The organism is Citrobacter freundii complex sp. 2024EL-00216 (genome assembly GCF_043945515.1).
GTDB lineage: Bacteria > Pseudomonadota > Gammaproteobacteria > Enterobacterales > Enterobacteriaceae > Citrobacter > Citrobacter portucalensis.
In genome coordinates this window covers 55,310-111,516 of the sequence record NZ_JBIMRA010000012.1, presented here as the reverse complement: position 1 = coordinate 111,516, position 56,207 = coordinate 55,310, and the positions used below count along the sequence as shown (strand labels likewise).

Here is a 56,207-nt window from a genome sequence, read left to right as displayed (position 1 = left end):
AATATTATGCCTTGTTTTATCTTCCTTCATAAATGGTTCCCTAACATTTTACTTTGCAATGAAGAAAGTTGAACATATTAAGATAGTCAATCCCCTACCGATTTTGAAAGCAGGAATGCCTTTATTTGCTTCTCAGATAATTTCTTCATTATATACTATGTCTGGTATTTTTATAATAACATATTTCTATGGGGTTGCTTCTGCAGGTACATATTCTGTCATCGAACGTTTTATGAATTTGTTAATTTCACTAGGTATTCTTACTCATGTAGCAGCTTATCCAAAGTTGGCTAGGTTATTTACTAAAGATAGATTGGAATATAGAAAGACATTATTATTTGTTGTTGTATTATATACTTTGTTTTCTTGTTGTGTAGCTATTGGTGTTTTTTATTTTCATCAGAGCATTGAGAGGTATATGTTTGGAAATGAGAGTGGAAATGCAAAGTGGCTAATTTATTCTGCGTGTGTGTATATATCGGTTTCCATTTACGGTCCAGTGGTTACAGGATATTTAACATTGAATATGGAGGGGAGAAAAATAATTATCATTAATATAATGGTTGCATTATTATCATTATTGGCGGGGGCGGTGCTGTTAAGAATAATGGGGAGTGGTGGGTGGTTAATAGGATTAAGCTTTGCTCAGTTACTTTATATTGTTATATTTTTTAAGGTGTTTGTTTTTGGAGGTAAAAAATGTGTGGTTTAGTAGGGTATTACAGTAGGTCTAAGCAGGATGCGAATGTAATTAATAATATGTTGAATAAAATTAGACATCGTGGGCCTGATTCATTTGGAGTCTGGAACGATTTAAAATGTAATATCCATTTTGGTCATGTTAGATTATCGATTGTTGAATTGAGCAGCGCAGGTCATCAACCAATGTCAACTTCTTGTGGAAGGTTTACGATTATATTTAATGGTGAAATTTATAATCACCACAATATACGTAAGGAACTGGGTGATGACATAAAATGGATGGGAACATCTGATACTGAAACCTTGCTTAACAGCATTTCTGCTTGGGGGATTTCGGTCGCATTAGAAAAAACCGTCGGGATGTTTGCTTTTGCATTGTGGGATAGTACAGAGCGGAGTTTGTATCTGGCGAGAGATAGAATGGGTGAAAAACCTCTCTACTACGGCTGGTGTAATGGCTCTTTTTTATTTGGTTCAGAATTAAAAGCTTTAAAGTCACATCCTGATTTTGATTCTGAGATAGACTGGGTTGCAGTAAATGGATATTTACATAATAACTATATCTCGTCACCCTTAACAATATATAGCAAGTTAAAACAATTGCGACCTGGTCATTATATTAAAATGAGCTATGATGATCTTCTCTCAGGAGATACACAGGAGCCATACAAGTATTGGTCATTACCTTTTTCTATTCGCGATAATAAATACAGGTACGAAGAAGCTGAATCAGAATTAGAGTATTTACTAACAGAATCAGTTTCTTTACAGTCTATTGCTGATGTAAAAGTTGGAGCTTTTCTATCAGGTGGAATCGACTCTACTACTATTGTAGCAATGTTGAAAAAAAATGGACAAGATGTATCTACATTTTCTATCGGTATGCCTAATAAGCAGTATGATGAATCACATCATGCTGAACAGATTGCAAAATATCTTGGTACGCAACATTATACTCACATGATAACCCCACAAGAGGCGCTTGAAGTAATTGATAAAATACCTGAAATTTGGGATGAACCTTTTGCTGATAGTTCTCAGATACCAACATATTTGGTCAGTAAGTTTGCTAAAGAGCATGTAACAGTAGCTCTGTCTGGTGATGGCGGTGATGAACTATTTATGGGATATAATCAATATCCGCTGTTGGACAAAATTTGGAAGACTAGGTCTTTATCTAAATTACATTTAGATACTATGGTTAAAATAATTACAAAAATGGGATTAAAAAACTCTAATATAATCATTAAAAGGATTTTAAATTTAAGTCAAGGCTGGAGCTGCAGAACACCTTTTTTATTAAATGATTTTTGGATGGATAAATATAGGAATGCAAATTTTCCTTTATTACAACCTGTGTCTCACAAGCGAGACTTAGATTTAAATTATTTGGATGGGATTTCGGCAATAACTCAGCATGATTTAAACTACTATCTCTGTGATGATATATTAACTAAAGTGGATAGAGCTTCTATGGCGGTTAGTTTAGAAACACGAGCCCCATTTTTAGATCATCGTATTGTTGAGTTTGCATTCAGTCTACCAACCTCATTTAAAATGGACAAATACAACCAAAAAAAAATACTCAAGTCGGTACTATATAAGCATATAGATAGTAAGTTATTAGAACGCCCTAAGCAAGGTTTTTCATTACCAATGAGTTATTGGTTAAGAGCCGAATTAAAAGGATGGGCTCGAGATCGTCTTGATTCATTACCTGAAGGGGTTTTTGATAAAGCGGCTGTTAATAATATTTGGGAAGAGCATGTTAATGATACCAAAGATAATAGCGAGAGAATTTGGGCGTTGAGTAATTTAGCTAATTTTTTGGAGTCCCAGTGAATAAGATTGCTATATATACTTGTATTACAGGTGATTATGATTCTATTAAAACTCCGCTTAAAATTAATGATGAAATAGACTATATCTGTTTTAGTGATCAAAATATTCATGCCCCTCATCCTTGGGTTGTTATAAATATATCAGATTTAAAAACACTAAGGATATTTGACGAAAAGACAATAAATCGTGCTATAAAAATATGCCCTCAAAAATTTGGTCTCTTAGAAAACTATGAACTAACTATTTATATAGATGGTTCAATCGAGATTATTGACGATCTATCTTTACTAGTTAATTTTGTAGCTAAACAAGATAATGACATTTTCATGTATGAACATTTTTTAAGAAATTGCTTGTATGATGAAGCTGAAGAGTGTCTTTTAATTGGATATGATTGGTATTGGAATATTCGAAAGCAAGTCAACAAATATAAAAAGCAAGGTTTTCCTGTTTCTTATGGTCTATTTGAGTGTGGGATTATTATACGGAAAAAATCTCAAGACTTAAATGTTATAATGGGGAAATGGTTTGAAGAATACATAAAAGGAGTTAAACGTGATCAGCTTTCGCTCACATATATTTTATGGAGAAATAACTACTATTTGCACTCTTTGGGGGAAAGTGATGCTAGGTATAAAAATAGACATTTTAAGTTATATAAGCATTCAATAAAGGGTGGCGATTATTTTAGAAAGATTAGATCTAAAATAAATAAGTTTTTAATAAAATCATTAGGAAGTATATAAAATGTTTGAAAAAATTTGTGGTGTTGTCATTGTGTTTTATCATCCGAATTATGAAAATATTAATAACGCAAGAAAACTAAGTGAGTATTATAAAGTAACAATAGTTGATAATAGTGAAAAAGATATAACTTATTCGATACCTAAAGCACATATTATTAAATTGAACAAAAACTTAGGTATTGCAACCGCACTAAATATCGGAATTAATTATTTTATCGAAAATGAATATAAATATGTTGCTTTATTAGATCAAGATAGCGAACCTGATAACTTGCTTTTGGATTCACTTATTAATTATTTTGAGAAATGTACGGATGAGGTTTGTTTAGTTGCTCCATCTTATTATGATAGAGCTATTGATAAAAATGCTGAGTTTATATTATGTACTGAAAAAGGTATATTTAGACAACCTGCTATTGGAAAAAATGCAATTGAAGCATCCTATGTAATAACATCAGGGTCTGTTTTGAAACTTTCATCTGTTTCCAATATTGGATCAATGGATGATAATTTATTTATAGATTTTGTTGATATTGAGTGGTGTCTGCGAGCAAACTCTTTAGGATATAAGATCTTAGGTTTGCCATGGTTAAAAATGTCACATGAGATTGGCGATGACCCTATAAATATATTTAATAGGAAATATGTTAATCATTCACCAATAAGGCATTATTACTATTTTAGAAATATATTTCTATTAATGCGTATGTCCCATGTCCATCCAGAATGGAAAAAATGGGAGTTGATAAAATTAGCACCTAGATTTTTGGTTTATGCATGTTTCACAAAGAATAGAATGAAACATATTTCCGCCATGTTAACAGGTATATGTCATGGTCTCCTTGGGCGGACGGGGAAAAAGAAATGAATGGCGTAGCCAAACCCATTATAATTTTTTTGTTTCTTTTTTGTACTCTCGTGGTTTTTTTTTCATGTGATTTCAATGAGTTTCCTGATTATTATTCATATCTTAACTGGTATGAATTATCAATATCCTCAACAGTAAATGATAATTGGGTATTTGTTAAAGACCCAGGTTTTTATCTTTTGTCGGTTATATCAAATTATTTTGGTTTTGGGGTTATTGGGGTAATATTTTCACTTTTTATAATATCACTTTCGACTAAGGTTTTTTTTTGTACTAAGTTGCTTGATAGAGATGTTTTCTTATGGGTGCTGCTTTTATATTTATCCAGGCTTTTTATTGTTCATGATCTTATTCAATATCGTGCAGGAGCATCGATTGGTTTATCAGCATTAGTTGTGTATTTTTATTTAGAGAAAAAAAAGATAAAGTCATTTTTATTCTTTTGTCTTGCAGTTTCTATACATCTTTCAAGTTTGTTGACTGTGTTAATTGTTCCTATAATATGGTATCTTAATAGAAATATAGGTAAAAATCTATTTCGTCAGATGGCCATGTTTATTATTATTTTGTTTCTAATTCTAGTTTTTGACCCTTATGTTAATTTGCTAAAATTAGTAGCTCAGTTTCCTATAATGCATGAAAGGATTGCACCATATTTGGATGGATCGTATGCTGTTAATAATATTTCAATTCTTAATGGCTTTGTAATGATTAAATTTATATCATATGCAATTTTTTTTACTTGGATCTTAAAAAATAATAAAACTGGTTTAACTATTGAAAACTACTTTATTTATCTTTGTTTTTTTATATCTATTATAGGATTGTTTCTATTTTTGTGCTTCAGAAGTAATGATTCATTATCCATTCGTTTTTCTGATTTTTTTGCCTTTTATGATATTATTTTTTTTGCTCTATTATTAAATGTTTTTGATATGTTAGGGAAACTTATCTATAGGTATTATCTTTTGCTAGTGATAATTATTTTTTTCATATCTTCATTGAAGTTAATGAGTTAATTTTATTATATATGTGGTAACTATGAATGTTTATATATCTGTAATCTCTCATAATCATGCCCAAATGATTATAGATTTTGACTGTTTACGTAAGCTTGCTAAAAAATATAAGGTGATTATTAAAAATAACTCTGAACGAGAAAGTATAATTTTGAACGATTACTGTCGAAAAAATGGAATCCATATAATCGACAATAACTACAATACTGGGTTTGGGAAAAACAATAATATTGTATTTCAGTTCTGCAGGGAAGAATTAGAAATGGCAACTGAAGATTATTTCATTCTTATAAACCCAGATGTTATAATTGATGATCTAAATATTGACAAGCTTATTTCTGTAGTTGAAAAGGATATGGTGGACATTTCTGGGATATCTTTATATAAAGATGATTCCTTGTCAATAAGAGATTACTCAATACGCAATTATCCTTCTTTTTACACCTTTTTTATGTCATTTTTTCGGTTTAGTAAAAAATATTGTGTATTGCCGCCTGATGACTATTGTTCCAGTTTAGATATGGATTGGGTTGCGGGTTCTTTTATGGCTTTTAAAACAAAAGCTTACTCTAGTTTGTTAGGTTTTGATGAGCATTACTTCATGTACTGTGAAGACCTGGATATTTGCTATAGAGCCAAAAATAGAGGTATGAATTTAAAATATATACCTAGTATTGTTGGAATCCACAAGGCCCAACATAATAATAGAAGAGTATTTAGCAAGCATTTTTATTGGCATGTTAAAAGCGCAATTAGATTTTTGGTAAGTAAAAAAATTAAATTACAAGTTAAATCTATATTGAAATGATACTTTAACATCAAAAAGGGGAGGGAGCGTCACTATATGCAATGTTCACTATTTATTTTTATTAATTTTAGGTTAGAATAATTACTACATCGCCGCACATATTTTTTACGCGGTGACCACACCTGACAGGAGTATGTAATGTCCAAGCAACAGATCGGCGTCGTCGGTATGGCAGTTATGGGGCGCAACTTGGCGCTCAACATCGAAAGCCGCGGTTATACCGTCTCCATCTTCAACCGCTCCCGCGAAAAAACTGAAGAAGTTGTTGCCGAGAATCCGGGTAAGAAACTGGTTCCTTATTACACGGTGAAAGAGTTCGTCGAGTCTCTTGAAACCCCACGTCGTATCCTGTTAATGGTGAAAGCGGGCGCAGGCACAGATGCTGCCATCGACTCCCTGAAGCCGTATCTGGATAAAGGCGACATCATCATTGATGGTGGTAACACTTTCTTCCAGGACACTATCCGTCGTAACCGTGAACTGTCCGCAGAAGGCTTTAACTTCATCGGTACCGGCGTATCCGGCGGTGAAGAGGGCGCACTGAAAGGCCCGTCCATCATGCCTGGTGGACAGAAAGAAGCCTACGAACTGGTTGCGCCGATCCTGACCAAAATTGCTGCTGTGGCGGAAGATGGTGAGCCGTGCGTGACCTACATCGGCGCTGACGGCGCGGGTCATTACGTGAAGATGGTTCACAACGGTATCGAATACGGCGACATGCAGCTGATTGCAGAAGCTTATTCCCTGTTGAAAGGCGGCCTGAATCTGTCTAACGAAGAGCTGGCTACCACCTTCACCGAGTGGAATGAAGGCGAGTTGAGCAGCTACCTGATCGACATCACTAAAGACATCTTCACCAAAAAAGATGAAGAGGGTAAATACCTGGTTGACGTGATCCTGGACGAAGCGGCGAACAAAGGTACCGGTAAATGGACCAGCCAGAGCTCTCTGGATCTGGGCGAACCGCTGTCACTGATCACCGAGTCTGTATTCGCGCGCTACATCTCTTCTCTGAAAGACCAGCGCGTTGCGGCATCTAAAGTGCTGTCCGGCCCGCAGGCTCAACTGGCCGGCGATAAAGCCGAGTTCATTGAGAAAGTCCGTCGCGCGCTGTACCTGGGTAAAATCGTCTCCTACGCACAGGGCTTCTCTCAGCTGCGTGCCGCGTCCGACGAGTACAACTGGGATCTGAACTACGGTGAAATCGCGAAGATCTTCCGCGCGGGTTGCATCATTCGTGCGCAGTTCCTGCAGAAAATTACTGACGCGTATGCTGAAAACAAAGGCATCGCGAACCTGCTGCTGGCCCCGTACTTCAAAAATATCGCTGACGAATATCAGCAAGCGCTGCGTGATGTAGTGGCTTACGCTGTGCAGAACGGTATTCCGGTACCGACCTTCTCTGCAGCAGTAGCCTACTACGATAGCTACCGTTCTGCGGTACTGCCGGCTAACCTGATCCAGGCCCAGCGTGACTACTTCGGTGCGCACACGTATAAACGCACTGATAAAGAAGGTGTATTCCACACCGAATGGATGGAGTAAGTCTTCTGACGTACACTAGCCCGGTTTTTTGACCGGGCTTTTTTTTATCTCAAATTCTATTAATTTAAGTTGATTGCTTAATGTTTTCTTAATATTCCTGGCGTAATCTGATAAAGAAAATCTTAATTGTTTTAACCTTCGTTGACATGATATTCAAAAAAAAGTTAAAACATTATCCTCTTATCAAGATGTACGGCATCATGATTAAATATTAAGATAATACTGAGAGCATGAAATGAAAATCGCCATTTCTGGTACTGGGTATGTTGGTCTGTCAAATAGTCTTCTTATCGCCCAACAACATAAGGTCATTGCTCTGGACATTGTTCCCTCACGTGTCGAGATGCTAAATAATCGGATGTCTCCGATAGTTGATCAAGAAATTGAACAGTATCTGCAATCAAAAGATATAAAATTCGAAGCTACACTAGATAAATACTACGCTTATCAGAGTGCAGAGTTTGTCATTATTGCAACCCCAACAGACTACGATCCTAAAACTAATTACTTTGATACTAGCAGTGTCGAGTCAGTCATACAGGATGTTATTGAAATAAATCCAGATGCCTTAATGATAATAAAATCAACAGTTCCTGTCGGTTTTACTCAATCAATGCGTCAAAAATATAGAACAGATAATATCATCTTCTCCCCTGAATTCCTGCGTGAGGGTAAAGCTCTATACGACAACCTGCACCCGTCTCGTATCGTTATTGGTGAACGTTCTGAACGTGCCGAGCGCTTTGCCGGGTTGCTGCTGGAAGGTGCGGTGAAGAAAGATATCCCGACCTTATTTACCGACTCGACTGAAGCCGAAGCCATCAAGTTGTTCGCTAACACCTATCTGGCGTTACGTGTGGCCTACTTTAACGAACTGGATAGCTATGCCGAAAGCCTTGGTCTGAACTCACGGCAGATTATTGAAGGCGTGTGCCTGGATCCCCGTATCGGTAATCACTACAATAACCCGTCATTCGGTTACGGTGGCTACTGCTTGCCAAAAGATACTAAGCAGCTGTTGGCGAATTATGCATCTGTGCCGAATAACATTATTGGCGCAATCGTTGATGCTAACCGTACGCGTAAGGACTTCATTGCAGACTCTATTCTTGCCCGTCAACCTAAAGTAGTTGGCGTATACCGTTTAATTATGAAAAGCGGTTCCGATAATTTCCGTGCATCATCCATTCAGGGCATCATGAAGCGCATTAAGGCAAAGGGCGTGCCCGTGATTATTTACGAACCCGTCGTGGAAGAGGACGAATTTTTCCACTCTCGGGTAGTGCGTGATCTTAATGTGTTCAAAAATGAAGCAGATATTATTATTTCTAACCGCATGGTGTCAGAATTAGCTGATGTTGCCGATAAAGTTTATACCCGCGATTTGTTTGGTAGTGATTAATCTCGTCTCCATAAAAAAGGCCTTAATATAAGGCCTTTTTTATTTTAATCAGGCCAGTAATCAAACTTTGTAGAAATCACGATACCAGTCAACAAAGTTCTTCACCCCATCTTTTACCGTGGTTTCAGGTTTAAAACCAATTACCTCATACAGTGCTTTAGTGTCCGCGCTGGTTTCCAGCACATCACCTGGCGGTAGCGGTAGCATATTTTTCTTCGCTTCAATACTCAGTGCATCTTCCAGAGCCTGGATATAGTCCATTAGCTCAACCGGTTAACTATTGCCGATATTGTCGACGTGATAGGGCGCATGCTGGCCGTGGGCGTGCGCGTCTCTACGGTCCATTGCGTGTCTGCATCAGTACACTTTTTAAAACGTATCGTATTCCAGTAGTGTTTGAAATACCAATCAAAATCCCTGAAACAATTTGATTTTTTTATCATTAATCCTATGGCATTGCCGCAATTTATAGCTAAACTAATCCCAGTTTAAGTCTTTCCTTATCTAGGGTTTCTATGTCTGTAAGTGATAACAACATGTCTGGACGCAGTCACGATCCGGAACAGATTGATCTGATTGATTTACTGGTACAGTTATGGCGTGGGAAGGTAACAATCGTTACCGCAATTGTTATTGCCATAGTGCTTGCTGTGGGCTATCTGGCAGTTGCTAAGGAGAAATGGACCTCAACAGCCATTATTACTCAACCGGATGTTGGTCAGATCGCCACATATAACAACGCCCTCAATGTTTTGTATGGTGCCAGTGCGCCCAAGGTTACTGAACTGCAGACAAACGTGGTTGGTCGTTTCAGTACCTCTTTCTCTGCATTGGCTGAAACGCTTGATAATCAGGAAGAACCGCAGAAACTGTTAATTGAACAGTCTGTGAAAGGTCAACCGCTGCCGTTAGCGGTTTCTTATGTGGGTAGCTCACCTGAAGACGCTCAGCGTCAGCTCGCCGAATACATTCAACAAACAGATGAAAAGGTTGCTAAAGAGCTGGAGCTTGACCTGGTTGATAATATCAAGTTGCAAACCACCACGTTGCAAGACTCTCTGAAAACTCAGGAAGTGGTCGCGCAGGAGCAAAAAGATCTACGAATTAAGCAAATTCAGGAAGCGCTGCGTTATGCAGAGCAGGCCGGGGTGACTAAGCCGCAAATTCAGCAGACGCAGGATGTGACGCAGGACAGTATGTTCCTGTTGGGTAGTGATGCCCTGAAGTCCATGATTGAGCACGAATCTACACGTCCTTTGATATTGTCTGATAACTACTTCCAGACCAAGCAAAAGCTGTTGGATATTGAAAGTCTTAAGCTTGAAGGGGCTGAGTTACACGCCTACCGCTATGTGATGAAACCAACGTTACCGATTCGTCGTGACAGCCCGAAAAAAGCGATTACCCTCGTGCTGGCGGTTCTGCTCGGTGGGATGATTGGTGCAGGCGTGGTGCTGGGGCGAAATGCTCTGCGTGGTTACAAAGCCAAAGCTGAGTAAGTCTAAAGCTGACAACAAAAAACCGGGCAGTGCCCGGTTTTTTCATATCTGCAACTTACTGATGACGCTTACGTAAATTCTCAATCACCGTCGTCAGGTCGAGGTCCTGGTCTTGCAGCAGCACCAGCAGATGATACATGAGATCAGAAGCTTCATTTGTCAGCTCAAAACGGTCGTTAATGGTCGCAGCCAGCGCGGTTTCTACGCCTTCTTCGCCCACTTTCTGCGCGATGCGTTTGGTGCCGCTGGCATACAGTTTCGCGGTGTAGGAGCTAGCTGGGTCAGCGGTTTTACGTTCGGCCAGCAGTTGCTCAAGCTGATACAGGAACAGCCACTGGTGGCTTGCGTCACCAAAGCAGCTTGAGGAGCCTTTATGGCAGGTCGGGCCAATCGGGTTAACCAGCACCAGCAGGGTGTCGTTGTCGCAGTCAGGCGCAATGCTCACCACATTCAGGAAGTGACCGGAGGTTTCTCCTTTGGTCCACAGGCGCTGCTTGGTCCGTGAGAAAAAGGTCACTTTGCCGCTTTCGATCGTTTTATCCAGCGCCTCCGGGTTCATATACCCCAGCATCAATACTTCACCGGAAACCGCATGCTGCACGATGACTGGCATCAGTCCGTCGGTTTTTTCCCAGTCCAGCTCGCGGCATTGTTGCTTCGTTAACATATCCTGATCTCCACGCCCTGTGTTGCCAGGTACGCTTTTAATTCGCCAATATTGATAATTTGTTTGTGGAAGACGGAGGCGGCAAGCGCGCCGTCAACGTCGGCATCCCGGAAAGCTTCGAGAAAGTGTTCCATGGTGCCCGCACCGCCGGAGGCAATCAGCGGGACGTGGCAAACATCACGCACTTTTTTCAGTTGCTCCAGGTCATAACCGTTACGTACGCCGTCCTGGTTCATCATGTTCAGGACGATTTCGCCCGCGCCTCGTTTTTGGACCTCCTGCACCCAGTCCAGTGTTTCCCAGTGCGTGACGCGGGTACGGCTTTCATCTCCGGTATACTGATTTACATGATATTTGCCGGTGTCGGCGTCATACCAGGTATCAATGCCCACCACGATGCACTGCACGCCGAAGCGGTCCGCCAGACGGGTGATAAGCTCCGGTTCGGCCAGCGCCGGGGAGTTGATGGAGATTTTGTCCGCCCCGAAGGAGAGAATGCGCGCCGCATCGTCGACGGATTTAATGCCGCCTGCTACGCAGAACGGAATATCGATCACTTCCGCCACGCGTGATACCCAGCTTTTATCCACTACGCGGCCATCGCTGGACGCGGTGATATCATAGAACACCAGTTCATCTGCGCCTTCATCGGCATAGCGTTTTGCCAGCGGGACGATGTCACCAATAATCTCGTGATTACGGAACTGGACGCCTTTTACCACCTGCCCGTCACGGACGTCCAGACAAGGAATTATGCGTTTTGCCAGCATTGAATGGCCTCCTCAACGGTGAACTTTCCTTCCAGCAGGGCGCGTCCGACGATCACGCCGCGAACTCCGGTCCCGCGCAGGGCCGCTACGTCCTCGATTCCGCCAATGCCGCCAGATGACTGAAATGCCACCTGCGGGTATTTGGCGCACACTTCTTCATACAGCGCGACGTTTGAGCCTGCCAGCGTACCGTCGCGGGAGATATCGGTGCACAGCACGTGCTTCAGGCCAACGGGTAAATAGGTCTCAACCAGTTCTTCCAGTGAAACCCCTGAATCTTCCTGCCAGCCACTGACCGCAACCTGTTTATTCCCGTGCTCGTCAATACGAACGTCCAGCGCCAGTACCAGCGCATCGGCACCAAAATGGGCAAACCAGCTCTTGACTATCTCGGGAGATTTTACCGCCGTCGAACCCACCACCACGCGCGCCACACCTGCGTCAAGAAGCGCCGCCACGTCTGCTTCCGTACGCACGCCGCCGCCAACCTGTACCGGAACATTGACGCCAGCGACCAGCGTTTTGATCAGCGGGATCTGGCGCTGCGCCGGATCTTTCGCGCCGGTTAAATCTACCAGGTGCAGCACTTCAGCCCCCTGGGCTGCATAATCCTGCAAACGGGGGAGAGGATCGTTACCGTAATCACGTTGCTTAGCGTAATCGCCCTGATGAAGACGCACCACCGTGCCGTCGATTAAATCTAATGCCGGAATAATCATTACATCTCCAGAAAGTTTTTCAGCAACTGTGCCCCAGCCGCGCCCGAACGTTCCGGGTGAAACTGTACGCCAAAGAAATTGTCCTTTTGTACTGCCGCGGTAAACGGTTCGCCGTAATTGCACTGGGCGATGGTCCACGGGTTTACCGGCATAGCGTAGCTGTGTACAAAGTAGAAATAGGCGCCATCTTCAATACCCTGGAACAGACGGTTCCCCGCCTGCGGATAGACGCGATTCCAGCCCATATGCGGCAGCGGCAGACCGAAATCGGTCATCTTCGGGACGTCCTGCTCAATAATGCCCAGTAGGGAGACACCGTTACACTCTTCGCTGCGACGGCCCAGCAGTTGCATACCTAAACAGATCCCCAGTACCGGTTGCGTGCAGGCTTTAATCAGTTCAATCAGTTCGCGCTCGTGCAACTGGTCCATAGCCGCCTGCGCGGTGCCTACGCCTGGCAGAAATAGTTTATCGGCGCGCAGCACCACGTCCGGGTCACGGCTGACAACAGGATCGTATCCGTGGCGTGCGACGGCGGATTTTACCGAATGCAGGTTGGCGCAGCCGGTGTCCAGAATCACCACATTCATTACAGCACTCCTTTTGAGGAGGGCAGCGTGTCGCCTTCTACACGAATCGCCTGACGCAGCGTACGGCCAAAGGCTTTAAACAGGCTCTCCACACGGTGGTGGTCATTTTTGCCTTTAGTTTTCAGGTGCAGGGTGACGCCCATAGTGTAGGAGAGTGAACGGAAGAAGTGTTCGATCATCTCCGTGCTCAGATCTCCAACGCGCTGGTAGGTAAACTCCGCGCGGTACTCCAGGTGTGGACGGCCGGAGATATCCAGCGCGCAACGTGCTAGACACTCATCCATCGGCAGCACAAAACCAAAACGGTTGATGCCGCGTTTATCGCCTAACGCCAGCTTTAAGGCTTCGCCCAGCGCCAGACCGGTATCTTCAACGGTGTGGTGATCGTCTATATACAGATCGCCCTTGACGGCAATCTCCATGCGAAAACCGCCGTGGGTGGCGATTTGATCCAGCATGTGGTCAAAGAAGCCAACGCCGGTATTAATTTTGCTGCGGCCTTCGCGGTCCAGCCAGACTTTGACGTCAATCTGCGTTTCTTTAGTATTACGCTCAACGTGTGCGTAGCGGTCACGTTTGGTCAACTGCTCGCCGATCATCGCCCAGTTCAGGGTATCGCGATGGTAACGCAATCCACTAATGCCCATGTTTTCAGCGAGCTGAATATCGGTTATCCGATCGCCAATAACGTAGCTGTTCTCGGTGTCCATGGCCTGTTCAACCAGATACTGCTCAACCAGCTTCACTTTGGGCTTTCGGCAAGCGCATTCGTCCGCTGGCAGGTGCGGGCAAATCAGCACTTCATCAAATGCCACGCCCTGAGAGGTGAATATTTGCATCATCAGTTTATGCGGACCGTCAAAATCGGCCTGCGGGAAACTCTGCGTTCCGAGTCCATCCTGGTTAGTGATCATAACCAGCTTAAAACCTGCTTTTTGCAGTTTCAGCAAAACGGGAACAACTTCCGGCTCGAAGGCGAGTTTGTCAAAGCGATCGACCTGAAAGTCACTTGGCGGTTCGGAAATCAGGGTTCCATCACGGTCAATAAAAAGATACTTCTGGCTCATACTTGCTCCGCACGTAAGGCGTCAATGACGCGCTGGCTCTCTTCACGGGTTCCGACAGTAATTCGCAGGCAGCCGCTTAACGAAGGTTGTTTATTCTGATCTCGTAAGATAATGCCCTGATCCCACAAAGATTTAAATACGCTGCTGGAGGCGGTGAAGCGCGCCAGAACATAGTTGGTTTCAGAATCGAATACCTGCTCTACACAGCGAATTGTTTTCAGGTTATCTACCAGATACTGACGTTCTTGCAGGATCTGCTCTACGCGTTTACGCATGGCGGAAATCCCTTGCGGCGTCAGCGCCTGGGCGGCGATATCTGCCACCGGCGTAGAGAGCGGGTAAGGGGCAATCACTTTTAACAGCAGATTGATAACCTCTTCATTCGCCAGCGTAAACCCGCAGCGTAAACCGGCGAGCGCAAACGCTTTGGACAACGTGCGTAATATCACCAGATGCGGATACTCAGACAGCCAGCCTGCCAGTGTGGCCTGCGGGCAAAACTCGATATACGCTTCATCGGCAACCACGATAGCTTTACCCTGCGTCATGTTGAGCAGCGAACGCAGATCCTGTGGCTTGATCAGTTGGCCGGTTGGGTTGTTCGGGCTGCATACGTAAACAACTTTCACACCATCAAGCTTGTCCGCGATGCCTTGCAAATCAAGTTGCCAGCTATCAAGGGTTGGAACGGTGCGGCACTCAACGCCAATCGTTTCGGCGCTGACGCTGTACATGCCGTAAGTTGGCGGGCAGTACAGAATCGCATCTTTACCGGGTTCGCAAAAAGCGCGCACGAGCAGTTCGATCCCTTCATCTGCGCCGCGGCTGACCAGCAGCTGCTCCGGCTTGACGCCAGCATACTGCGCGTAATTCTCAATCACAGCTTTCGGCTGGCATTCAGGGTAGCGGTTCAGCGTTTGCTGAGTGAGCTGGAACTCAACGGCGGTTGGGTACTCATTCGCGTTGAGCCAGACATCGCCGTTACCGCCGAGACGACGGGCAGACTGATAGGGCGTTAATTCGCGAACATTCTTACGGGCTAAATCAGTGACGCTGAGAAAGTTGTCAGTGCTCATGCTTGCTCCTTCAGGGCGTTAACGCGCAGGGTGACGGCATTTTTGTGGGCAGTCAGTCGTTCAGCAGCGGCCAGTGTTTCAATGGTTGAGGCCAGGGCAGAGAAACCTTGTGGGGTTAATTCCTGTACGGTCATCCGTTTCTGGAAATCAGCCAGCCCAAGGCTTGAGCAGGTCGCGGTATAGCCGTAGGTCGGAAGAACGTGGTTGGTGCCAGAAGCATAGTCGCCTGCGGATTCCGGCGACCAGTCCCCGAGGAACACCGAACCGGCGCTGGTGATCTCATCAACCAGTTCACGCGCGTTGCGGGTCTGAATAATCAGGTGTTCCGGACCGTAGGCGTTAGATATTTCAACGCACTGCGCCAGATCTTTCGCCACGATTAAGCGGCTGGCGGAGAGCGCCTGACGTGCGGTCTCAGCGCGGGAAAGCTCAGCGAGCTGGCGTTCAACGGCTTTGGCAACGCCTTCGGCAAGCGTAGCGTCTGGCGTCAGGAGAATAACCTGCGAGTCGGGGCCGTGTTCTGCCTGAGAAAGCAGGTCAGAGGCAACAAAGTCCGGCGTCGCACCGCTGTCGGCGATAACCAGCACTTCGGACGGGCCAGCAGGCATGTCGATGGCCGCGCCGTCAAGACGCTGGCTGACCTGGCGTTTGGCTTCGGTCACATATGCATTGCCTGGCCCGAAGATTTTATCGACCTTAGGAATAGATTCGGTGCCCAGCGCCAGTGCGGCAATAGCCTGCGCGCCGCCTACATTAAACACCTCTTTTACGCCACACAGCTGCGCGGCGTAGAGGATTTCATCTGCAATCGGCGGCGGTGAGCACAGCACCACTTTTTTGCAACCGGCGATGCGCGCCGGGGTCGCCAGCATTAATACGGTGGAAAACAGCGGCGCCGAACCTCCAGGAATATACAGGCCCACGGAAGCGATAGGGCGGGTAACCTGCTGGCAACGCACGCCTGGCTGGGTCTCGATATCCACCGGTGGCAGGATCTGCGCGGTGTGGAAAGTATCAATATTACGCACCGCCGCCTGCATGGCTTGTTTCAGTTCGTCGCTCAGGCGACTGCTGGCTTGCTGGATTTCTTCCTCGGTCACGCGCAGCGCGCCAACCTCGGTTTTATCGAACTTTGCGCTGTATTCACGCAGCGCCCGGTCGCCGTTATTTTTGACGTTCTCAAGGATCTCGGCCACCGTACGGCTGATGCTTTCAGAGGCGGAAATCGCCGGGCGCATCAGCAGTTCGCGCTGCTGCTCAGGGCTATAGCTATTCCAGTCAATCAGGGTATTGAAGCTCATGGTCGTTACTCCATCATCGGGTGTTGCCGGATGGCGGCGCTGCCTTATCCGGCCTACAAGACCCGTAATATCAATGATTGTGACAATTCTTGTAGGCCTGATAAGCGAAGCGCCATCAGGCATCAGATCACTCCATCATCTTCTCAATCGGCAACACCAGAATTGAGCTGGCACCGAGCGCTTTCAGTTTTTCCATTGTTTCCCAGAACAGGGTTTCGCTGCTGACCATGTGCATGGCAACACGCTGCTGGTCGCCCGCCAGAGGCAGAATGGTAGGGCGCTCAGCGCCGGGCAGCAGGGCGATGACCTCGTCCAGACGATCGCTCGGCGCGTGCATCATGATGTATTTGGATTCACGGGCCTGAATAACCCCCTGGATACGGGTTAGCAGTTTGTCGATCAGTTGTTGCTTGGCTTCGGCCATTTCGCCGTCGCGCTGAATCAGACAGGCTTTAGAGCGGTAGATCACTTCTACTTCGCGCAGACCGTTGGCTTCAAGCGTTGCGCCGGTGGACACCAGATCGCAAATCGCATCAGCCAGACCCGCACGGGGAGCAACTTCTACAGAACCGTTTAACAGACAAGATTTAAACGAAACTCCTTTCTGATCGAGATAACGTTTGAGCAGGTGTGGGTAAGAGGTCGCGATACGTTTACCGTTCAGCGCTGCCGGGCCATCCCAGGCTTCATCAACCGGGGTAGCCAGCGAGAGACGGCAGCCGCCGAAGTCCAGACGGCGCAGGGTAAAATAGCGAGGGTCTTCACCCTGTGCCCGGCGGTTGAGCAGTTCCTCTTCCAGAACGTTTTCCCCGATGATGCCGAGGTCAACGACACCGTCCATCACCAGACCCGGGATATCGTCATCACGCACACGCAGAATATCGATCGGCATGTTCTCCGCCATCGCAATCAGGCGCTGGGTGTGAAGATTAATTTTAATGCCGCAACGGGCCAGTAATTCGCGTGAATCATCGCTTAAGCGGCCTGATTTCTGCATAGCTATGCGTAAACGGGTGTTGTCTAACATTCTTTATTCCTCGTTATCCTGTCTGAATCAGTTTGGGTCACGCACAAAAAAAAGCCCCCGGAAGAAATCTTCCGGGGGCTTTCTCATACACTCATGCACCGCTGGAAGATTTAAACGTCTCCCAGCACACATCGCCTGAAAGACTAGTCAGGATGATGGTGATGATGGTGTTTGAATTGAGCGCGTGTCATAAATTTTCTCGATGAATGTTTATTCATTTGATGTCTTTTAACCTAAACCACTTTAGCTACGGAAAGCAAGGGCTTTTTTTGATCATTAATTCATTTCATATTGATACTATGAATTGTCAGCCACCGCGGGCTGGCGTAGCCTTGCGTTATAGGCCAAAAGTCAGGAGAGAAGGCATGAAAAAGGTCGCAATTGTCGGGTTAGGTTGGTTAGGCATGCCGTTAGCCATGTCGCTGGCGGCGAGAGGCTGGCAGGTTACCGGCAGCAAAACCACATTGGATGGGGTGGAAGCGGCCCGCATGAGCGGTATCGAGAGTTATTCGCTGCGCCTGGAACCTGAACTGGTCTGTGAGGCTGACGATCTCGATGCACTGATGGACGCCGATGCGCTGGTTATTACGCTGCCTGCGCGTCGTAGCGGTCCTGGGGAAGCATTTTACTTGCAGGCCATGCAGGAGCTGGTCGACAGCGCGCTGGCGTATCGGATCCCACGAATTATTTTTACCAGTTCGACGTCAGTCTATGGTGACGTTCAAGGCACAGTGAAAGAGGGGACGCCGCGTAATCCGGTCACGGCGAGCGGTCGTGTCCTGAAAGAACTTGAAGACTGGTTGCACAATTTGCCAGGCACGTCGGTGGATATTTTGCGTCTGGCCGGGTTGGTCGGTCCGGGAAGACATCCTGGTCGCTTCTTCGCTGGCAAGACGGCACCTGACGGACATCATGGCGTCAATCTGGTGCATCTGGACGATGTAGTATCTGCCATCACGTTACTGCTGCAAGCGCCTAAAGGGGGACACATCTATAATATATGTGCGCCTATGCATCCGGCGCGTAACGTGTTCTATCCGCAGATGGCCCGCCAGTTGGGGATGGAGCCGCCGGAATTTCGCGGCGGTACGGATAACGGTAAAGGTAAAGTCATTGATGGCAACCGTATTTGTAATGAGCTTGGGTTTGAGTACCAGTATCCTGACCCGCTGGTGATGCCGATGGAGTGACAATCCAGCAGAGTGCCGCTGTATACCGCCAGGGGGCGAGTATGAAACCACTGCTGGACGTTCTTATCATCCTCGATGCATTAGAAAAAGAGGGCAGTTTCGCGGCGGCGTCGGCAAAATTGTTTAAGACGCCGTCTGCGCTTAGCTACACCGTCCATAAGCTGGAAAGCGATCTTAATATTCAGCTACTCGATCGCAGCGGACACCGGGCTAAGTTCACCCGCACTGGGCAGATGCTGCTGGAAAAGGGGCGGGAGGTGCTGCACACCGTCCGCGAACTTGAAAAGCAGGCGATTAAACTTCACGAAGGCTGGGAGAATGAACTGGTTATTGGCGTAGATGATACGTTTCCCTTTTCACTGCTGGCCCCACTCATCGAATCTTTCTATCAACACCACAGCGTGACGCGCCTGAAGTTTATCAATGGCGTGCTGGGCGGCTCCTGGGATGCCCTCACTCAGGGCCGGGCGGATATTATCGTTGGCGCCATGCATGAACCCCCAGCAGCTAGCGAATTTGGCTTTGCACGGCTCGGGGTTTTGGAACAGGTGTTTGTGGTTGCGCCGCATCACCCGCTGGCGCAGGAACAGGAACCGTTAAATCGTCGTACCATTCGCCGTTTTCGCGCCATTGTGGTGGGGGACAATGCGCAGCATGCCAACGTCTCAGGCTCCCAGGTGCTTGACGATCAAGAAGCCATTACCGTTTTTGACTTCAAAACCAAGCTGGAACTGCAAATCAGCGGTCTGGGATGTGGCTATATTCCGCGCTACCTGGCGCAGCGATTTCTGGAGAGCGGCGCACTGATTGAGAAAAAAGTGGTCGCGCAAATTGTCTTTGAACCCGTGTGGATAGGCTGGAGTGAACAGACCGCCGGGTTGGTCAGTGCCTGGTGGCGGGATGAAATTTTAGCAAATAGTGCTATTGCGGGGGTGTATGTTAAAACGGCTGCTGACAAATCAATCAGTTAAGAAAAAATATTCTTTTGTGGTCGCTTCAATCTCTTGTTATTTCTCCCCAATTTAGGGCAAAATACGCCGCTTGCAAAAAATGACATTAACCGACGTTTTAATACGCGTCGGTTATTTTTTTGCATCAAACCAATCATTCATAAAAGAGGCCGGGCTTCGTACCGGATAGATACTTACTTAAAAATCGACAGTTGTTGTCGCTGAGGATTAACAAAAAATGGGGCAATTTTTTGCTTACGCGACGGTTTTCGCCGTAATGGGGGATAACCATGTCGCATAACGCTACTCCAAACACCTCTCGCGTGGAATTACGTAAAACGCTTACGCTGGTTCCGGTTGTCATGATGGGCCTTGCCTATATGCAGCCGATGACGCTGTTCGATACATTCGGTATCGTATCAGGAATGACCGATGGTCACGTCCCGACAGCTTACGCCTTTGCACTGATCGCCATCCTCTTTACCGCACTGAGCTACGGTAAACTGGTGCGTCGCTATCCGTCTGCAGGCTCTGCCTACACTTACGCCCAGAAATCCATTAGCCCGACCGTTGGCTTTATGGTGGGTTGGTCATCACTGCTGGACTACCTGTTCGCTCCGATGATCAACATTCTGTTGGCAAAAATTTATTTTGAAGCCCTGGTGCCGTCGATACCGTCATGGATATTCGTGGTAGCGCTGGTGGCCTTTATGACCGCCTTTAACCTGCGCAGCCTTAAATCCGTTGCGAATTTCAACACCGTAATCGTGTTGTTGCAGGTGGTGCTGATTGCAGTGATCCTCGGCATGGTCGTTTATGGCGTGTTCGAAGGGGAAGGTGCCGGTACGCTGGCGAGCAGCCGTCCGTTCTGGTCAGGTGATGCACACGTGATCCCGATGATCACGGGCGCTACGATCCTGTGCTTCTCGTTCACCGGTTTTGACGGTATCAGCAACCTGTCAGAAGAAACCAAAGACGCTGAGCGCGTGATCCCGCGTGCGATTTTCCTGACTGCGCTGATTGGTGGCCTGATCTTTATCGTATCCACCTATCTGTTGCAGCTGTACTTCCCGGATATCTCGCGCTTCAAAGATCCAGACGCTTCACAGCCGGAAATCATGCTGTACGTCGCCGGTAAGTTCTTCCAGGTTGGCGCGCTGATTTTCTCTACCATTACCGTACTGGCGTCCGGTATGGCGGCGCATGCTGGCGTAGCGCGTCTGATGTACGTGATGGGGCGTGACGGCGTGTTCCCGAAAAGTTTCTTCGGTTATGTACACCCGAAATGGCGTACTCCGTCTATGAACATCATTCTGGTTGGTGCGATTGCTCTGCTGGCAATCAACTTCGACCTGGTGATGGCGACGGCGCTGATTAACTTTGGTGCGCTGGTGGCGTTTACCTTCGTTAACCTGTCGGTGATCTCCCAGTTCTGGATCCGTGAGAAGCGTAACAAGACGCTGAAAGACCACTTCCAGTATCTGTTCCTGCCGATGTGCGGTGCGCTGACCGTTGGTGCGCTGTGGGTGAATCTGGAAGAGAGCTCAATGGTTCTGGGTCTGATCTGGGCCGGTATCGGTCTGATTTACCTGGCTTGTGTGACCAAAAGCTTCCGCAACCCGGTACCGCAGTACGACGAAGATGTCGCGTAATAACAGCATTTAACTAAAAAAAAACGGAGACATGTTCTCCGTTTTTTTATACGTGGGATTTATACAATCTCTTCGGCATACTGCCAGAGTGATTTCAGCAGCATCAACTTTTCTTTGTTATCCGCATATTGCTGGCTCAATAACTGCAGTTCATTGGCGTAATTTTGCAAAAACTCCGGTGTGAATACCTGGCGGCGATGGTCCAGCCAGCGTTGCTGTTCTGCTTCGTCCAGCGTTCCCGGGAAGTTACGTGCACGGTAATTAAACAACAGTTTTTCAATGCGCTTATCGACAAAGGAGATATCCAGCGCCGGTAAATTGCGTGGTTCGGTTTCCAGAACGATTTTCATCGCCGCACGGTCAGCATAGCTGAAAAAGCCGTTGTACAGTTGGGCATCCACGTTATCTGACGGTGTAAAGGGTTCCGCATCTGCAAAGATCGCGACCACTTTGTCGCGTATCTGCGGATTTTCGCGCAGAACTTTGAGATTATCCAGACAGTGCTGGCGGTTAATGCCAAGACGGTCGGCATCTTCCGGACGCAGAGTATTCGCCTGTGCCAGTACCGGGCATTTGTTGATGTGCACCAGTTTAACCGGTACGGCCGGGTTATCACCCAGATCCACTTTAGACGTGTAGAGCCGCTCGCGCAGGGCGTCGCTGTCGAGTTCGAGCAGCGGCGAAATATCACCGGCTAAGTCGACCATAATAACCGCGTTACGATTCTCCGGATGCCACGCCAACGGCGCTACCCAACTGGTGTTTCCGCGCCATGCGCCGAACATACCAGAGACATGGACCAGCGGTTTCATTTGCGGGACATCAATCAGCGCGGCCAGCTTGTGCTTATTACGATGGCTGTAGAGGTAATCAAACAGACGCGGCTGGCGCGACTTCACTAATTGCGCCATTGCGATTGTGGCGTATACGTCCGCCATAGCATCGTGAGCATTGGTATGCTCAATACCGTTGGCTTTGGTCAAATGCTCCAGGCGGAAGCTGGGTAAGCCGTCGTCGTTTTCCGGCCAGTTAATGCCTTCAGGGCGCAGGGCATAGCAGGCGCGCATCACATCCAGCAGATCCCAGCGCGAATTATCGTTCTGCCAGCTCCAGGCATAGGGATCGTAGAAATTGCGATACAGGATGTTGCGCGTCACCTCATCATCGAAGCGCACGTTGTTATAGCCCAGGATACAGGTTTTCGGCACGGTGAACAGGGCGTGGATGCGTGCAGCAAATGCGGCTTCATTCTCTCCCTTTTCTCGTGCTTCCTGCGGTGTGATACCCGTAATCAACACCGCCTCAGGCTGCGGCAGATAATCGTCCGCGGGTTTGCAATAAAAGACTTCCGGTTCACCGATGATGTTGAAATCATTATCTGTGCGGATAGCCGCAAATTGCGCGGGTCTGTCCAGCGCCGGATGGGTACCAAAGGTCTCGTAATCGTGGAAGAGAAAACCAGGTTGCTGCTTGCCGTCATTCATTGTTCAGTTATGTCCGGGATCAATTTAGCGCTGGTTCAAGAATACCAAAAAATAGCGAGATAATCAGCTATGGCATTATCGAAGCTGGATTGTGTACGCAATAAAATTGAGATAAACAGGACATTAATGGAATTAATTAATAAATTCCGCACTGTTAAAATAAATTACGGAAATAAAACATCTTGAAGTTGCGGGGTTGTAAATAATCTAACTGATAACCATTATTGTTATTTTCCTCTTCTTGGTTGTGTTCTGGAAACTTTAAAAATCTTTTATAAACAATGGGTTTTTATTTATGTCAATTCGCTGTCATGCATTGTAATGAAATGTGATTGATGTAAAAAATAAATAACCCAAACGCCATATAATTATTGGATATATCTAATAACAGGAGGTTATATGAGCATTAGTCGGCGTAATTTTTTGCGAGGAGTGGGTATAGGCTGTTCAGCCTGTGCGATAGGCAGTTTCCCGCCTGGGGCACTGGCGCGAAATTCTCCAGAGAGCATCAAAGGGAAAACATCCCTGACGCCAAGTTTGTGCGAGATGTGTTCTTTTCGCTGCCCAATTCAGGCTCAGGTGATTAATAATAAAACGGTTTTTATTCAGGGAAACCCTAATGCGCCACAACAGGGGACACGTGTCTGCGCTCGCGGCGGCAGCGGCGTTAGCCTGGTCAACGACCCTCATCGCATTGTTAAACCCATGAAACGCACAGGACCTCGCGGGAGCGGTGACTGGCAGGTTATTAGCTGGGAACAGGCGTATAAAGAAATCGCCGAAAAAATGACGGCAATAAAAACGCAATATGGTCCCCAGGGAGTCGTCTTCTCGTCTAAATCTGGCTCGCTGTCTGGCCATTTATTTCACCTCGCGACGGCTTTCGGGTCACCGAATACCTTTACTCACGCATCAACGTGTCCTGCCGGTAAAGCCATTGCCGCTAAAGTTATGATGGGTGGCGATTTAGCCATGGATATCGCCAATACCCGTTATATGGTCTCTTTTGGCCATAACCTCTATGAAGGGATCGAGGTTGCGGATACGCATGAGCTGATGACCGCGCAGGAGAAGGGGGCGAAGATGGTCAGCTTCGATCCCCGTCTGTCCGTATTCTCCAGCAAGGCGGATGAATGGCATGCGCTCAAGCCGGGCGGCGATTTACCGGTGCTGATGGCCATGTGTCACGTCATGATCAATGAAAATCTGTATGACGCGGACTTTGTGGCGCGCTACACCACGGGGTTTGAGCAACTGGCAGAAGCGGTACAAGAGACCACGCCGGAATGGGCGCAGCAGCTCGCGGATGTGCCTGCTGATGTCATTGTTCGGGTCACCCGCGAAATGGCCGCCTGCGCGCCTCATGCCATCGTCAGTCCGGGCCATCGCGCGACGTTTTCGCAAGAAGAAATTGATATGCGGCGCATGATTTTTACCCTCAATGTGCTGCTTGGCAATATTGAGCGTGAAGGCGGTTTGTATCAGAAAAAAGCGGCGGCAACTTACAATAAGCTGGCTGGCGAGAAGGTCGCTCCGGTGCTGGCAAAACCCGATGCCAAATTACCCAAGCCAACGGCGCAGCGTATCGATCTGGTAGCCCCGCAGTTTAAGTACATCGCGGCGGGCGGTGGTGTGGTGCAAAGCATCATTGATGCTGTGTTAAATCAGACACCTTATCCGGTGAAGGCATGGATTATGTCCCGACACAACCCTTTCCAAACCGTAACCTGTCGACCAGATCTGGTCAAAACCGTTGAACAGCTCGACCTTGTGGTCAGTTGTGATGTCTACCTAAGCGAAAGCGCGGCGTATGCCGACTACCTTTTGCCTGAATGTACTTACCTTGAGCGCGATGAAGAAGTTTCAGACATGTCGGGTCTGAATCCAGCCTATGCCCTGCGTCAGCAGGTAGTAGAACCTATTGGTGATGCGCGTCCGAGCTGGCAAATCTGGAAAGAGCTGGCCGTGCAGTTAGGCCTTGGCCAATTCTACCCATGGCAGGATATGCAAACGCGTCAGTTATACCAGCTTAATGGCGATCATGCGCTATCTGCTGAATTGCGTCAGAAAGGGTATCGGGAGTGGGGTGTTCCGTTGCTGCTGCGTGAACCTGAAGCGGTGCGTCAGTTTGTGGAACGCTATCCGGGCGCGGTGGCGGTTGACAGCGACGGTACCTATGGCGAGCAACTGCGCTTTAAATCTCCGTCAGGAAAAATCGAACTCTATTCCGAAGAGCTGGAAACGCTCCTGCCTGGATACGGTATTCCGCGCGCGCGCAATTTTGCGCTTATAGGCGACAGTGAACTCTATTTTATCCAGGGAAAAGTGGCGGTTCATACCAACGGTGCGACGCAATACGTGCCACTGCTTAGCGAGTTGATGTGGGATAACGCGGTGTGGATCCACCCGCAAACGGCCCGTGAAAAAGGCATCAAAAGCGGTGATGACATCTGGCTGGAAAATGCGACCGGCAAGGAAAAAGGCAAAGCGCTGGTCACCGCCGGAATTCGGCCCGATACGCTGTTTGTTTATATGGGATTTGGCGCCAAGGCGGGAGCCAAAACCGCAGCGACAACGCACGGTATCCATTGCGGTAATTTGCTTCCGCATGTTACCAGTCCGGTTTCCGGTACGGTGGTCCACACCGCTGGCGTTACGCTTCGTCGGGCATGAGAAAGGAGAACATCATGAATCAATCTACAAACCCTTATGTCATGCTGCATGACGAGAAACGCTGTATCGGCTGTCAGGCATGTACGGTTGCCTGCAAAGTTCTGAATGATGTGCCAGAGGGATTTAGCCGTCTACAGGTGCAGATCCGTTCACCCGAACATGAACCCGAGGTGCTGTCCCACTTCCAGTTTGTTCGCGTTTCCTGTCAGCATTGTGAAGATGCGCCGTGTGTCAGCGTCTGTCCGACTGGTGCGTCATTTCGCGACGAAAATGGCATTGTGCAAGTGGATAAGTCTCGCTGTATTGGCTGTGACTACTGCGTTGCCGCTTGTCCGTTCCATGTCCGTTATCTCAATCCGCAAACGGGAATTGCCGACAAATGTAACTTCTGCGCAGATACCCGACTCGAGAGCGGTCAATCGCCCGCCTGCGTTTCCGTTTGTCCGACGGATGCGCTGAAATTTGGTCGTCGTGACGATCCGGAAATTCAGCACTGGATAAATCAAAAAGAGGTTTATCGCCAGCAGGATACGCGTAGCGGTCCGGTGAGTGTTTATCGGCGTAAAGAGATCCATCAGGAGGGTAAAGCATGAATTCTATCTGGGGAGCAGAGCTTGACTATGCGCCGGACTACTGGCCGCTGTGGCTCATTTATGCAGGCGTTGTTGTTGTGCTGATGATTGCGGGCCTGGTTATGCACGCGCTGTTACGTCGGATGCTGGCACCCAAGACGGCAACCGGAGAAGAGCACCGGGATTACCTTTATTCTCTGGCAGTCCGCCGCTGGCACTGGGGTAATGCGCTGCTTTTTATCCTGCTTTTGCTGAGTGGCCTGTTTGGTCACTTCTCTGTCGGACCGGTGGCATTGATGGTGCAGGTACATACCTGGTGCGGTTTCGCCTTGTTGGCCTTCTGGGTTGGTTTTGTGCTAATCAACGCAACCAGCGGCAACGGTTGTCATTACCGGGTGAAGTTTAACGGGTTGATATCACGCTGCTTGTTGCAAACGCGCTTTTATCTGTATGGCATCATGAAGGGTGAACCACACCCGTTTGCCGCAACGGCAGAGAGTAAATTTAACCCGCTACAACAGCTGGCTTATCTGGCCATCATGTATGCGCTGATTCCGCTGCTAATCATCACCGGGTTGTTATGCCTCTACCCGCAGGTGGTAGGGGCTGGGCCTTTGATGCTGGTGCTGCATATGGTGTTGGCGATTGTCGGCTTACTGTTCATCTGTGCACATATTTACCTGTGCACGCTGGGTGACACACCGGGGCAAATTTTCCGCAGCATGATAGATGGCTATCATCGTCATCGCAGCCATCACGCAGAGACAGCACCGCGCAAAGGGTAACGTCAGACGCGGTCGATATCTGAAATCCTTTCCTTACAGCAAGAAAATGTGCCTTATGTCACATTTTCTTGCAATTTATCCATGTTTGTTCGCCAGAACTTCCGTAAAAAGAACGGCTATTTCTCCATTTCCTGAGGACATGCTGTTGAAACGCCGTTTGTTTATTGCCGCTTCACTATTTGCGATGAGTTTTTCGCCCGCGTACGCGACCGACGTCGCCAGTTTCGCTCCACAGCCTCCGGCAATTAATGCCGGTGCGTGGGTATTAATGGATTACACCACGGGCCAAATCCTGACAGCCGGAAATGAACACCAGCAGCGCAACCCTGCCAGCCTGACCAAGCTGATGACCGGCTATGTTGTTGATCGCGCAATCGACAGCAAGCGTATTAGTCCGACAGATATTGTCACCGTAGGGCGCGATGCCTGGGCGAAAGATAATCCGGTATTCGTCGGTTCATCCTTAATGTTCCTGAAAGAAGGGGATCGCGTTTCTGTGCGCGATCTGAGTCGCGGGTTAATTGTTGATTCCGGTAATGATGCCTGTGTGGCGCTGGCGGATTACATCGCCGGAGGGCAGCCGCAGTTTGTCGCGATGATGAACAACTATGTGCAAAAGCTGAACCTGCGGGACACGCATTTTGAAACGGTACATGGTCTGGATGCGCCAGGTCAGCATAGCTCAGCTTACGATCTGGCCGTGCTGTCGAGAGCTATCATCCATGGAGAGCCGGATTTCTACCATATATACAGTGAAAAAAGCCTTACCTGGAACGGAATCACGCAGCAAAACCGTAACGGTTTGTTGTGGGATAAAACTATGAACGTCGATGGTCTGAAGACAGGACATACCTCCGGCGCTGGATTCAACCTGATTGCTTCTGCCGTTGATGGGCAGCGCCGCCTGATTGCAGTTGTGATGGGGGCGGAGAGTGCGAAAGGGCGTGAAGACCAGGCGCGAAAATTGCTGCAATGGGGACAACAGAACTTCGATACCGTGCAGGTATTACGTAGCGGTAAGCAGGTTGGTATTGAACGGATCTGGTACGGCGATAAAGAAAAAATTAGCCTTGGCACAGAGCAGGATTTCTGGATGGCCCTGCCTAAAGCCGAAGTCGCTAATATCAAGGCAAAATATGTTCTTGATAAGAAAGAACTGGTTGCCCCCATTGCTGCCCATCAACGTGTGGGGGAAATTGAACTCTACGATCGGGATAAACTGGTGGCGCACTGGCCTCTGGTTACGCTGGAGTCTGTCAACGAAGGCGGCGTCTTCTCGCGTTTGAGCGATTACTTCCACCACAAGGCGTAGTTTTTCCTGATGTGCCTGACTGGCAAGAGTGCGAATCTGCTCACATAATAATCACTGATTCCTTGTGGCCGTCATACCTAAAAATTACACTGTATATAAATACAGTGTAATAACGGAGGTTATATGGAGTACGAGATAAAGCAGGTCGAGAAACGCATAATTGCCGGTTTTCACATGGTTGGACCGTGGGAACAAACGGTAAAGCAGGGTTTCGAGCAGTTAATGATGTGGGTCGACGGTAAGCAGATCGTACCGCTGGAATGGATAGCCGTTTATTACGACAATCCTGACGTTGTTCCGGCGGAAAAACTGCGTTGTGATACCGTGGTGTCTGTGCCTGAAGGTTTTGAGATCCCAGAAAACAGCGAGGGGGTGATCCAGACCGAACTGGCGGGGGGCGACTATGCTATCGCCGTTGCGCGCGTTGAAAATCATGACTTCGCGACGCCGTGGTATCAGTTCTTTGAGCGCCTGCTGCAGGATTCGACGTATGCGATAGCCGCTAAACCTTGCTTTGAAGTTTATATGAACAATGGCATGGAGGACGGCTACTGGGACATTGAAATGTACGTGCCGGTACAGTCGAAGTAACTGTTTTTGGTGTAAATCAGGATGAATGTCCTGGTCATCAGAGTGATGTTTTCACTCAAAAAACAGGTACAATTCTGTTCTTTGCAATTCCCTGACGGAGTGCATGAGTGCGTGCAGATAAGTCACTGAGTCCTTTTGAAATTCGTTTGTATCGTCATTATCGTGTGGTGCATGGTGTTCGCATTGCGCTGGCGTTTCTTTTTACTTTTCTGTTGGTTCGCCTGTTGAACATTCCTGAAGGTACATGGCCTCTGATTACGTTGGTGGTAATTATGGGGCCTATTTCCTTTTGGGGGAACGTTGTCCCCAGAGCGTTTGAGCGTATTGGCGGGACAATTCTGGGTTCGGTACTTGGGCTGGTGGCCCTGCGTCTGGAGCTCTTTTCACTTCCGCTAATGCTGATATGGTGCGCGGTGGCGATGTTTCTCTGCGGCTGGCTGGCACTGGGTAAAAAGCCGTATCAGGCGTTGCTGATTGGTATAACGCTTGCGGTCGTTGTGGGTGCCCCCGCTGGAGATATGAACACAGCGTTATGGCGCGGTGGCGATGTTATTCTGGGTTCATTACTGGCAATGCTGTTTACCGGTATCTGGCCGCAGCGGGCATTTATACACTGGCGAATTCAGCTGGCGCATTGCGTAACGGGGTACAATCGGGTGTATCAGGCTGCGCTATCTCCCAACCTGCTGGAGCAACCGCGACTGGAGAAGCATTTACAACAGCTTTTAAGCGATGTTGTCAAAATGCGTGGGCTCATCGTTCCTGCCAGCAAAGAAACCCGCATTCAAAAATCCATCTTTGAAGCTATTCAGACGGTTAATCGTAACCTGGTCTGCATGCTTGAGCTGCAAATCAATGCGCTCTGGGCCAGCCGTACAAGCCACTTTGTTATGTTGAATGCGCATACTTTGCGTGAAACACAGCTCAGGACACAACAGGCGCTACTGACGATAACCCACGCATTGTATGAAGGTAATCCACAACCGGTGCTTGCCAATACGGAAAAACTCAATGACACCGTGGTGGAGTTACGTCAGCTTATTGCTGAGCATAAGGGCGATAATGTCGCTGAAACGCCCATTCACGGCTACGTTTGGCTAAATATGGAAATGGCGCGACAGCTGGAGTTGCTCTCTCATTTGATCTGTCGCGCGCTGCGCAAATAAAGAGCAGATGAGGGGATTGGTTCTACTGCTGCTTCGATTCAGCAACGAATAGAGGTATGATACTGAAAAAGGCTAAAACCATTGGTAACTGCAATGGCTTTACCCTCGATAATTCAGGTTTCAACCATGCATGGTCGATGCAGATGCAACTTGAAGTATGGCGGGCATGAAAGTAATGTTGACCCACTTTAGCCGTTGTTTTAACGAATCCGAATCTCACATTATCAGGGGTGTAAAAATGGAAACTACCAAGCCTTCTTTCCAGGACGTGCTGGAATTTGTTCGTCTGTTCCGTCGTAAAAACAAACTGCAACGTGAAATCCAGGACGTTGAGAAAAAGATCCGTGACAACCAGAAACGTGTTCTGCTGCTGGACAACCTGAGCGACTACATCAAGCCTGGAATGAGCGTGGAAGCGATTCAGGGCATTATCGCCAGCATGAAAAGCGATTATGAAGATCGTGTTGATGATTACATCATCAAAAACGCTGAGATCTCTAAAGAGCGCCGCGACATCTCTAAAAAGCTGAAAGCGATGGGCGAAGTGAAAAACGGCGAAGCGAAAGCCGAGTAACGATTTTATGCTTGTCCGGGTCGCTGCTTAGCGGCGGCCCTTATTGCAGTTCGACCCCGCCAGTTACCATCCGCAACAAATGCTGTTCCGGCCAGTGTTCCGTCAATTTTTTCTGCGTCAGCATCCATTTAATGTAGTCCACATCATGACGCTTTCTGTCGAGCATCAGACCGACTACGCTGCCACTGTGCGCAACGTTGATACCGTATAAATCACATTCTTCTACCAGCGCTAAAAGTGAATCAAAATTTGGTTTAGGTAACAGCAACTGGCTGGCGATCGCGCTCAGCGTGGCGGCTTCACCCATCCGATAAGGATTTTGACTGATACATGCTTCCTGTACCTTTTCCCATGCGCGTTTCAGCGCTGGAGCGCCTGCAAGTAACCCTGACTGGCGTGGAGTACGGTGATAATCAGCGGTAAGCAAGGTTTCCGGGCTTTCGAGAACCAGCAGATCGAGTTGAGGCTGGGCTTCACAGGCAATTTGCGTGGAGGCGTCGTTGTGATCGAACAGCGTAAGCTGGCGGAAAACGGTGCTGTCGGTAGGTTCCAGCGAAACGCAAAGCTGCGCCAGAGTGGATTCGTCTAGCTGATGACCCAGATACTGCGCCGTGGCGATTGCCGTGGCGGCGATATCCGCTGTGCTGCTGGCCATCCCTTTAGCGACAGGAATGGTTGACTGGACATCAATTCGAATATCCTGACTCATTTGTGCCGGGTATTGCCAGTGCAGCAATAACCTCTCAACCATCGCCCGCGAAAGTGGACGTTCATCTGTCAGCGGTGAACCTGAAGTGACCTCAACGGTGCTATACCATTCAACCGGGCAGGAGACCAATTTCTCACTGCCCAGAATCCAGCCCTGGATAAGTTCTCCGCACGATGCGGGACATTGCGCAACAGCCACGTCTTCACCTATGTGATCAGAAATCTTCGGCGCATAGTGTCATGGCGATCGCGCTATTACCATGATTTGCCGCAATTTGCGGTGCGGCAGTATTATGCAGGAATGCCCAATGTCACAGTTTCAGATATCGCTAAACGCATAACGTCTTGCGCAATCATCAGCTCTTCATTGGTATTAATCACCGCCACTTTGACCATCGCATTTTCCGTCTGAATGAAGGTGGCATTACGCTGATTTTTTTCCTCATCAACGGCCAGCCCCAGGAAATTCAGATTACGACAAATCGCAGCGCGCGCCCGTGCGGAGTTTTCGCCAATACCACCGGTAAACACCAGGGCATCCAGACCGCCCATCTGCATAATATAGCTACCAATGGTGGCACGAATGCGCTCAGCAAAAAGCGTCAACGCCAGCGCCGCCTGGTGATTGCCCGTATCTGCGGCATGTTCAACGTCGCGGTAGTCAGGTGAGATGCCAGAAACACCGAGCAATCCGGACTCATTGTTGAGCAATTGGTTGAGCTGCTGCGGTGTTTTGCCTTCTCGCAGGGCAATCCACGGTAAAATGGACGGATCGATATCGCCACTTCGCGTGCCCATCATCACGCCAGACTGCGGCGTAAAGCCCATTGACGTATTCACCGATTGTCCGCCTTTGATGGCGCAGATGCTGCTGCCGTTGCCCAGATGACAACAAACAACGCGCAGGGCGCTGAGTGGTACACCCAGTTTTTCAGCAAGCTGTGAGCTAACGTATTTGTGGCTGGTACCATGAAAACCATAGCGACGAATACCCAACTCTGAATAGTAACGCCAGGGCAGGGGATAGATGAAAGAAGGCTCATCAAGCGTTTGATGAAAGGCAGTGTCGAACACCGCAACGGCTGGCGTTTTGGGCAATAGCTGGCGGAATACCGCGATCCCCAACGCATTTACCGGGTTATGCAGAGGGGCCAGTTCCGCGAGTCGCTCGATTTCTGCGAGCGTTTCATCAGTTACCAGCGCAGAGTCTTTAAAGGATTCCCCGCCGTGCGCGACGCGATGGCCCACGCCGTCGATCTCTTCCAGACTGCTGATAATGTGGTGGTTGAGCAGTTTTTCCAGGAGCAACGTTACGGCTTCACGGTGATCGGCTACGGGCAAAGTCTCCTGCCATTTCTGCGCTGGTGTTTTTAGGGTGACCTGCGCATCATACAAACCGATACGTTCAATCAACCCCTGACAGATCATTTCACCCTGCGGCATCGCCAGTAGTTGAAATTTAAGCGAGGAACTACCTGCATTAATGGCCATTATTTTGTGAGACATGAAGGTTCCTTTGCATTCAGAAAAATGAACATCTCATCGACCCCAGTATTCTCCAGCGCGCTGGTGACAAATACTTTTTGCGCGCCAGCCTGAACTAACCAACTCTCCACAAGATAAATACGCTGCGGGTTGGCTAAATCGGCTTTGGTAACGAGGCCAATAACGGGTCGGTTCATTGGTCCGGTAAAACCGGGAGAAAATGGTGACCACGGCGCGTCAGCATTGAGTACCAGCGCAATAATGTCTGCTTCACAGGCGCTGGCCAGCAGCGCGCTGTACAGGCAGCGGTTCTCAAGATATTCACCCGGTGTGTCTATTGTCGTAGGAGACCAGACTATGGCCTGAGTTTTCTGGTAGTGAAGCGCTTCTCCCCGCATGCACTGTGTGAGCGATGTTTTACCGCACTGGCTGGGGCCAATTAGCATGATACGTTTCATGAGATTACGTCCGAGTGATGGGACACGCGGTAAAACGCATCATTTCGCCGAGCATTCGGGTTACCTGTTTCAGCGCGTACTCAACGGCGGAAACATCACCCGTCAGAACCACCGCACCGGTAAACCTGTCGAGAAAACCAATCTCTACCGCCCCGGATTTCGTGGCGATATCACAGGCGATGATTGAGGCTTCGCTGGGGGTAATGGTCAGAATACCGATTGCGGAAACCGCATCTGGTAATCCCAGCTTCTTGAACAAATCTTTACCTGGATTAGCAATAAGATGCGCCAGCGTGACCTGTTTGCCAGGAACATATTCCTGAATCATTCGATCCGTGGTGGGTTGTCTTTCCATTATCCCTCCACCATTTGTCGCCACATGCTTTCATGCGGGCGAGGTATGACCGAGCGGTAAACCAGCAGGCCTTTTTCACCCGCACTTTCACTGGCAACCGTCACTGCGTTATTCACATCGGATACATCGCCAGCAACGACCATGTAGCACTTGCCGCCAATACCAAATGCCATATGGACGCGTACCAGCGTGACGTTGGAGGCTTTAACCGCCCGGTCGGCGGCGCAGATGCAGGCAGCAACGCTCCATGTTTCGACAATACCAACAGCCTGACGCTTATCCACGCTGTTTAGTCCGCTGATTGCGGGGAGTACGCTGGCATGAATGTTGGGGAGTACCAGACTGTCAACGAGCATATCGCCAGCAAGAGATGTTCCAGTGGCAATCGCCTGTTGTACGGCACCTACGTCACCACCGAGCATGAGTAGAAATTTTCCCGGGCAGATGGTCTTGCTGACCAGTAAATTCACATTCGCGCTTTTTAACATGGCATCACCAGCTTCCATCCCTTTGGCAATGCTGGTGAGTTCTAAAATCCCTATAGCCTGAGACATGATTAACCTCTAATTACCGTGATAGATTGCTCAGTGATTTCGCTGACAATACCGTCAATGCTGGCGTGAACAGGCGCACCTAATGCACCGGACGGCACATCGGCAACGCATTGACCGCGAACAACGCGTTCGCCTTGTTCTACACATGGGATGGCGCTGGCACCAATATGCTGGCGTAACAACAGCGTCGTTTTATCTGTGGAATAATCATTCTCAGCCAGTGGCGCATCGTGATACCAGTCGCTAAGACCCAGTTTGGTAATAAGGCGCTTAACCGGGATCAACCGGTATTTCGCCATTTCATCCTCAGGATTTAGCGGCCCTTCATAACGATGGTTGAGCGCCCGCAGCTCGCGTTTCAGCATACGGTTGATGCGCATCGGTGAAATCCCAACCGGGCAGGCTACGCTTTCACACACATTGCATTCTGAACAGGTCAGGGCGGTGAGCAGCAGCTGTGGTGTGGCCGCCTGCTGATAATTAACCGCACGAACCAACAGGTGCGGGGATAATTCATGGCCGATCAAATGCCTTGGGCACAAATCCGTACACAAACGGCACTGCTCGCAAACGGTTTTTGCTACAGAAAGCACGGTGCGTTCATCCTGCATCCGCCGCTGAATTAACGCATGAGACTTAGGCAAAACCAGCAGGCCCCCGGTGGTCTTGCTTACGGGGGTATCCAGTGAAGTAATCAGGCCGCCCATCATCGGACCACCGTTAATAAAGCCGGGATCGTCAACGGTTGCGCCACCGGCCAGCGCCAGAACGTCACGTAAAGACATTCCGATAGGGACAGTGAGTGTGATGGGACTGGCGACTGCACCGTTAACGGTCAGGGTGCGACGCGTAACGGGGTACTGCTGCTCAACTGCTCTGGCGATGTTGAGCACGGTCTGAACGTTATTGACCACCACACCGACGCTGACCGGCAGCGCGGCAGGCGGAACTCTCCGACCTGTTGCCATCCAGATGGTCAGAACCTCGTCACCAGCCGGGTAGACATCAGGCAAAATATGTAAGCGGATCCCGGCAGGTAGAAGGGGGGTTAATGCATTGATAGCACCTTGGTATTTCTCCTTGAGCGCAATAATTCCGGCACTGGCTCCCGTCGCCGTCATGGCATATTGAACGCCGCGGATAAGTCGCTCAGCCTGGACGGCCATCAACTGCTGGTCAACTTTCAGCATTGGCTCACATTCAGCCGCATTGACCAGAAAGGTATCGACCTGCGCCTGTAATTTTACGTGAGTAGGAAAGCCTGCGCCTCCGGCTCCGACAACACCCGCTGCGCGAACGCGTTCGCGAATGGTCTGTGCATCATAAAGCGTGGACTCTGCCGTCATGGCTGTCTTCATAATAATTCCTCAAGCAGTTCCTGCATGGCACTGGCATCGGCAACACGAGGATTGGTTTGCAGCGTGACGTCAGCCAGCGCGGCCTGAACCATCGATGGGATACGTTGTGACCAGACTTGCTTTCCGTCTTTAAGCGCGTCAACGAAAGAAGGTAACGCACACTGTTTTTTGAGAAGCTCAATTTGATGAATGAGCGCATTCAGCGCAGCCGTATCGTTCGCATTATCCGGGCATAAATGGCAGGCTTTAGCAAAACGGGCATAGCGCTTCGCAGCTCGCGGATCGCGGGCATTAAAATAAATGACATGGGTCAGCAGCAGCGCATTGGCAAGTCCATGCGGCAGATGAAACTGACCACCCAATTGATGGGCAATCGCATGATTGATCCCCAGTCCAGCCTGACTAAATGCCATTCCCGCGAGCGTTGATGCATTGTGCATTTTCCCCCGCGTTGCCAGACAGTCGCCTTTGCTGACGGCGACAGGCAGGTACTGGAAGACGATTTGAGCCGCTTTTTCAGCCAGTGCGTCTGTGAAGTCGCTGGCCTTCGTGGACACGTAAGCCTCCAGTGCATGCGTTAACACGTCCATGCCGGTATTCGCGGTGATGGCAGGTGGTACGCTGACAACCAACGTTGGATCAAGGATGGCCATGTCCGGGTAAAGTGCATTATTAAACAATGGATATTTAATGCCTTTATCCGGATCGCTAATCACGCAGGCACTGGTTACCTCGGAGCCTGTGCCGCTGGTGGTGGGAATTGCGACACAGGTTTCAATTTCAATACCGAACTGTCGGCTGAACCAGACGATGGCTTTTGCGGCGTCCAGTGCTGAGCCGCCACCAAAACCCATCACGACGTCTGGTTGTAGGGACTGCATTTGTGCAATCCCTTGAACTACCGTGCCGATGGTGGGATCGGGGGTGATATCGCTGAAAATGCTGATGCGGTTATCCGCTGGCAGAGCGTTGCGCAGCTTTTCAATCAGGGGAGAACGCGCGAGAAAACCATCGCAGATAATCCAGATATGCTTATTCGTGAAGCGCTTGAGCACATCCAGACTTCCCTGGCCGCTGTACAATCGAGTTTGCAGTGAAAAGCTTTTCATAACGGCCCCATTAGCGAATAGAAAAACCGTTTGTCAGCACGCAACGACGAGAGCGTGCGAAAGTGCGCGCAGATGTTGTTCCTTCACCGGTTGGCGTCGCAATAGTGAAGGTTGTAAAACCTTCACCACCAACGCCGATCCCGGCGTAAGAGGGGCCATTTTTCACAAAGATGGAGGTCTGAAGCGTGCGCGCGGCAAGGTTCAAACGTGACACATTTTGCGAATGCATAATGGCGGTGTGATGCAATCCCTCTTCAACTTTCAGGGCCAACGTTAATGCACTGTCAAAATCGCTCACCGTTACGACGGGGAGCATTGGCATCAATTGCTCGCTGGTAACCCACGGGTCGTCAGCCTTGACGATGCCTGTCAGTAATCGAGGTACTTTTGCCGGAACCGGTATTCCTGCTGCTTCCAGTAAGGTTGCCGGGCTTTTACCCACCAGTTTTTTATTGGCTATGCCTTCTGGTAGACAGACAGCGCGCAGTTTGTCTACCTCTTCGCTATTGAGAAGCATCGCACCAAAAGACTGCATCTGTTGAACCAGTCGTTCGGCAACGGCATCAACAACAATCAGGCTCTTCTCAGCGATGCAGGGGAGGTTGTAATCAAAGGATGCGCCATTGATGATATCCTCTGCCGCCTTAACCAGGTCGGCCGTTTCATCAACAATGCAGGGTGGATTTCCTGCGCCTGCGCCGATGACTTTTTTCCCGCTTTTCATGCCCATAGCAACAATGCCTGGGCCACCGGTAATCGCGAGAACTGCGATTTTAGGGTGCGCCATCATCTGCTGGGTAGCCTCAAAGGTGGGTTCTGTGACCGTAACGACAAGATTACGAATTCCGCAGCAACGGAAAGCAATATCTTCAATCATGGCAATCAGCTTGAGTGAAACCTTTTTGGCACCCGGATGCGGACTGAAGTAAACGCTATTCCCTGCCGCCAGCATGCTGATGCTGTTGTTAATAATGGTCTCTGTCGGGTTAGTACTGGGGGCGACAGAACCAATCACGCCAAATGGGGAATACTCGAATAACACCATGCCGCCGTCACCGGTTAACGCCGTGGTAGTGAGATCTTCGATTCCTGGAGTGTTGTCCAGCGCGGCTTTATTTTTAAGGAACTTATCCTCTTTGTTGCCCATTCCTGTTTCAGCTGCGCTCTCAGCGGCCAGTGAAGCAAGATGAGGCGTCAGTTCTTCGCGTAGGGCGTTTATGATGGCGCTGCGGGTTTTCAATGGACATTGCTGGTAACGCAGAAAAGCCTGATGCGCTGCATCGATAGCTTCGCCAACGGACGGAAAAATACCGTTACCCTGAACTTCTGCTTTTGCCGGGGCGAGTTGCTCACTCAAAATGTTACGAATAAGGGTTTCAAGTTCTGAAGTATTCATTGATGTGTTCTCACGTTAATCGCCGCAATGGCCGTTTCTGCAATGTCCATATCCTGTTCAACGCTTCCTCCGCTGATGCCAAGACCCCCGAGGAGTAAACCCTCACGCCATAATGCGTATCCGCCACCGAAGGTGACGACTTTTCCCTGCATATGGCTTTCCAGACCGTAAAGCGCAGCGCCGGGTTGCACTGCCGATGTCAGCTCATGTGTGGCGGTTTTCATCGCCACGGCAGTCCAGGCTTTTTTGGGTGCCAGTTCGCTACTCACGAGTAAAGCGTCAGGCATGCGCCAGGCCACCATTTGGGTTCCGTTGGCATCAACAATGCTAATGACGACCGGAACCTGAAGTTCTTCTGCTCTCGTCACCGCAGCGCGAGTGAGTTGGTGGAGCTCCTGAAAAGACAGAGACATAGTCGGCTCCTTTATGGCTGGTGCTTGAACGGCAGCGAGATAGCGCTCAGCCACTTTCTGAATGATGTCGTTTTGATGGGCGTCATGATCTTCTGCTCGTGCAAGCGCATATAAGCAGTCGGACAGGCGATTGATATAACGCATCAGCACGTGTCTGACGGATATATCGGTGGAGAGCTCGACCAGTCGTCTCTCTGCGCGGCGTGCCAGCGTACGGGCAAAGTGCAGTCGGCTGGCGGCTTCGCTGCGGCCAGGTAGAATAAAGCTGCGCAGGGGCGGTACTCTTCCCATTGCGGTATCGATGGCAGCTTCCAGTGCCGCAATTTCTTCTGAGCTGATGTAGCGCTGCTCTGGCGTTGGTTCTTCGCTTTCGCTTGCCAGTTCGGCGCTGAACCAAAAAAGCTGCAGCTGGATATTTTCAAGTAACTGCCGGTGCTGCGGGGTTTTCGCTGCACAAACGCACAGACTTAGCGCCGCATTCAGTTCGTCCAGCGTACCGTAGGCTTCCACGCGTGGATGCGTTTTGCTCACGCGCTGTCCGGTAAAGAGGGCTGTTGTTCCGGCATCACCAGTGCGGGTATAAATCGCCATAGTTCCTCCTAACGAGAAAGCGTGTCGACAATGCCGACGATAGCCAGATCGATGGCCTCATTAGGGCCAGAAAAAACGTGTCTGGCGCTGGATCCGCTGCTGAGTAATACCAGTTCGCCGGTCCCTGCGCCGACAGAATCAACAGCGACTTCATCTCCACTCACAGGGGATGCAGGAAGCTCTCCGTCAGCACTTACCCGACGTACCAGCAACAGTTTTTTTCCCACCAGTGATGGGGATTTTTGCGTGGAAACCACAACGCCTGTAACCCGGGCCAGATGCATAGCTCACTCCTGCTTAATTAGTTGGACATTTCGCAGACTGACAGCTTCCTGAGCCAGAGCCGTCACAACACACCGACGGCGCAACACCAGTACGCCATCCCTTAATTGGGCGACGTCGGCATAGCTGAGAAGCTTCTCAGGATGCAAAAAGATGATTCGTCCCCGTTCGTCATTGAACTCCAGCGGCAGACGTGCGAGTTTTTTCACGGGGATTGCGGGTAACAATCGGTGTTGTAGTGAAATTTTCACGCGGACTCCGCATGCCAGCGCGTCGTGAATCTTTCCCACCGACATGTTGGCTGGGCAGCCTTCGGCAATTTGTTCCAGTAATGGCAGATCCACTTGTTGGAGATGGAGCGACGAGTACTGGCAGCATACTGTCCGTGAATCGATTTCCCGTAACTGCGCGACGCTAAGAGTGAGCGTGCTTTCCGCGCGTTTTTTTAATCGGGAAACAACCTCCTCGATAATGCGTTGCAGCAGTTCGTTGTTCATCGTGAGGTCACCAGTGTGGCGAATGCCTGGGGATTATCAGCGCCTGCAGCATTGGCTTCGTCTGTATCAATATGCATTTCGAGGCGCATATCCGGCGAAACGCGTACGGCGACGTTATCGAAAATCAGTCGACGTTCATCGCCATTAATGGCGACCGAGACTTTATCACCATGGGAAACCCGCAGAATCAGAGCATCGAGCGGCGACATATGGATATGCCGTTGGGCGACGATCACCCCAGATGCTAAGTCCAGTTCAGCAAATGGGCTGACGAGACGAACACCGGGTGTGCCCTGAATATTGCCCGACATCCGCAGCGGAGCAGCAATTCCCAACGTGCGGGCGTCGGTACGAGAAATTTCGACCTGGCTGGTACTGCGCAGCGGGCCGAGTAAACGCACATTTTTTAACTGGCCTTTTGGCCCCACCAGCGTGACAGTCTGCTCTGCTGCATATTGTCCTGGCTGCAACAGCCCTTTTTTCTCACTAATGGGGTGATTGGGAAACAAGCGACCGTAATCTTCAGCGCACAGATGAATATGACGATTAGAGATCCCCAGCGGAATCGGGCGCTCGCGCATTTCATCCAGAACCTTAGCGACAGTGGTCTCCAGTTGCTGTTTATCCATTACGCTTCACCTCGTTTGCCAGAGTGAAGACAAAGCGTGCGCGGCTCGCCTTTTTGGCGAGGGCAGGCAGGATCAAGACACAAATTGCAGCTAATCAACTCTGCATCTTGCGGTGCTTCGGGTACATCATGGTCTACAAATATCTCTTCATGCGCTACGGCTGGTATGGGTTCGGGCGTTGGCTCAGGCTCCAGGACAACGCTATGCGACAGGATCCCATCCCCGGGTCTGGAAATGACTTTGTGAGCCACCAGTCCATCTCGCTGGTCAGCGAAACTGACACCGGTGGAAATGGCCGCCTGGACGGAGGCCACATCCCCGATTATCTTGATCACCGTCCAGCCTGAGCCGTTGGTTTTTTCGAGGCCCACCAGCGTGATGGAGGCGGCTTTCGCCATGACGTCCGCGCAACTGATGGCTAATGCCAGACCACTAACTTCAAGTAATCCCAGTGATTGCTTCACGCTGTGCTCCTTGGTTGCAACGACTTATGCGGATTTAGGTAAAATGGCTTCAACGTCGCTGTGCGGACGCGGGATAACGTGGCAGGATTTCACCTCACCAACGGCGCTTGCGGCTGCGCTTCCAGCATCTACGGCTGCTTTCACTGCGCCGACATCACCGCGAACCATAACGGTGATAAGGCCAGAGCCGATTTTTTCGTAACCAACCAACTGCACGTTTGCGGATTTCACCATGGCATCAGCGGCTTCAATAGCGCCGACAAGCCCTTTTGTTTCAACCAGTCCCAGTGCGTTATTCATACTGCTTTTCTCCTGTGGGTTATGAGTGGCATTCCCGGAACGGAATGCCTTTAACCAGCCGCGCAGCGTTGTTACCAATGCTGCGGCGATCGTGGCTATTTTGTTGATACGTCAGCGTAAAAAGTGGTGCTGATGTGGGTAAGTTTTTGTAGTGCACGACCAGTTTTTCGCGGCTACAGCCAATACCGACCAGCAATGGAGACTGGCAGGCGGCCAACCATGCGTTGTGGATAACGTCAGTTGAGCTACTCTCCTGAATTACAAAGGGGATCCCTTCTTCTTCAATACCCAGCAGTACGTCATTCCAGACGTCAGCACAGTCAGCACTGGTAAAGATAACGATGGCTGGGGTGGTGAGATTACTTTCCATGAGCGAATGCCTTATGCCAGGAGAGAATCAGTCCTGTCGCAACCGCATTGCGCGGACCTTCGGTACCACGAATGTTGCCGCGCCCGGCAACCAGTCGATAATGCGCCAGAGCATCGGTGACCAGCTGTGGAACTTCAAAATCCAGAGATGAGCCGCCAACCAGCACCACAAAGGGAATATCCCGAATGTTCCCGGTCGGACTGACCTGACGTAGCGCTCTGAGTGCGTTAGTAACGAAAACGCGCTCCTTGGCGCTGCGACGAATGGCCCGTACTTTCTCCAGCGCCAGTTCACCAGGCAGTGGCACCAGTTCATCGGGTTTCACTACGCACACGCGCGCAAAAACCGTTGGTGGGAGAGGCGTAGGGAAGAACTGAACGCTGCCGTCTTCGTGGCGAAGGTGGAACAAGCTCTCAACTTTCGCCAACGGATACTTTTTAATCTCTTCAGCGAGATAACGGTCATCCAGACCCAGTTCACGGGCAATGATCATCGTGACCATATCGCCTGCGCCTGCCAGGTGCGTGGCAATAATTTCGCCCTTAGGATTGATGATAGAAGCGTCGGTTGAACCCGCGCCGAGATCCAGAATAGCCAGTGGTCGTGTTGTGCCCGGAGTTGTTAAGGCTCCCAGAATGGCAGCTTCGGCTTCGGCCCCGCCAACCTGGACGTCAATGTTGAACTTTTGCTTGATCTCCTGGGCAATCATCGCCATTTGCAGGCGGTCTGATTTCACCATGGAGGCTATGCCGACAGCCTGCTCCAGCGAGAACTCACCGGCAAGTCCACCCGTCACACTGACGGGAACCGAGGTATCGACCGCCAGCAGGTCCTGAATAAAAATTTCATGACTGGGTTTGTTGGTTAATTCAGCCATCGTCTGGCGCACATGCTCCAGCATGCCGCCAATATTGGTGCCAGCTTCTCCGGTAACGTTATCCAGTTTCGGGCATTCACCAACCGCTTTCATAATCGCTTCGGCGCCCGCGGCAACGTCGACCCGTACGGTACGACCCTGAGACTGTAGCTCCAGATTTCCGGCAGGAATCGCTCGCGCTTTCACATCACCTGACGGCGTTTTCACCACCACGGCTGAACGGTTGCCGATCAGCGCCCGTGCCATCGGAACAATGTTTTTAGTCTCATCGGCATTGAGGCCAAAGACAGTTGCAATGCCGTAGGGGTTAGAAAGGGTTTCAATGACCTTTCCTGGTACAGCGACCTCAATGGCAGCCAGCATCCCCAACGGGATACGGTCGATATGAAGGACTTCATCGACGATGGGCAGGGGATGAGTCAGACGATTACTGACCAACACTCCGTCGTCCTGCTGCAAAATAACGCCAGTCAACTGGTATCCAGCACGGACGGAGGCATTAATCATCGTAGCGACATCGGCGAAATCAAATGCCGATGACACCACCAGAATATAGGGCGTATCCGCCGGGCGACTGAGAAGGTCTTCCGGCGTAATAGTGACGCCCACGCCTAACCCGACGCCGCCCGGTGTTTTAGGGTTATGGCCGATCATGGTGGATTCAGTGATGATGGTTTCGGTTATTGTTTCCATCGCCACGTCGCCAATGACCGGGGTGGCTTCGTTAATACGGATGAGCGAAATATCGCTGACATTGATACTGGTGTTTTTTGCCGCCAGCGTAAGGGCCTCCTGAATGCCAAACACATTACGTAATGTGCCCTTAATTCCGGTGGTTTCTGCCAGCGCGCTGCCGGTGATGCTCAGCACGCCAGACTCATCCAGAGTAGCCAGAGCGACCTCCGTTGATGAGTTGCCTATGTCAATGCCAGCTATATATCGCATGATCCTTTCCCTGAGTTAGTCGTCGCCTTTGAGTTTTTTACGCTCAACGTACAGCGCTGCCGCTTCACGAACGAAAGCTGCACAGATTTTTGCCTGATAACGATTTTCGAGATCGTCGGCGATAGCCATCAGCTCATCTTTTGTTGAGCGGTACGGGCGCAGCGCGTTGTAGATCTCAAGAATGCGATCGTCAGGAACAGCGGTTAGCTCGGCTGCGCGCTCGAAGTTCATCGCCAGCCTGTCACGTCCGGCATCTTTGGCGATTTCCGCCTGCAGGCGCAGTGTTTCAGGGGTGATGCGCATGTCCTGCGCGGTCACTTTGTTGCTCAGAACATTTTCAAGCGTGAAGTCGTCCAGCGTTTTGTTGGTCGCAGTTTTTACCCACTCAGGATGTTTATTCGCGAGAGGGTAATCCGTGACTTTCGCGGTATGTGCTGATGAACTCGCCGCGGGCGGAGTCGCAGACTCGCCTTGCAGGCTGTTCATCCGGCTCAACACATCCCGAACCATCGATTCAATTGCGTCGGTATTCATGGAGGTATCCTTTATCAAAGCGCCACGCGCAGTTCCTGCGGGTTTTTGCCTGTCACAACGTATTTGGTCTCTTTAATGTGCAGAATGGCTGATTTCGCCTGGTACTTAGGACGGGCCATCTGGTCATTCAGAGTAGGGACCGGTTGCGGAGATTCACGCTTGGCATAACGCGCGGCGTTTTTACCGATCTGACGATAGGTTTCCAGCGTCAGAAGCGGTGCCTGAGGGAACAGCTCCAGGTTTGAAAGCGGCGGTAACCCCTGCTGGTGGATAACCGTGGTACCTTTTGACTGGATGCCGATAGAGATCCCGGAACCGCTCAGACGGTTCCCCTCAACGGCGACAAACGCCACATCGGAGGATTTAAAGCAGCGGATAACGCGCGCTTTAATACCTTCTTCTTCAATACCGGCAATCACTTCGCGCAAGATATTCTTATGCGGGATACCTACGATATTGACGGTTTGCGAGAGCCCGAACGCCGGCCCTACGGCAATAATCACTTCATCCTGTTGCTGGCCTTGTTTGGCTTCACCAATCTCGGTCAGAAAGCTGTCTCCCTGTGTCGCCGCAGCCTGAGGTGCGCTTGCCGCTGTAGATGCGCGGAAAGAGACGGGTTTGTCGCTGGTCTGCATTTCAGACAACACATCTTCAATTATCTGGCGCAGTAGTTTTTCATTAATTTCCATTTTTCACCCCTTAGCCAAGCTCGTTGGGATCAAGTGCGCCAGGGATGTTTTTGATTTCTTCCCAGCGTTCGCCCTGCAGGCGATAACCTGTTGCCGGACCGGCATAGTCGTTAACATCATTGACGGCGGATAGCACCTGTCCGTCGCCAACGATAATGGCGGAGGTATGCAGGTAATCCCCGGTTAACTTGGCTTTCTGGATGTTGAGCATGTCCTGAGCGACATCGGTAAATCCGCCCTGAGCAAGGGCTTTCACCACTTCCAGACCGTTACGGTTTTTATTGATGATCTCTTGTGCAAACTTGATGTCTTCAACGATGTTACGTTCCGGCATATCTTTCGAACCGTGGGCGTAGGTCGCAGCTTCCACTTCTTCATCAGTGATTGGTGGTAATCCCATCCCGGCAAAGACGGCCTGCAGCGCACGTGCCGCTTTGTTACGAATGGCGATAACGTCTTCTTCGCGAACCGGGCGCAGACCGCCGTCTACTTTCAGGTCGCGCTGAAGAACGTTGTAGTCGTCAAAATCTTCAGCATCCTCGTTCGAACCCGCAAACATGTTGTCGTAGTTCGGCACCGCGGAATAACCAGAAGAAATGAAGTCAGTACCCGGCAGGAACTGCATCAGCAGACGCGCAGTACGACGCATATCCGAGTGGGTAAAGGTTTGGTCGTTGCTGGAGGCGCATTCCAGATCCAGAGAGGAACAAATCAGGTTTTCAGCCAACACTGCACGAATGCCTGACGGCACGGCGGAAGGGACACCGATGCAGCTTACTGAACCGTTTTGCAGGCCCTGTACGCCCGCAGCTTTGGTGATGTAAATGCAGCGGGCTTCCAGATAAAGCATTGATTTGCCTTCGGCGTAACCCATCTGAACTTCTGAGCCAGAGCCGGAGGTAAAGCGCATTTTCAGACCACGGGATGCGTAGGACGAGGCGAGGAAGCCTTTCGACCATGGCGTGTCATCGCCGTCGGTAAAGACGGGTTCAGTACCATAGACGGAGATGGTTTCCGCGTAGCAGGTGTGGCCTAGCATGCCGAGTTTAAGTTCGGTAGCTTCTTCCAGCGAGCACTGGGTTAATACGCCCGGGCGTCCAACCTGTGAGCCGACTAACAGCGCAATGGCGTTAAATGGCGCATAACGTGCAACGGCAACGGTTGTTTCCTGTTCGTCAAACCCGCGCCATGCGCCTTCAGCGGCATCAGCGGCAATCTGCACCGGGTTATCTTTGACGTTAGTGACGTGCGCTTGTTGAGATGGTGTACGACGAGCACGCATTTTCTGCATCGCCATCATCATCTCAACGACGTTCATATGGGACACCACTTCGACAATTTTTGCCGGCGTCATTGCGGTGGTCAGCGGCACAATGTCTTTGCGCTTCACGTTAGGGTCGCAAAGCATATTGGCCAGTTTGACCGAGTCCATCGCCATGACCTCTTCAGCGCGCGCCAGGTTAATGCCATAGCGGGCAATGAAATGGTCGATTAAGTCAAATTCACTGGCGGATTTACCGTCCAGTTCAGTGACTGTACCGTTGACGATTTTAATCGACGGTTTGGGGTCGTTCGGGCTTTCCATCGCAATGAAGCCTTCTTCGATCCACTCCTTAACGAAACCATCCTGATTCACAGGGCGCTTCGCCAGTGCTTCAAATCTTTTCGATCTCATGAATCAGCCTCACTGATATCAGATGTAGGACGGACGATCGTTTTTCGGCTCTGAGCCGAGGGTCCCGAGTACGGTTTTACCGATTTCACGGGCGGAGATAACGGCCTGACGAACAGCGCCAGAGTCACCCGAAATAACCAGAATGGCTTCGTTACTGAAGCTGGTGCCATGGGCAGGGGAGCTGTAGGCCACAACTTCCACGTTGGCGGATTTCAGGGCCGTATCGGCCATCAGGACACCAACGGATGCTGGCGCGCCGACGATAACGCCACAGGCACGGCCAATCGGTGCGCCAAAGGCTTTTTCCAGCGCGTAGCTGGCGCGTGCGGTGTACTGCATTTCGATGTGACCGGCTTCGTTGGCATAAACATCGCCAAAGGTGCGATCCAGTTCTTTCAGTGCGACTTCAATGCCGCGTTTCACGTCAGAAACATCGTTGCCGCCAAGAATAATCAGCGAACCATGACCTGCGCCGCCTTTGGTATCACGTGGTAACTCAATACTGACGACTTCAGTATTGGTGGCTTTTACCGCTTCATCGGCGGCCATGATGTGCGGGCCTGCGCCAGTACGGGCGCCAAGGATGCCAATGGAGCGATACCGTTTTTCAAGTTTCATCGCGTCCAGTAGGGCGCTGTCTACGTTGGCGATTACCAGACCGACGGTGTCGCCAATCGCGGTACCGACAAACTCCGTTAAACTGCAGCTTTTCTCTGCCATAGCCGTTTCTCGTGTTGGAGGATTATTTTCAGGGATAGCCTGCTGTTCCGGCGTTGCCACGCGAGCAATCACCTGCGCCATGATCTGTTCAACCAGCTCATTGCTGCTCATTAGCTAATTCCCTTCGGTAAGATTTTTTCTACATCGGTATGCGGGCGTGGGATGACGTGTACGGCTTTCACTTCTCCCACATTACGGGCTGCGGCGGCACCTGCATCTGTTGCTGCTTTGACTGCGCCGACATCGCCACGGACAATGACTGTTACCAGCCCCGAACCAATTTTTTCGTAGCCGACCAGCATTACATTGGCTGACTTCACCATTGCATCTGCGGCCTCTATGGCTGCAGTTAAGCCTTTGGTTTCTACCATTCCTAACGCTTCTTGTTGCATAAAGACCTCGCCTGGGTTGTCCCGATTTTCATGACTATAAAAAGAAGCGAGGAAAAAGAATGGCTGAGTTGAAAGTAAGAGTGAAAAAATAGTGGGGTTATGGTGAGATAAAATTGCTATATGTCATCATAACAATTTGTTTTTGTTGGTTATTTTTAGTTTAAGTAATGTGACTATTTGGTTATGTTAATTCCATATTTACACTTTTCCGAGTGACAGTTTAAATATCATTTGCTATGCGAGAAAAATGAAATTGTGATGATCGTTTGAAAATAGAATTCTGCTTTTCGCAATATTTTATTATTTTGAAAATGTACTTTTAATAGGGTAAATCCTCGTTTTACCGCCTGCTTTAATAAAGGTGATAGCAAGAATTTGCTATCACAACACGATTTTTAAGGGCATGTCGCTTGCAGATTGCCAACAATTTGCCGATACAGATTTTTATAGTAAGCCTTGAAGTAATCTTCCTGCCAGCAAGGAGTCCGCTGGTAAAGACACGAACTCTGCTTAGAAGGTGTCACAATGAACGATTCACTAAGAGCGCAATGTATTGCTGAGTTTTTGGGGACCGGGCTATTTTTGTTTTTTGGTATTGGGTGCCTGAGCGCCCTGAAGGTCGCGGGTGCCAGTTTGGGATTGTGGGAGATCTGCATCATATGGGGCTTGGGGATCTCGCTTGCAGTTTACCTGACAGCCGGGATTTCTGGGGCCCATCTCAATCCCGCTATTACCATCGCACTTTGGTTGTTTGCCTGTTTTCCGGGTCGTAAGGTACTACCTTATTCTGTCGCTCAGATAGCGGGGGCCTTTGGTGGCGCTATGCTGGCCTATTTGTTGTACGGCAGCTTATTTATTGAGTATGAATCAGCCCATCAAATGGTACGCGGTAGTCTGGAAAGCCTGCAACTTGCCAGCATTTTTAGTACGTATCCTGCCGCCGCACTGAGTGTCTGGCAGGCCGCACTGGTCGAAGTGGTGATTACCTCCATTCTGATGGGGATGATTATGGCGCTAACGGACGACGGTAACGGTGTTCCCAAAGGCCCGTTAGCACCACTGCTGATTGGTATTCTGGTTGCTGTTATCGGCGCATCAACCGGTCCACTTACCGGCTTTGCGATGAACCCGGCACGTGACTTTGGTCCTAAATTGTTTGCCTGGATGGCCGGGTGGGGTGATGTTGCGATGACCGGGGGGCGCGATATCCCTTATTTCATCGTGCCGATTGTGGCACCCATCATCGGCGCCTGTGCGGGCGCAGCAATTTATCGTTATTTTATTGGCAAAAATTTACCGTGTAATTCGTGTAAGTTGGAGGAAAACGAGAGCTAGCTTCACGAAAGATGTTTATTATTGAAAGGTAAAAACTGTTTTCGTGATCCGGTTTCCTGAACGGCTTAAAAAGTCTCCCAACAATGGGAGACTTTTGTTATGTTCAATGCTGACTTTCATCAGAGCGCTGGATCGCGAGATGAAAATGAATGTGTGAATAATATGTTTTATTTATAACAATAAATTAACTGAGAGGTTTTATCATGATTTCTGCGAGTGCCCTGAACTCAGAACTCATTAATAAAATCGCACAGGATTTTGCACAGGCCACCAGTCTGGCTGTTGTGGTTGTCAATATTCACGGTGATGAAATTTCTGAGCTTTTTAATTTCACTCCTTTTTGCCAGTTGATGCGCCAGCATCCTCAGCATAGTACGCGTTGTCGTATGAGCGACCGCTGTGGAGGGTTGGAAGCCTCTAAATCCGATCAACCCTGCATTTATCGCTGCCATGCCGGGCTTACCGATTTCTCAATTCCGCTGGTCATCGCGGGACACCTGGTAGGGTTCGTGCTTTGTGGACAAGTACGCTTAAGTAACGATGTAGGCCTCGTTGATATTCTGAACGTCGATGACCGCTGGCAAGCCGATCCAGAGCTGGTCAACGAGTTCCGTAATGTACCTGAAATGGACTATTCTCGCGTCATTGCTTCAGCGGATTTACTCAAGCTCATCGTCGAAAATTGCCTTAAGAAACAACTTAATTTTGTTGTTATCAAAGATAACCCGCAGCAGTCAGAGCCGGTACGCGCTAACCGTAGTACCAACCCTCATGACAGTAAAATGAAAAAAGCCCTGCGCTATATTGATGCACATTTATCAGACGATCTACGTCTGGAAGATGTTGCCTCTCATGTTTTCCTTAGCCCGTACTATTTCAGCAAATTGTTCAAAAAATATCAGGGTATTGGTTTTAACGCATGGGTAAACCAGCAAAGAATGGCCAGTGCCAAAGAGCTGCTTTGTCACAGTGACTGGAGCATAGCCAGCATTGCGCGTAATTTAGGCTTTTCGCAAACAAGTTATTTTTGCAAAGTTTTCCGCCAGACCTATCAGGTTACGCCGCAGGCATTTCGCCAGCAAATAAATGTCATTTCACGTGGTGAATCCGCTTAAATAGCAATATTTTGCTATTGCCGATTTTTGATATCGGGCGCTATGTTAGTCATTATAAAATGAAATGTGACAACAGCAGTCAATAAATTGTCATAGCGCAACAAAATAATGGTATTAGAGGGATAAACTGCACCAGTTTTTATTTTTGTGATGAGATACAGTGTCTGTGTGAATGACTTTCTTTATTCTTAGCTGATACTTTCATTCAAAAAGTGAACGTATGAATAAGTGGGTTAAGGCCAGAAAATTGGCTGAATGAACTCGGAAAGATATTAAATTGAATTATTGTCATGAGGTCGTGAATTTACCTCATAACAGAGAGCTTAATTAACCAGGCTCTTGAACTGACAGGTTTGCCACATTTGTGGTAGGGAAGGGGGTGAGAATCCCCCGCAGCCCCCGCTGCTGTGATGCTGACGACCCCGTATGGACCACTGATCGCAAGATTGGGAAGGACGGGTGAGGATGACGCTAAGCCAGAAGACCTGCCTGTCAGTGACTACCAACAACTTCGGTGGGAAGTGGGTGGTTCAGATGCATACAGTCGAGAGACTGGGTATCTCTACACCCCTACCACCCTGAACAGGATCAGGGTATGGCGGCCAATTTTCACGCATTTGTTCTTGCAGGTACCGGAAGCGGCTGTGGTAAAACCACGGTGACGCTGGGCTTGTTGAGCTTGTTGAAAAAACGCGGTTTGCGCGTCCAGCCTTGCAAAGTGGGTCCTGATTACCTTGATACCGGCTGGCATACAGCGGTATGCGGTACCGCTTCCCGCAATCTTGATAGCTTCATGCTTCCCGTCCCCACGCTGAACGCTCTATTCAACGAGCAGATGCAACATGCGGATATCGCCGTTATTGAAGGTGTGATGGGGCTGTATGACGGCTATGGTACTGACCCAAACTACTGCAGTACCGCCGCGATGGCTAAACAGTTAGGCTGTTCGGTCATCTTACTGGTTGATGGCAAAGCCGTTTCCACTTCAATCGCCGCAACGGTAATGGGTTTTCAGCATTTTGATCCCACCCTGAACATCGCCGGGGTTATTGTTAATCGGGTTAACAGCGAAACGCATTACCAGTTACTGAAAGTCGCAATCGAACGTTACTGCGATGTACCCGTCTTGGGCTACGTACCCCGTATGGAGGGCGTTGCCCTTCCCGAACGTCATCTGGGTTTAGTAACCGCACGTGAGTCGGTTATCAATCAGCAACCGTGGCAGGCTTTTGCCGCGACACTGGAGCAAACCCTTGATATCGACGCGCTTCTGACATTAAGCCAGTCAACCAATCTTCCTGCTGGCGAATGGCCCGCGCTTCCTGCCGCAGACGCCGGAGCAGGGCTAACGGTTGCCATTGCCGATGATGAAGCCTTCAACTTCTACTATCCGGATAACATTACGCTGCTGGAACGTACGGGACTAAATATTGTTCGTTTTAGCCCGTTGCACGACACCTGTTTACCGGACTGTCAGATGATCTGGTTAGGTGGCGGATATCCAGAGCTACACGCTGCGGCGCTGGCTCGCAATGTCTCGATGCTGAATCAACTGCGAGAGGCACATCAACGTGGCGTCGCGATTTATGCAGAGTGCGGCGGGCTGATGTATCTCGGCAGTTCGCTTGAGGACAGCAACGGCGATACCTGGCTGATGGCGGATATCATTCCCGGCCACAGCAAAATGGGGAAACGTCTGACCCGATTTGGCTACTGCGAAGCGCAGGCCGCGCAGCAAACATTGTTAGCTGCAGAAGGCGAAGTGCTGCGCGGGCATGAATTCCACTATTCCGATTTTACCCCTGAAACGCCAGCGGTGATGAACTGTCGCAAAGTGCGCGATGGTAAAACGCTGCAAGCCTGGTCCGGCGGCTGGCAGGTCGGAAACACCTTCGCCAGCTATCTACACGTTCATTTTGCTCAACGTCCGCAGATGCTTAACCATTGGTTGGCAGCTGCGAGGAGTGCGCTATGACGATCCTTGCATGGTGTATTGCCTGGCTGCTTGATTTTATCATCGGCGATCCGCAGAACTGGCCACATCCGGTGCGCTGGATTGGCAATCTGATTTCTGCCGTGCAGCGAGTTATTCGGCGTTATTGCCATAGCGACCGTGCGCTGCGCATCGGCGGCGCGGTGATGTGGATTGTGGTGGTTGGTCTGACCTGGGCTGTGTCCTGGGGCGTGCTGGCACTGGCAGAATCTATTCATCCCTGGTTGGGTTGGGTGGTAGAGGTATGGATGATCTTTACCGTGCTGGCCGGACGCTGCCTGGCAAAGGCCGCGCAGGATGTCGAACGTCCGCTACGGGCCGGTGACCTTGCTCAGAGTCGGGAAAAACTATCGTGGATTGTGGGGCGTGATACCTCACAGCTGCAACCGCAGCAGATCAATCGCGCGGTGGTGGAAACCGTGGCTGAAAACACCGTAGACGGCATTATCGCACCGTTGTTCTTTCTCCTCCTCGGCGGTGCGCCCCTGGCGATGGCCTACAAAGCTGTAAACACCCTTGACTCCATGGTGGGCTACAAACATGAAAAATACCGCGCTATTGGTATGGTCAGCGCGCGTCTGGACGATGTCGCGAACTTTATTCCTGCAAGACTGAGCTGGCTGCTGCTGGGTGTGGCGGCATTTTTATGCCGTAAAGACGGCTCGCGAGCTTTACAGATCGGCTGGCGCGATCGCTACAACCACAGTAGCCCAAACTGTGCGTGGTCAGAGGCATCCGTAGCTGGGGCATTAGGCATTCGTCTGGGTGGTCCTAATGACTACTTTGGCGAGCGCGTTGAGAAACCGTGGATCGGTGATGCACAACGCGACATTTCGGTAGACGACATTTCCCATACGATTCGACTGATGTGGGTGGCATCGACGCTGGCACTGGCGCTGTTTATTGCGCTGCGGTGGCTGTGGGTCGGTGTAGCCTGAGGACAACATAATGCAATACATCCAGCAACCCCAGGCGATTGAAGCCAAAAGTTTAGACATTATTGGCGAGATCATCCGTGAAACCCGTCCGGACTATCAGTTTGCCAGTCCGTTACATGAAGCCATTATCAAGCGGGTTATTCACACGACGGCAGATTTCGACTGGCTGGACATTCTGTGGTTTTCCAGTGATGTGCTGGAGCAGTTTTGTGCGGCGCTTAGCCGTTCGAGCGTGATTTACACCGACACCACGATGGCGCTTTCCGGGATCAATAAAACGCTGCTGGCAAAATTCGGCGGTGAATGCCGCTGCTACATCAGCGACCCGCGGGTTGTGCGTACGGCAAAAGAGCAGGGTATTACCCGGTCCATGGCGGCAGTCGACATTGCGGTGAAGGAAGAGGGGGAAAAGCTGTTTGTCTTTGGCAACGCGCCGACTGCGCTGTTCCGCCTGCTTGAGCATGATGTTGCCGTCAGCGGTGTGGTGGGTGTACCGGTCGGATTCGTTGGTGCTGAAGAGTCGAAAGATGCCCTGACCCAAAGCAATTTGCCCGCCATTGCAGCGTTAGGCCGCAAAGGGGGAAGCAATGTCGCCGCCGCTATCGTCAACGCCATGCTTTATCACATGCAGGGGGCGCGATGAGCGAGGCCTTCGATACGCCGGTGTGGCACAACGGTAAAGCGCTGCGTAAAGGATATACCACGGGATCGTGCGCCACGGCGGCGGCAAAAGTTGCCGCGTTGATGGTATTGCGCCAACACCTCATCCATCAGGTTTCCATCGTGACGCCTTCCGGGGTGACGCTGTGCCTGAACGTGGAGTCACCGCATATCGAAGGGCAGCAGGCAATAGCGGCCATCCGCAAAGACGGTGGAGATGATGTGGACGCCACCCACGGCATGCTGATTTTTGCTCGCGTGACGTTAGACGATAGTGGCGTGATTGCCTTACAGGGCGGTGAAGGAGTCGGTACGGTAACCCGCAAGGGGATTGGCCTGCCGGTGGGCAGTTCGGCGATTAACCGTACACCTCGCCAGACAATTGAATCAGCCGTCCGCGAAGCGATTGGCCCAAATCGTGGGGCGCAGATTGAAATCTTCGCGCCAGAAGGCGAAGAACGGGCGCAAAAAACCTACAACTCTCGCCTTGGCATTCTTGGCGGCATTTCGATTATCGGCACCACGGGTATTGTCACGCCGATGTCAGAAGAGAGCTGGAAGCGTTCGCTGTCGCTTGAGCTGGAAATTAAGCGGGCGGCAGGGCTGGAGCGTGTTGTACTGGTGCCGGGAAACCACGGCGAGCGTTTTGTGCGCGAGCAGATGGGTATCGACACCCAGGTTGTGGTCACCATGAGCAACTTTGTCGGTTACATGATTGAAGAAGCTGTACGTCTGGGGTTCCGGCAAATCGTACTGGTGGGGCACCCCGGTAAGCTCGTCAAAATCGCGGCGGGGATCTTCCACACTCATAGCCATATTGCCGATGCCCGCATGGAAACGCTGGTGGCCCACCTCGCGCTACTTGGCGCACCGCTGGAACTGCTGACGTTGGTCAGCGAGTGCGATACCACCGAAGCGGCGATGGAACATATCGACGCGTACGGTTTCCAGCACATTTATGACCATCTGGCTCAGCGCATTTGTATGCGTGTTCTGCAAACGCTGCGCTTTACCAAAAATCCCCCGACCTGCGATGCCATCATGTTTTCTTTTGATAATCAGGTTCTTGGAAGTAATCGTCCGGTCGCAGAGATTGCTGAGGAGATGCAATGTTAACCGTTGTAGGGATGGGCCCCGCCGGTTTGCATTTGATGACGCCTGCGGCACGAGAAGCGGTCGCGACGGCGGATGTTCTGGTCGGTGGAAAGCGGCATTTGCAGCAATTCCCGGATTTTACCGGTGAACAGTTTGCTCTTGGCGCCAATATCCCGGAACTCCTGAGCTGGATTAGCGCGCACCAGGAGAAGCACGTTGTGGTACTGGCGTCTGGCGATCCCCTGTTTTACGGCATCGGGACGCGCATGGTGGCGCATTTTGGTATTGAGAATGTGCGGATTATTCCCGGCATTAGTGCGGTGCAGTACCTGTGCGCGCAGTCCGGTATTGATATGAACGATATGTGGCTGACCAGTAGCCATGGCCGCAGCGTCTGTTTTGATGAGTTGGCGCGACATAACAAGGTGGCGATGGTGACTGATGCGCTGTGTGGCCCGCGAGAAATCGCGCAGCAGCTCATTGCACGAGGCAAGGGGCATCGCTGGATGGTGATTGGCGAAAACCTGGCGATGGAAAACGAACAGATCCATTTCCTGCCTGTGCGTGAAGTTAACGCTGACTATGACATGAATGCAGTGGTGATCCTTGATGAAAGATGAGCTGTTTCTGCGTGGAGAGAAAGTGCCGATGACCAAAGAAGCGGTACGCGCACTTGCCCTCTCAAAACTTGAATTACACCGCGCCAGTCACCTGATTGATATTGGTGCCGGAACCGGCAGCGTGTCGATAGAAGCCGCGTTGCAATATCCCGGATTACGTGTAACGGCCATCGAACGTAACCCGGCGGCGCTCAGATTGCTGGATGAAAACCGCCAGCATTTTGCCTGCGCAAATATCGATATTTTTCCCGGCGTTGCTCCCATGACCATCGCTGAAAAAGCCGATGCCATTTTTATGGGCGGCAGCGGCGGCCATCTGACCGAACTGATTGACTGGTCGATGCGCCAATTGCATCCCGCAGGGCGTTTGGTGATGACGTTTATCCTCCAGGAAAACCTCAACACCGCGCTGGCACATCTGGATCATCTTGGCGTACAGGGAGTGGATTGCCTGCAGCTACAGGTTTCCTCGCTTACCTCGCTTGGCAATGGTCACTATTTTAAACCGAATAACCCCGTATTTGTTATCGCCTGTCAGAAGGAAGGAAACCATGTCTGAGATTTTTGATCCCCGTAGCGTGTGGTTTGTTGGCGCAGGTCCTGGCGATCGCGAGCTGATTACCCTCAAAGGTTACCGGTTGCTGCAGCAGGCGCAGGTTGTTATCTACGCCGGATCGCTGATTAACACTGAATTGCTGGAGTATTGCCCTGCCGGTGCTGAATGTCACGACAGTGCCGAACTGCATCTGGAGCAGATCCTTGATCTGATGGAGGCCGGAGTGAAAGCGGGCAAGACCGTTGTGCGCCTGCAAACCGGCGATGTCTCGTTGTACGGTTCCGTACGCGAGCAGGGTGAGGAGCTGACCAAACGCGGGATTGACTGGCAGGTGGTGCCCGGCGTCAGCGCGTTCCTCGGCGCGGCGGCGGAGCTGGGCGTTGAGTATACCGTGCCCGAAGTTTCACAGAGCCTGATCATTACGCGCCTGGAAGGCCGCACCCCGGTACCAGAGCGTGAACAGCTGGAGTCTTTTGCCAGCCACCAGACATCAATGG

The 56,207-nt window shown here is 49.9% G+C and carries 59 protein-coding genes, 2 pseudogenes, 1 riboswitch and 1 other annotated feature (2 of these 63 running past the window's edge); of the genes and pseudogenes, 29 read left to right on the top strand and 32 right to left on the bottom strand.

Annotated features, from left to right (window positions below; genetic code table 11):
* From ACHHZ7_RS16760 to ugd, 8 genes are all read left to right on the top strand, one after another.
* On the top strand, window positions 1-712 hold the 3' portion of the coding sequence (locus ACHHZ7_RS16760) for an oligosaccharide flippase family protein (protein WP_192463875.1). The gene continues 494 nt to the left of window position 1, outside the view; 712 of the gene's 1,206 nt are visible here — the last part of the coding sequence; the start codon falls outside the window, past its left edge; it ends in the stop codon at window positions 710-712.
* Window positions 700-2,544 carry an asparagine synthase (glutamine-hydrolyzing) gene (asnB, locus tag ACHHZ7_RS16755; protein ID WP_192463874.1) on the top strand — a complete coding sequence of 615 codons (1,845 nt, stop codon included), beginning with the start codon at window positions 700-702 and terminating at the stop codon, window positions 2,542-2,544. Before ACHHZ7_RS16760 ends, asnB begins: the two co-directional genes overlap by 13 nt.
* Window positions 2,541-3,290 (top strand): glycosyltransferase domain-containing protein, encoded by a 750-nt coding sequence (locus ACHHZ7_RS16750; RefSeq protein ID WP_060683591.1) that lies wholly within the window; start codon window positions 2,541-2,543, stop codon window positions 3,288-3,290. The genes asnB and ACHHZ7_RS16750 overlap by 4 nt, the downstream gene beginning before the upstream one ends.
* Window position 3,291: 1 nt before the next feature.
* Window positions 3,292-4,158, top strand: coding sequence for a glycosyltransferase family 2 protein (locus ACHHZ7_RS16745; RefSeq protein ID WP_060683592.1), 867 nt, complete (start codon window positions 3,292-3,294; stop codon window positions 4,156-4,158).
* The gene (locus ACHHZ7_RS16740) at window positions 4,155-5,177 is read left to right on the top strand and encodes an EpsG family protein (RefSeq protein WP_192463873.1); all 1,023 of its coding nucleotides are present in this window, start codon (window positions 4,155-4,157) and stop codon (window positions 5,175-5,177) included. Before ACHHZ7_RS16745 ends, ACHHZ7_RS16740 begins: the two co-directional genes overlap by 4 nt.
* A gap of 22 nt (window positions 5,178-5,199) precedes the next feature.
* Window positions 5,200-5,985 carry a glycosyltransferase gene (locus ACHHZ7_RS16735; protein ID WP_060683594.1) on the top strand — a complete coding sequence of 262 codons (786 nt, stop codon included), beginning with the start codon at window positions 5,200-5,202 and terminating at the stop codon, window positions 5,983-5,985.
* 138 nt (window positions 5,986-6,123) lie between these two features.
* Window positions 6,124-7,530, top strand: a complete 1,407-nt coding sequence (gndA, locus tag ACHHZ7_RS16730) for an NADP-dependent phosphogluconate dehydrogenase (RefSeq protein ID WP_060683595.1) — start codon at window positions 6,124-6,126, stop codon at window positions 7,528-7,530.
* 235 nt (window positions 7,531-7,765) lie between these two features.
* Window positions 7,766-8,932: a UDP-glucose 6-dehydrogenase gene (gene ugd / locus ACHHZ7_RS16725; protein ID WP_032943916.1), complete on the top strand. Its 1,167-nt coding sequence runs from the start codon at window positions 7,766-7,768 to the stop codon at window positions 8,930-8,932.
* 60 nt (window positions 8,933-8,992) lie between these two features.
* On the opposite strand, the pseudogene ACHHZ7_RS16720 reads toward ugd, so the two are convergent.
* A pseudogene (locus ACHHZ7_RS16720) lies at window positions 8,993-9,288 on the bottom strand (protein CapI); the annotation flags it as partial.
* A gap of 159 nt (window positions 9,289-9,447) precedes the next feature.
* Between ACHHZ7_RS16720 and wzzB the strand changes: the two are divergent.
* Entirely contained in the window at window positions 9,448-10,431 is a 984-nt protein-coding gene (gene wzzB, locus ACHHZ7_RS16715; protein WP_032943914.1) for an LPS O-antigen chain length determinant protein WzzB, read from the top strand.
* Window positions 10,432-10,486: 55 nt separating this feature from the next.
* On the opposite strand, the gene hisIE is transcribed toward wzzB, so the two are convergent.
* The 9 genes from hisIE to hisL form a co-directional block, all read right to left on the bottom strand.
* Window positions 10,487-11,098 carry a bifunctional phosphoribosyl-AMP cyclohydrolase/phosphoribosyl-ATP diphosphatase HisIE gene (gene hisIE, locus ACHHZ7_RS16710; RefSeq protein ID WP_060683597.1) on the bottom strand — a complete coding sequence of 204 codons (612 nt, stop codon included), beginning with the start codon at window positions 11,096-11,098 and terminating at the stop codon, window positions 10,487-10,489.
* The gene (hisF, locus tag ACHHZ7_RS16705) at window positions 11,092-11,868 is read right to left on the bottom strand and encodes an imidazole glycerol phosphate synthase subunit HisF (RefSeq protein ID WP_060683598.1); all 777 of its coding nucleotides are present in this window, start codon (window positions 11,866-11,868) and stop codon (window positions 11,092-11,094) included. The genes hisIE and hisF overlap by 7 nt, the downstream gene beginning before the upstream one ends.
* Window positions 11,850-12,587: a 1-(5-phosphoribosyl)-5-[(5-phosphoribosylamino)methylideneamino]imidazole-4-carboxamide isomerase gene (gene hisA / locus ACHHZ7_RS16700; protein ID WP_048235079.1), complete on the bottom strand. Its 738-nt coding sequence runs from the start codon at window positions 12,585-12,587 to the stop codon at window positions 11,850-11,852. The genes hisF and hisA overlap by 19 nt, the downstream gene beginning before the upstream one ends.
* Complete coding sequence (gene hisH / locus ACHHZ7_RS16695) at window positions 12,587-13,177, bottom strand: imidazole glycerol phosphate synthase subunit HisH (protein WP_060683599.1); 591 nt, start codon at window positions 13,175-13,177, stop codon at window positions 12,587-12,589. The genes hisA and hisH overlap by 1 nt, the downstream gene beginning before the upstream one ends.
* Window positions 13,177-14,244, bottom strand: a complete 1,068-nt coding sequence (gene hisB, locus ACHHZ7_RS16690) for a bifunctional histidinol-phosphatase/imidazoleglycerol-phosphate dehydratase HisB (protein WP_192463872.1) — start codon at window positions 14,242-14,244, stop codon at window positions 13,177-13,179. The genes hisH and hisB overlap by 1 nt, the downstream gene beginning before the upstream one ends.
* Window positions 14,241-15,320, bottom strand: a complete 1,080-nt coding sequence (gene hisC / locus ACHHZ7_RS16685) for a histidinol-phosphate transaminase (RefSeq protein ID WP_060683601.1) — start codon at window positions 15,318-15,320, stop codon at window positions 14,241-14,243. Before hisC ends, hisB begins: the two co-directional genes overlap by 4 nt.
* On the bottom strand, window positions 15,317-16,621 hold the full coding sequence (hisD, locus tag ACHHZ7_RS16680; protein ID WP_048235082.1) for a histidinol dehydrogenase: 1,305 nt from the start codon (window positions 16,619-16,621) through the stop codon (window positions 15,317-15,319). Before hisD ends, hisC begins: the two co-directional genes overlap by 4 nt.
* A gap of 127 nt (window positions 16,622-16,748) precedes the next feature.
* Entirely contained in the window at window positions 16,749-17,648 is a 900-nt protein-coding gene (hisG, locus tag ACHHZ7_RS16675) for an ATP phosphoribosyltransferase (RefSeq protein WP_060683602.1), read from the bottom strand.
* Window positions 17,649-17,693: 45 nt separating this feature from the next.
* Window positions 17,694-17,816, bottom strand: a sequence feature (His leader region).
* On the bottom strand, window positions 17,792-17,839 hold the full coding sequence (hisL, locus tag ACHHZ7_RS16670) for a his operon leader peptide (protein ID WP_100250077.1): 48 nt from the start codon (window positions 17,837-17,839) through the stop codon (window positions 17,792-17,794). It overlaps the preceding feature by 25 nt.
* 174 nt (window positions 17,840-18,013) lie before the next feature.
* Here hisL and ACHHZ7_RS16665 point away from each other — a divergent pair, with 174 nt between their 5' ends.
* The 4 genes and pseudogenes from ACHHZ7_RS16665 (at window position 18,014) to plaP (ending at window position 21,440) form a co-directional block, all read left to right on the top strand.
* Window positions 18,014-18,838 (top strand): SDR family oxidoreductase, encoded by an 825-nt coding sequence (locus ACHHZ7_RS16665; RefSeq protein WP_008785162.1) that lies wholly within the window; start codon window positions 18,014-18,016, stop codon window positions 18,836-18,838.
* Window positions 18,839-18,879: 41 nt separating this feature from the next.
* Window positions 18,880-19,864: pseudogene (locus ACHHZ7_RS16660) on the top strand (LysR family transcriptional regulator).
* A 162-nt stretch (window positions 19,865-20,026) separates the two neighbouring features.
* Window positions 20,027-20,089, top strand: coding sequence for a membrane protein YoeI (gene yoeI, locus ACHHZ7_RS16655; RefSeq protein ID WP_099045591.1), 63 nt, complete (start codon window positions 20,027-20,029; stop codon window positions 20,087-20,089).
* Window positions 20,079-21,440, top strand: coding sequence for a putrescine/proton symporter PlaP (plaP, locus tag ACHHZ7_RS16650; RefSeq protein ID WP_003834188.1), 1,362 nt, complete (start codon window positions 20,079-20,081; stop codon window positions 21,438-21,440). The genes yoeI and plaP overlap by 11 nt, the downstream gene beginning before the upstream one ends.
* Before the next feature lie 59 nt (window positions 21,441-21,499).
* On the opposite strand, the gene sbcB is transcribed toward plaP, so the two are convergent.
* Complete coding sequence (sbcB, locus tag ACHHZ7_RS16645; protein WP_060683604.1) at window positions 21,500-22,924, bottom strand: exodeoxyribonuclease I; 1,425 nt, start codon at window positions 22,922-22,924, stop codon at window positions 21,500-21,502.
* A 399-nt stretch (window positions 22,925-23,323) separates the two neighbouring features.
* Between sbcB and phsA the strand changes: the two genes are divergently transcribed.
* The 7 genes from phsA to ACHHZ7_RS16610 all read left to right on the top strand — a co-directional run bounded on the left by phsA (window position 23,324) and on the right by ACHHZ7_RS16610 (window position 30,597).
* A complete protein-coding gene (gene phsA / locus ACHHZ7_RS16640; protein ID WP_060683605.1) occupies window positions 23,324-25,597 on the top strand; it encodes a thiosulfate reductase PhsA in 2,274 nt (757 codons plus the stop codon).
* Between the two features lie 14 nt (window positions 25,598-25,611).
* Window positions 25,612-26,190, top strand: coding sequence for a thiosulfate reductase electron transport protein PhsB (gene phsB, locus ACHHZ7_RS16635; protein ID WP_003834185.1), 579 nt, complete (start codon window positions 25,612-25,614; stop codon window positions 26,188-26,190).
* Window positions 26,187-26,954: a thiosulfate reductase cytochrome B subunit gene (gene phsC / locus ACHHZ7_RS16630; RefSeq protein WP_060683606.1), complete on the top strand. Its 768-nt coding sequence runs from the start codon at window positions 26,187-26,189 to the stop codon at window positions 26,952-26,954. Before phsB ends, phsC begins: the two co-directional genes overlap by 4 nt.
* A 139-nt stretch (window positions 26,955-27,093) precedes the next feature.
* Window positions 27,094-28,266, top strand: a complete 1,173-nt coding sequence (gene dacD / locus ACHHZ7_RS16625; RefSeq protein ID WP_060683607.1) for a serine-type D-Ala-D-Ala carboxypeptidase DacD — start codon at window positions 27,094-27,096, stop codon at window positions 28,264-28,266.
* Window positions 28,267-28,389: 123 nt separating this feature from the next.
* Entirely contained in the window at window positions 28,390-28,857 is a 468-nt protein-coding gene (gene sbmC / locus ACHHZ7_RS16620) for a DNA gyrase inhibitor SbmC (RefSeq protein WP_008785156.1), read from the top strand.
* A 107-nt stretch (window positions 28,858-28,964) separates the two neighbouring features.
* A complete protein-coding gene (locus ACHHZ7_RS16615) occupies window positions 28,965-30,023 on the top strand; it encodes an FUSC family protein (RefSeq protein WP_008785155.1) in 1,059 nt (352 codons plus the stop codon).
* A gap of 238 nt (window positions 30,024-30,261) precedes the next feature.
* Window positions 30,262-30,597: a DUF496 family protein gene (locus tag ACHHZ7_RS16610; RefSeq protein ID WP_003834176.1), complete on the top strand. Its 336-nt coding sequence runs from the start codon at window positions 30,262-30,264 to the stop codon at window positions 30,595-30,597.
* Window positions 30,598-30,637: 40 nt separating this feature from the next.
* Here ACHHZ7_RS16610 and ACHHZ7_RS16605 read toward each other — a convergent pair whose 3' ends face one another.
* The 21 genes from ACHHZ7_RS16605 to pduA form a co-directional block, all read right to left on the bottom strand.
* A complete protein-coding gene (locus ACHHZ7_RS16605; RefSeq protein WP_057067505.1) occupies window positions 30,638-31,504 on the bottom strand; it encodes an L-threonine kinase in 867 nt (288 codons plus the stop codon).
* A gap of 92 nt (window positions 31,505-31,596) precedes the next feature.
* Window positions 31,597-32,811, bottom strand: a complete 1,215-nt coding sequence (locus ACHHZ7_RS16600) for an acetate/propionate family kinase (protein ID WP_060683608.1) — start codon at window positions 32,809-32,811, stop codon at window positions 31,597-31,599.
* Entirely contained in the window at window positions 32,796-33,248 is a 453-nt protein-coding gene (gene pduV, locus ACHHZ7_RS16595) for a propanediol utilization protein PduV (RefSeq protein WP_060683609.1), read from the bottom strand. The genes ACHHZ7_RS16600 and pduV overlap by 16 nt, the downstream gene beginning before the upstream one ends.
* A gap of 4 nt (window positions 33,249-33,252) precedes the next feature.
* Complete coding sequence (gene pduU, locus ACHHZ7_RS16590; RefSeq protein ID WP_060683610.1) at window positions 33,253-33,603, bottom strand: propanediol utilization microcompartment protein PduU; 351 nt, start codon at window positions 33,601-33,603, stop codon at window positions 33,253-33,255.
* Window positions 33,603-34,157 carry a propanediol utilization microcompartment protein PduT gene (pduT, locus tag ACHHZ7_RS16585; RefSeq protein ID WP_003030201.1) on the bottom strand — a complete coding sequence of 185 codons (555 nt, stop codon included), beginning with the start codon at window positions 34,155-34,157 and terminating at the stop codon, window positions 33,603-33,605. Before pduT ends, pduU begins: the two co-directional genes overlap by 1 nt.
* A gap of 2 nt (window positions 34,158-34,159) precedes the next feature.
* Window positions 34,160-35,515: a cobalamin reductase PduS gene (gene pduS / locus ACHHZ7_RS16580; RefSeq protein ID WP_057067507.1), complete on the bottom strand. Its 1,356-nt coding sequence runs from the start codon at window positions 35,513-35,515 to the stop codon at window positions 34,160-34,162.
* Window positions 35,512-36,624, bottom strand: coding sequence for a 1-propanol dehydrogenase PduQ (locus ACHHZ7_RS16575; RefSeq protein ID WP_057067508.1), 1,113 nt, complete (start codon window positions 36,622-36,624; stop codon window positions 35,512-35,514). The genes pduS and ACHHZ7_RS16575 overlap by 4 nt, the downstream gene beginning before the upstream one ends.
* 10 nt (window positions 36,625-36,634) lie before the next feature.
* Window positions 36,635-38,020, bottom strand: a complete 1,386-nt coding sequence (gene pduP / locus ACHHZ7_RS16570) for a CoA-acylating propionaldehyde dehydrogenase PduP (protein WP_008785148.1) — start codon at window positions 38,018-38,020, stop codon at window positions 36,635-36,637.
* The gene (gene pduO, locus ACHHZ7_RS16565; protein ID WP_057067510.1) at window positions 38,017-39,024 is read right to left on the bottom strand and encodes a two-domain cob(I)yrinic acid a,c-diamide adenosyltransferase PduO; all 1,008 of its coding nucleotides are present in this window, start codon (window positions 39,022-39,024) and stop codon (window positions 38,017-38,019) included. Before pduO ends, pduP begins: the two co-directional genes overlap by 4 nt.
* A gap of 8 nt (window positions 39,025-39,032) precedes the next feature.
* Window positions 39,033-39,308 (bottom strand): EutN/CcmL family microcompartment protein, encoded by a 276-nt coding sequence (locus tag ACHHZ7_RS16560; RefSeq protein ID WP_003030211.1) that lies wholly within the window; start codon window positions 39,306-39,308, stop codon window positions 39,033-39,035.
* Window positions 39,309-39,311: 3 nt separating this feature from the next.
* A complete protein-coding gene (gene pduM / locus ACHHZ7_RS16555; RefSeq protein WP_008785146.1) occupies window positions 39,312-39,803 on the bottom strand; it encodes a microcompartment protein PduM in 492 nt (163 codons plus the stop codon).
* Window positions 39,800-40,432, bottom strand: coding sequence for a phosphate propanoyltransferase (locus tag ACHHZ7_RS16550; protein WP_008785145.1), 633 nt, complete (start codon window positions 40,430-40,432; stop codon window positions 39,800-39,802). The genes pduM and ACHHZ7_RS16550 overlap by 4 nt, the downstream gene beginning before the upstream one ends.
* Window positions 40,432-40,896, bottom strand: a complete 465-nt coding sequence (locus ACHHZ7_RS16545; RefSeq protein WP_048235096.1) for a BMC domain-containing protein — start codon at window positions 40,894-40,896, stop codon at window positions 40,432-40,434. Before ACHHZ7_RS16545 ends, ACHHZ7_RS16550 begins: the two co-directional genes overlap by 1 nt.
* Window positions 40,897-40,920: 24 nt before the next feature.
* Window positions 40,921-41,196 (bottom strand): propanediol utilization microcompartment protein PduJ, encoded by a 276-nt coding sequence (gene pduJ / locus ACHHZ7_RS16540; RefSeq protein ID WP_001057752.1) that lies wholly within the window; start codon window positions 41,194-41,196, stop codon window positions 40,921-40,923.
* Window positions 41,197-41,215: 19 nt separating this feature from the next.
* The gene (locus ACHHZ7_RS16535; protein ID WP_003834139.1) at window positions 41,216-41,566 is read right to left on the bottom strand and encodes a glycerol dehydratase reactivase beta/small subunit family protein; all 351 of its coding nucleotides are present in this window, start codon (window positions 41,564-41,566) and stop codon (window positions 41,216-41,218) included.
* Window positions 41,556-43,388 (bottom strand): diol dehydratase reactivase subunit alpha, encoded by a 1,833-nt coding sequence (locus ACHHZ7_RS16530; RefSeq protein WP_060683611.1) that lies wholly within the window; start codon window positions 43,386-43,388, stop codon window positions 41,556-41,558. The genes ACHHZ7_RS16535 and ACHHZ7_RS16530 overlap by 11 nt, the downstream gene beginning before the upstream one ends.
* Window positions 43,389-43,403: 15 nt before the next feature.
* Entirely contained in the window at window positions 43,404-43,922 is a 519-nt protein-coding gene (gene pduE, locus ACHHZ7_RS16525; protein ID WP_003030243.1) for a propanediol dehydratase small subunit PduE, read from the bottom strand.
* Between the two features lie 14 nt (window positions 43,923-43,936).
* Window positions 43,937-44,611: a propanediol dehydratase medium subunit PduD gene (pduD, locus tag ACHHZ7_RS16520; protein WP_003834131.1), complete on the bottom strand. Its 675-nt coding sequence runs from the start codon at window positions 44,609-44,611 to the stop codon at window positions 43,937-43,939.
* A gap of 10 nt (window positions 44,612-44,621) precedes the next feature.
* The gene (gene pduC, locus ACHHZ7_RS16515; protein ID WP_003030249.1) at window positions 44,622-46,286 is read right to left on the bottom strand and encodes a propanediol dehydratase large subunit PduC; all 1,665 of its coding nucleotides are present in this window, start codon (window positions 46,284-46,286) and stop codon (window positions 44,622-44,624) included.
* Window positions 46,287-46,304: 18 nt separating this feature from the next.
* Window positions 46,305-47,117, bottom strand: coding sequence for a propanediol utilization microcompartment protein PduB (gene pduB, locus ACHHZ7_RS16510; RefSeq protein ID WP_003834129.1), 813 nt, complete (start codon window positions 47,115-47,117; stop codon window positions 46,305-46,307).
* The gene (gene pduA / locus ACHHZ7_RS16505) at window positions 47,117-47,398 is read right to left on the bottom strand and encodes a propanediol utilization microcompartment protein PduA (RefSeq protein WP_003030255.1); all 282 of its coding nucleotides are present in this window, start codon (window positions 47,396-47,398) and stop codon (window positions 47,117-47,119) included. The genes pduB and pduA overlap by 1 nt, the downstream gene beginning before the upstream one ends.
* A gap of 525 nt (window positions 47,399-47,923) precedes the next feature.
* Between pduA and pduF the strand changes: the two genes are divergently transcribed.
* From pduF to ACHHZ7_RS16460, 9 genes are all read left to right on the top strand, one after another.
* Entirely contained in the window at window positions 47,924-48,733 is an 810-nt protein-coding gene (gene pduF, locus ACHHZ7_RS16500; RefSeq protein ID WP_003030258.1) for a propanediol diffusion facilitator PduF, read from the top strand.
* Between the two features lie 203 nt (window positions 48,734-48,936).
* Entirely contained in the window at window positions 48,937-49,848 is a 912-nt protein-coding gene (gene pocR, locus ACHHZ7_RS16495) for a regulatory protein PocR (RefSeq protein WP_003834122.1), read from the top strand.
* Window positions 49,849-50,180: 332 nt separating this feature from the next.
* Window positions 50,181-50,356: riboswitch (cobalamin riboswitch) on the top strand.
* Window positions 50,357-50,443: 87 nt separating this feature from the next.
* The gene (locus tag ACHHZ7_RS16490) at window positions 50,444-51,823 is read left to right on the top strand and encodes a cobyrinate a,c-diamide synthase (RefSeq protein WP_060683612.1); all 1,380 of its coding nucleotides are present in this window, start codon (window positions 50,444-50,446) and stop codon (window positions 51,821-51,823) included.
* Window positions 51,820-52,779 carry an adenosylcobinamide-phosphate synthase CbiB gene (cbiB, locus tag ACHHZ7_RS16485; RefSeq protein ID WP_060683613.1) on the top strand — a complete coding sequence of 320 codons (960 nt, stop codon included), beginning with the start codon at window positions 51,820-51,822 and terminating at the stop codon, window positions 52,777-52,779. Before ACHHZ7_RS16490 ends, cbiB begins: the two co-directional genes overlap by 4 nt.
* A 10-nt stretch (window positions 52,780-52,789) precedes the next feature.
* The gene (locus tag ACHHZ7_RS16480) at window positions 52,790-53,422 is read left to right on the top strand and encodes a cobalt-precorrin-8 methylmutase (RefSeq protein WP_060683614.1); all 633 of its coding nucleotides are present in this window, start codon (window positions 52,790-52,792) and stop codon (window positions 53,420-53,422) included.
* Window positions 53,419-54,555 (top strand): cobalt-precorrin-5B (C(1))-methyltransferase CbiD, encoded by a 1,137-nt coding sequence (gene cbiD, locus ACHHZ7_RS16475; protein ID WP_003030269.1) that lies wholly within the window; start codon window positions 53,419-53,421, stop codon window positions 54,553-54,555. The genes ACHHZ7_RS16480 and cbiD overlap by 4 nt, the downstream gene beginning before the upstream one ends.
* Entirely contained in the window at window positions 54,549-55,154 is a 606-nt protein-coding gene (locus tag ACHHZ7_RS16470) for a cobalt-precorrin-7 (C(5))-methyltransferase (protein ID WP_008785139.1), read from the top strand. Before cbiD ends, ACHHZ7_RS16470 begins: the two co-directional genes overlap by 7 nt.
* The gene (locus tag ACHHZ7_RS16465; protein ID WP_048235107.1) at window positions 55,144-55,713 is read left to right on the top strand and encodes a decarboxylating cobalt-precorrin-6B (C(15))-methyltransferase; all 570 of its coding nucleotides are present in this window, start codon (window positions 55,144-55,146) and stop codon (window positions 55,711-55,713) included. The genes ACHHZ7_RS16470 and ACHHZ7_RS16465 overlap by 11 nt, the downstream gene beginning before the upstream one ends.
* On the top strand, window positions 55,706-56,207 hold the 5' portion of the coding sequence (locus ACHHZ7_RS16460) for a cobalt-precorrin-4 methyltransferase (protein ID WP_003030275.1). It continues 272 nt past the right edge of the window; 502 of the gene's 774 nt are visible here — the first part of the coding sequence; the start codon lies at window positions 55,706-55,708; the stop codon falls past the right edge of the window. Before ACHHZ7_RS16465 ends, ACHHZ7_RS16460 begins: the two co-directional genes overlap by 8 nt.

Excerpts from the sequence above, each read along its gene's own strand:
- asnB (WP_192463874.1), top strand. The coding sequence starts at position 700 with ATGTGTGGTTTAGTAGGGTATTACAGTAGGTCTAAGCAGGATGCGAAT.
- ACHHZ7_RS16745 (WP_060683592.1), top strand. The coding sequence starts at position 3,292 with ATGTTTGAAAAAATTTGTGGTGTTGTCATTGTGTTTTATCATCCGAAT.
- ACHHZ7_RS16740 (WP_192463873.1), top strand. The coding sequence starts at position 4,155 with ATGAATGGCGTAGCCAAACCCATTATAATTTTTTTGTTTCTTTTTTGT.
- ACHHZ7_RS16735 (WP_060683594.1), top strand. The coding sequence starts at position 5,200 with ATGAATGTTTATATATCTGTAATCTCTCATAATCATGCCCAAATGATT.
- gndA (WP_060683595.1), top strand. The coding sequence starts at position 6,124 with ATGTCCAAGCAACAGATCGGCGTCGTCGGTATGGCAGTTATGGGGCGC.
- ugd (WP_032943916.1), top strand. The coding sequence starts at position 7,766 with ATGAAAATCGCCATTTCTGGTACTGGGTATGTTGGTCTGTCAAATAGT.
- wzzB (WP_032943914.1), top strand. The coding sequence starts at position 9,448 with ATGTCTGTAAGTGATAACAACATGTCTGGACGCAGTCACGATCCGGAA.
- hisIE (WP_060683597.1), bottom strand. The coding sequence starts at position 11,098 with ATGTTAACGAAGCAACAATGCCGCGAGCTGGACTGGGAAAAAACCGAC.
- hisF (WP_060683598.1), bottom strand. The coding sequence starts at position 11,868 with ATGCTGGCAAAACGCATAATTCCTTGTCTGGACGTCCGTGACGGGCAG.
- hisA (WP_048235079.1), bottom strand. The coding sequence starts at position 12,587 with ATGATTATTCCGGCATTAGATTTAATCGACGGCACGGTGGTGCGTCTT.
- hisH (WP_060683599.1), bottom strand. The coding sequence starts at position 13,177 with ATGAATGTGGTGATTCTGGACACCGGCTGCGCCAACCTGCATTCGGTA.
- hisB (WP_192463872.1), bottom strand. The coding sequence starts at position 14,244 with ATGAGCCAGAAGTATCTTTTTATTGACCGTGATGGAACCCTGATTTCC.
- hisC (WP_060683601.1), bottom strand. The coding sequence starts at position 15,320 with ATGAGCACTGACAACTTTCTCAGCGTCACTGATTTAGCCCGTAAGAAT.
- hisD (WP_048235082.1), bottom strand. The coding sequence starts at position 16,621 with ATGAGCTTCAATACCCTGATTGACTGGAATAGCTATAGCCCTGAGCAG.
- hisG (WP_060683602.1), bottom strand. The coding sequence starts at position 17,648 with ATGTTAGACAACACCCGTTTACGCATAGCTATGCAGAAATCAGGCCGC.
- ACHHZ7_RS16665 (WP_008785162.1), top strand. The coding sequence starts at position 18,014 with ATGAAAAAGGTCGCAATTGTCGGGTTAGGTTGGTTAGGCATGCCGTTA.
- plaP (WP_003834188.1), top strand. The coding sequence starts at position 20,079 with ATGTCGCATAACGCTACTCCAAACACCTCTCGCGTGGAATTACGTAAA.
- sbcB (WP_060683604.1), bottom strand. The coding sequence starts at position 22,924 with ATGAATGACGGCAAGCAGCAACCTGGTTTTCTCTTCCACGATTACGAG.
- phsA (WP_060683605.1), top strand. The coding sequence starts at position 23,324 with ATGAGCATTAGTCGGCGTAATTTTTTGCGAGGAGTGGGTATAGGCTGT.
- phsB (WP_003834185.1), top strand. The coding sequence starts at position 25,612 with ATGAATCAATCTACAAACCCTTATGTCATGCTGCATGACGAGAAACGC.
- phsC (WP_060683606.1), top strand. The coding sequence starts at position 26,187 with ATGAATTCTATCTGGGGAGCAGAGCTTGACTATGCGCCGGACTACTGG.
- dacD (WP_060683607.1), top strand. The coding sequence starts at position 27,094 with ATGCTGTTGAAACGCCGTTTGTTTATTGCCGCTTCACTATTTGCGATG.
- sbmC (WP_008785156.1), top strand. The coding sequence starts at position 28,390 with ATGGAGTACGAGATAAAGCAGGTCGAGAAACGCATAATTGCCGGTTTT.
- ACHHZ7_RS16610 (WP_003834176.1), top strand. The coding sequence starts at position 30,262 with ATGGAAACTACCAAGCCTTCTTTCCAGGACGTGCTGGAATTTGTTCGT.
- ACHHZ7_RS16600 (WP_060683608.1), bottom strand. The coding sequence starts at position 32,811 with ATGTCTCACAAAATAATGGCCATTAATGCAGGTAGTTCCTCGCTTAAA.
- pduV (WP_060683609.1), bottom strand. The coding sequence starts at position 33,248 with ATGAAACGTATCATGCTAATTGGCCCCAGCCAGTGCGGTAAAACATCG.
- pduU (WP_060683610.1), bottom strand. The coding sequence starts at position 33,603 with ATGGAAAGACAACCCACCACGGATCGAATGATTCAGGAATATGTTCCT.
- pduT (WP_003030201.1), bottom strand. The coding sequence starts at position 34,157 with ATGTCTCAGGCTATAGGGATTTTAGAACTCACCAGCATTGCCAAAGGG.
- pduS (WP_057067507.1), bottom strand. The coding sequence starts at position 35,515 with ATGAAGACAGCCATGACGGCAGAGTCCACGCTTTATGATGCACAGACC.
- ACHHZ7_RS16575 (WP_057067508.1), bottom strand. The coding sequence starts at position 36,624 with ATGAAAAGCTTTTCACTGCAAACTCGATTGTACAGCGGCCAGGGAAGT.
- pduP (WP_008785148.1), bottom strand. The coding sequence starts at position 38,020 with ATGAATACTTCAGAACTTGAAACCCTTATTCGTAACATTTTGAGTGAG.
- pduO (WP_057067510.1), bottom strand. The coding sequence starts at position 39,024 with ATGGCGATTTATACCCGCACTGGTGATGCCGGAACAACAGCCCTCTTT.
- ACHHZ7_RS16560 (WP_003030211.1), bottom strand. The coding sequence starts at position 39,308 with ATGCATCTGGCCCGGGTTACAGGCGTTGTGGTTTCCACGCAAAAATCC.
- pduM (WP_008785146.1), bottom strand. The coding sequence starts at position 39,803 with ATGAACAACGAACTGCTGCAACGCATTATCGAGGAGGTTGTTTCCCGA.
- ACHHZ7_RS16550 (WP_008785145.1), bottom strand. The coding sequence starts at position 40,432 with ATGGATAAACAGCAACTGGAGACCACTGTCGCTAAGGTTCTGGATGAA.
- pduJ (WP_001057752.1), bottom strand. The coding sequence starts at position 41,196 with ATGAATAACGCACTGGGACTGGTTGAAACAAAAGGGCTTGTCGGCGCT.
- ACHHZ7_RS16535 (WP_003834139.1), bottom strand. The coding sequence starts at position 41,566 with ATGGAAAGTAATCTCACCACCCCAGCCATCGTTATCTTTACCAGTGCT.
- ACHHZ7_RS16530 (WP_060683611.1), bottom strand. The coding sequence starts at position 43,388 with ATGCGATATATAGCTGGCATTGACATAGGCAACTCATCAACGGAGGTC.
- pduE (WP_003030243.1), bottom strand. The coding sequence starts at position 43,922 with ATGAATACCGACGCAATTGAATCGATGGTTCGGGATGTGTTGAGCCGG.
- pduD (WP_003834131.1), bottom strand. The coding sequence starts at position 44,611 with ATGGAAATTAATGAAAAACTACTGCGCCAGATAATTGAAGATGTGTTG.
- pduC (WP_003030249.1), bottom strand. The coding sequence starts at position 46,286 with ATGAGATCGAAAAGATTTGAAGCACTGGCGAAGCGCCCTGTGAATCAG.
- pduB (WP_003834129.1), bottom strand. The coding sequence starts at position 47,117 with ATGAGCAGCAATGAGCTGGTTGAACAGATCATGGCGCAGGTGATTGCT.
- pduA (WP_003030255.1), bottom strand. The coding sequence starts at position 47,398 with ATGCAACAAGAAGCGTTAGGAATGGTAGAAACCAAAGGCTTAACTGCA.
- pduF (WP_003030258.1), top strand. The coding sequence starts at position 47,924 with ATGAACGATTCACTAAGAGCGCAATGTATTGCTGAGTTTTTGGGGACC.
- pocR (WP_003834122.1), top strand. The coding sequence starts at position 48,937 with ATGATTTCTGCGAGTGCCCTGAACTCAGAACTCATTAATAAAATCGCA.
- ACHHZ7_RS16490 (WP_060683612.1), top strand. The coding sequence starts at position 50,444 with ATGGCGGCCAATTTTCACGCATTTGTTCTTGCAGGTACCGGAAGCGGC.
- cbiB (WP_060683613.1), top strand. The coding sequence starts at position 51,820 with ATGACGATCCTTGCATGGTGTATTGCCTGGCTGCTTGATTTTATCATC.
- ACHHZ7_RS16480 (WP_060683614.1), top strand. The coding sequence starts at position 52,790 with ATGCAATACATCCAGCAACCCCAGGCGATTGAAGCCAAAAGTTTAGAC.
- cbiD (WP_003030269.1), top strand. The coding sequence starts at position 53,419 with ATGAGCGAGGCCTTCGATACGCCGGTGTGGCACAACGGTAAAGCGCTG.
- ACHHZ7_RS16470 (WP_008785139.1), top strand. The coding sequence starts at position 54,549 with ATGTTAACCGTTGTAGGGATGGGCCCCGCCGGTTTGCATTTGATGACG.
- ACHHZ7_RS16465 (WP_048235107.1), top strand. The coding sequence starts at position 55,144 with ATGAAAGATGAGCTGTTTCTGCGTGGAGAGAAAGTGCCGATGACCAAA.